The following is a 56675-nucleotide window of genomic DNA, read 5'->3' on the forward strand; positions in this document are numbered from 1 at the left end:
CGACAGCGAAGACGCCCGGCTCGCGGCGCTGGCACCATGGATCCACCAGTACAACCACCACCGGCCCCACTCAGCCATCGGCAGAGTCGCGCCCATCACCCGGTTGGACAACCTGGCTGGTCATCACACCTAGTCGTCGTCACCAGCATCAAACCGCTGCGCCCCGGTAGCGCGACTCGGTCCCCGCGCTCGCGCGCGCTGCGCTACGAGAGCTGGCATCTGCTGCACCTGTACGCCTACCTCGGCGTGGGTCTGGCCCTACCGCACCAGCTGTGGACGGGCCGCGACTTCCTCGCCTCGCCCGTCGCGACGACGTTCTGGTGGGCCCTGTACGCGGCGGTGGCGCTCACCGTCATCGTGTTCCGCGTGCTGCTACCGCTCGCGCGCACCCAGCGCGCCGGCCTGCGCGTGACGAACGTCGAGGAGATCGCGCCCGGCGTTGTCAACGTGAGCGCCGTGGGGCGTGCCACGGCCGCACTCGACGCGCGCGCCGGCCAGTTCCTGCAGTGGCGCTTCGGCGGGCCGGGCGTGACGCGCGCGAACCCGTACTCGCTGTCCGCCGCGCCTCGCGTGAGGGACGACGGGCAGGTCGAGCTACGCTTCACCGCCGCGATGATCGGCGACGGCTCACGCCGCCTGTCGACGCTGACGCCGGGGACGCGCGTCCTCCTCGAAGGACCGTACGGTCGCATGCACGCAGGTGCGGCTCGCACCCGGGCGTCGCTGCTCATCGGCGCCGGAATCGGCATCACGCCGCTACGCGCCCTGCTCGACGAACTGCCGAGCGACCCCGCGACGGGGCGGCTCGACGCGACCGTCATCCACCGTCACAGCACCGACGACGACCTCGTGCTCGACGACGAGATCGAGGCCATCACCGCCGCGCGCGGTGGCCAGTACATCGTGCTGCGCGGCCACCGCATCCCCGGCCGTGAGAGCTGGCTGCCCGAGGATCACCGTCACCTCAGCGACGCCGACGCCCTCTTGCTCGCCTGCCCGGACGTGCGCGAACGCGACGTCTACGTCTGCGGCGGGGCCGGGTGGATGCGCGCGGTCGAGCGGGCGCTGCGCGAGATCGGCGTGCCGCGCGAGCAGATCCACGTCGAGCACTTCACCTACTGAACCTACTGACTTACTGAGCGAGGACGATCATGAAACGCATCACCTGGTGGGCCATGAGCACGCTGACGCTGCTGGTGCTGCTGTTCAGCTACCGCACGTCGACCGAGGCAGTCGCAGCCGGCGGGGCTGGGGCGTCGAACACCGTTGCGATGCAGCAGAACACCACGACGGGCCAGAGCGAGGCGGGATCGACGCAGACGACGACATCGGGGTCCGGCACCGGTTCGGGTTCGACGCCCGCGGCCTCGGCTTCCACGTCCGGCTCGGCGAAGTCCGCGACCTACACGGGCACGAGCGTCGATACGCGTTGGGGGCCGGTGCAGGTGCGCATCACCGTCGCGAACGGAAAGGTCACCTCGTCGGAGGCCATCGTCTACCCGAGCGAGAACTCGCGCGATCAGGAGATCAACTCCGTGGCCATCCCGACGCTCAACTCCGAGGCGACGGGCACGACGACGAGCTCGATCGACATGGTCTCCGGCGCGACGTACACCTCGACGGGCTACATCCAGAGCCTGCAGTCGGCGCTCGACCAGGCCCACATCTGAGCCCGCGATGATGACGACCGCTTCGACGCGAGAAGAGATCATGATGCCCACCACCCCGGAACCGCCGTGGCGCACCCGAGCGTTCGTCGAACACACGATGGGCATGGCCGTCTCGCTCCATATTCGCGTCGCACACGACGAGTTCGACTCACGCACAGACGAACTGGCCGACGCAGCCCACCGCGCCTTCGCCGCCCTGCACCGCGCCGACGACGTGTTCTCGACCTACCGCGCCGACAGCGACCTCATGCGTATTCGCCGCGGTGAGCTCGACGAGACCGAGGCGGACCCCTGGTACGCAGACGTTCGCGCGTTGTGCGAGGAAGCCGCGACCGTCACGAATGGCCTGTTCACGACCGACCTCGTCGGTCCCGACGGCAGCCGCGGGTACGACCCGACGGGCCTCGTCAAGGGTTTCGCCGTCGAGCGTGCCGCCGACGTCCTGCGCGCCGTCCCCGGAATCGTGTTCTGCCTCAACGCCGGCGGTGACCTGACGTGCGACGCGGGGGCGGGCGCGAGTGCAAGCATCGAACGCGTGTGGCGCGTCGGCATCAGCGATCCGCGCGACGCGGCGAGCGTCGTCGCGACGATCGAGCTGACGCAGGGCGCGCTGGCGACATCAGGCACCGCGCAGCGCGGCGCCCACATCGTCGATCCGAGGACGAATGTGGACGAAAATCGCAGAAGAGGACAGGAATCGCCGATGGGGCACGGGTGCGGGTGTGCGAGCGTCACCGTCGTCGGGCCGGATCTGGTCTGGGCCGACGTGTGGGCCACCGCCTGCTTCCTCGAACCCGACGCCCTCGCCTTCAGTCGCATGGCCGCCAGCTACCGCGTCGCGCACCTGCAGGCCTGACACCTCCGCGATTCTCGTCCACCTTTACTGCAGGTAAACAGTTGGGCCACTGGCAGTAAAGGTGGCCGCAAATCGCTGACGTGGACAAGAATCGCCGTCGGGCACGGGCCAGGTGGCCGCGAGTTCTCGGGCGCTGCGACGTCGGGCGGCGACGTCAAACGGCGGGGCTGCGGTGGCGCAGCGACGGGGCGAGGAGCCTTTCGCGGACGCTCGGTGCCTCCGGCGGCTCTAGGATCGCCGGGTGAGCTCGCCCATCCCGTCCGACCCGTCGCAGCAGACGACGCATGCGCGCGACGTCGCGCCGAGCGTCTCGCAAGGGGCCGCGCCGAGGAGCGCGCAAGGTGCCGCGTCCCCCGCTGACGACCGCATGACGCCCGCGCAGACGCGTCAGTTGCTCGTCTATCTCGCGGCTGCTCACATGGCCGCCGGAGCGGGGGCGCACGAGGCGGAGGAGGACGTCGTGCGCGCCGCCCGCGCCATCGGGCTGCCCGGCGTGCAGATGCAGGCCAACCCGAACGGCGTGACGCTGGGGCTCGGCCATGGTGAGCCGGCGACGTTCGAGTTCGTCGAGGGTTCGTTGCGACTCGATCAGACGGCGCGTGTCGCCGCGATCCAGCACGGTCTGGAGATGGGGTCGCTGACGCCTGCGGACGCCCTCGCCACGCTGCGCGGCCTGAGGAGGCAACGCGCCCGCTTTCCCGTCGTCGGCATGTACCTCGGCGGCTTCGTCGTCGCAGCGGGCATCGCCGGGATCCTCCAACCGACCTGGCCGAGCGTGCTGTTCGCGGCCCTGGCGAGCCCCGTCACCGTCGCCCTGATCCGCCTGACGGGCCGTCGTCTCGTCCCGGCGGCACTGCTGCCGCTGTTCGCCGGGTTCATCGTCGCGGCCGCCGCGTTCGCCGCCTTCGACGCCGGTCTCGTCGCCAGTCCGCTGCGCACGATGCTGCCACCCGTCGCGGTGCTGCTGCCGGGCGCCCTCATCGTCACGGGCCTCAGCGAACTCGTCGCCGGCGCCATGGTCAGCGGCGCCGCTCGCCTCGCGCACGGCACGGCGCAACTCGTCATGTTCGCCGCAGGCGTCGCCGGCGCGAGCCTGCTGACGCACGCGCCGAGCAGCGCCTTCGTCAACACCCGCGTCGACGAGCTGGGCCCGCTCGCCGGGTTCATCGGCCTCGGGGCGGTGACGATCGGCATCTGCCTCATGGAGTCGGTGCCGCGGCGCCTCGCACCCTGGGTGCTCGCCGTGACGACGCTGACGTACGCGACGCAGTGGTCGATCCAGAACTGGCTCGCCTACCCCGCCTGGGCCGGCGCGTGCGCGGGCGCCTTCATCGCCGCCTTCAGCGCATGGGTGATGGCGCTCGCCCGCCCGACGCTGCCGCGCATGGTGTTGTTCCTGCCGAGTTTCTGGCTGCTCGTGCCCGGCTCGCTGGGGCTCGTCAGCGTCACGCAGCTCGCCATCGACCCTCACGAGTCGTGGAAGACGGCGACGAATGCCTCCGGCGCCATCATCGGGATCGCTCTCGGGCTCGTGTTCGGCACGAGCGCCGCGCGCGGGCTGCGCGTCACGATCCGACGCACCCGCCGCCGCCGTCCCAACCGGCCCGCCTGATCTACGCTGGAGCGATGACGTCGTCCCCGCGCCTGCGCGCCTTTCTCCTCGCCCTGTGCGGTGTCGCACTGGGCATCGCACTCGCGCGCCTGTCGGGCGGTTCCCTCGCCGTCGTGCTCGCGATCGTCGTCGGCGTCGCGTGCTTCATCGTCATGCAGATGCGGCGCCGGGGCTGACAGCCCTGCCCAGCGCAAGCTATCCGGCACCAATCTGACCGAATCGGTGGCGCCGGACGCGCCGTTGCAGGGAAAATGAAGGAACGCGTGTCTGCCGACGCGCTGACGTTCGACGTCGACGCCCGTCGACCTCGCCGAGAGTCCACGCTGAAAGGTCTGGCATGAGCACCTCACCCACGGAGCGTCGCGACGACGACTTCACGTTCCCGACCGCCGCCTGGGTCGCCATCGACGTCACGGCCCTCGGCGTGCTCATCCTGCTGCTGTGGATCTTCCAGCCCGAGAAGGGTCTGCTGCCCGAGCCGAGCTGGCTGATCGACCCCCTCGCCGGCTGGCTGCTCGGCAACGTCCTCGGGTTCGCGGCATACAAGACATTCCTCAAGCTGCCGCCGGCCGGCATGGCGGCGATCTGCCTCGTGCTGGTCGCCCTCTCGCCCGTCATCTTCCTCAAGTACCCGGCCATGGGTGCGTTCTTCTCCGCGCTGGCCATCGGCATCGGCGCGGGTTCGATCATCCACCGAACGCTGATCGAGCGCGGCACGCACTGACGCGTCTCGACCTCAACGTCGAGCGCAACACCGCAGCCCCCGTCGACGAGACGGGGGCTGCGGTGTTTCACGTGAAACACGCCGCAGTGTCAGCCCTGCGCGCTCCATGCGGCCCCCGACACGACGGAAAGTGCGGGCCCCGCCAAGCACGCTGCTCACATTGCCCGGCGGCCGGGTGCGGGCCGGACGGGCCGGTACGCACGAACCGCCCGGAATCACGAGGATTCTCGGGCGGTTCGTCGATCACGCGTCAGATCGCACGGCGTCCCGGTGTCACGGCATCCCGGCGATGGAACCACAGTTCGACGTCGCGGGCTTGCCCGCGAGACGGTCGACGACCCAGTCGCGCGCGGCCGATTGGTCGGTGATGTACGGGGCGAGGTGGTTGAGAATCGACTTGGTGCCCGTGCTCGGGTTGCTCAGCGGCGCGTACGTGACGTTGGAGCCCTTGCCGCACCAGTCGACTGCGAGCTGGCGGGCTTGACTGTGCGTGACGAGGTCGTCGGCGTTCGCCGTCGCCACGCGCACGGCAGCCGTCGGCTTGAGGCGGCCGATGCGCTGGGCGTCGATGAATTCGGAGAGCGCCGGTTCGCGCGCGACGATCTGCGCGAGCGATTCGCCCGTCTTCGTGTACTGCGACGTCTTCTTGCCACCGAACGCGAGGACGGTGTCGGCGGTGCACTGCCCGCTCGTCTTCGCGAGCATCGCCTTGCCGTTGCCGTTGAAGTTGTCGTCGACGATCTGTTGCAGCGCCGGGTACTCGCTGAAGGCGCCGTTGATGATGTATCCGATGACGCCGGCGATCGGACTGCCGTCGACGCCGGAGAGCACCGAGTTGAGGTCGGCGGGTGGCGCGCCGACGTAGGCGGCTGCGACGTTCAGCTCCGGCGCGTACGCGGGAGCGGCTTCGACGGCCGCGCCGGAAGCGCCGCCACCCTGGGAGTAGCCGTACGTCGCGACCTTCGAGTCGGCCGTGACGCTCGCGCCGGGCACCTTGCTCGCGACGCGCGCCGCGTCGAGCACCGCGTGGGCCTGGTCGGCACGGTTCATGTAGCTGTGGACGCGGTCGTTCATGCCAAGGCCGACGTAGTCGGTGACGACGACGGCGACGCCCTTCGACAGCAGTTTGTTCATCGCGGTCGTCTCGTAGTTGACACCGATCGAGCCGGGAACCTCGAGGTTGAGCGCGGAGGTGAGCATCTTCGACGGCGCGCACTGGTCGCCCTGGCCGATCGTGCCGACGGAGAAGCTGACGACGGGACGCGGGCCCGGGCCTGCCCACTTCGCCCACGGCTCGATGTAGGCGCCGGTGACGGCGGTCGGCTTGTCGTTCGTGTCGCGCGTCGAGTACATGATGCGCGTCGTCTTGCCATACACGCCGAGGCCGGTGAAGAACGGCTCACTCTTGATGAGGGTGCCGGGGGTGGCCGGGACGCTGGCGGGCGCGGTGTAGAAGGTGGCGGTGCTGGCCTGGGCGGCGGGCGCTGCAGCCATCGTCGTGACGCAGGCGGTGGAGGTGGCGGCATACGTGAGAGCGACGGCGGCGAGACGGTTTCGGCGCATGGGGGTTCCTTCGGGGGGAGAGTTTCCGGGGACCGGCATGAAGCAGCCACGCGATGTGACCCAACGCACAGTAACCCTCCCGCGGGGGCGGTTGGGGAACGGCGATCCGAAAAGTTACGCGAGCGTAATCGGGTGAGAGATCGCGATCTTCCCGTCACGACGGGTGGCCCGACGGGTCGAAAACCCCTCCCAGGGCGGCTGGTCTGGGGTTTCCAAAACCGACGCCGCTGCATGCCCCATCAAGACTCCGAGCAGCCCGAGCAAGCCCCGCCGCCCCGTCAGGCGCCGAACGCTGATTGCGGTTGACGTTCCTGCGGTGGCACCTCGGCTTCGTTGCCGGCGCCTCGTTCGAGAACGCGCGCGATGTCGCGGGCGAGCTGAACCGTGGCGTCGATCTCGACGCGGCGCGTCGACACGCTCTCGACGTTGAAGCCGAACGGCACGTCGAGGTAGCGACAGAAACGGGCGAGTTCGTGCGCGGCGGCGAGGCAGTGCTCGTAGGACGCCTCGAGGGTGTCGTGGCTGCGGCGCAGTTCGTTGCCGACCCAGCGGGGCACGTCGACGCCGAGCCATTCGAGGAAGTCGAGGGTCTTCTCCGAGCCACACAGCGACAGCGTGAAGATGAGGCGCGCCGGTCGGATGCCCCGCTCGGCGCAGGCGTAGGCGTAGTCGCTGATCGTGTTCTTCGCCTCGCCGGTGTCATAGACGACCTGGCTGACGAAGAACGCCGCACCCGACTCCTGTTTGCGCAGCAGCCGTTCGTGCTCGGCGGTCGTGCGTGCGTGGCGTTCGGGGATGACGACCCCGCCGAGCGTCACGTGCTCGTGCTCGGCGGCGAGGTCGACGGCGCGCGACAGGCTCGTCCGCACCGGCTTGTCGGACGAACTAGCGCCGACGAAGACGGTCGCGTCACCCTGGCGGCGTGAGGTGAGGAAGTCGCGCAGCTGCGCCTCGTCGTACTTGCCGACGCAGCGGTAGACGATCGCGTTCCCGTCCCACCCGGCGAGCGGGCCGGCGAGGAAGTCGGCCGGGTCCATCGTCTCGAGGTAGGGGAACGGCCGGTCGTCATCGGTGCGATCCGACTCGTCGTCGAGGTCGTAGAGGATGAGCGCGTCGACATCGAGGCCGTCGAGACGCGTGAGGGTCGCGTCGGCGATCTCCTGCGCACGTTCGGCGCTCGTCGTCGCGCGCGGCGGCGTCATGGCGAACAGCAGCAGTTCACGTTCGTCGGTGACGAGGTCGGCGAAGGTGCGTTCGGCATGGGCGCTCATGACGATCGAGGCTAGGCCCGCACCTCATGAACCCCCGATTCGCGCGCCGACCCGTGAGACGAGCAGCCGTCTGCCGCGGACCGAAAGCAGCGGATCATGACCCGGAAACGCGTCACGGATGACGCGCTTCCGGGCGATGACGGCGGCTCTGAGGGGTGCCGCGGGGCTCCGCACGGCCGGGGCAACGTCAGGCTTGGGCGAGGACGTCGATCGTCGCGGTCGCGGGATCCCACCACCGCAGACGGTCGGCAACGAGGACGTCAGGCGCCGGCTCACCACCGCGGGCGTCGACGGCGGCCATGGCCTCCCCGAGTCGATCGCGCGGGATGCGCCGACCGAGCGTCACGTGCGGCGTCCACACCGGGTGGCGGACGAGCGGTGACGCCTGACGCAGCGCCGCCACCTCATCGGCGACGACACGGGGCGGCTCGGCGAGGTGCGCGAGCGTCACCCGTGAGCCCGCGCCGAACGCGATGAGGCCGCGCACGTCGAGACGGATCGGCAACGCGGCGGCGAAGAAGTCGCGGGCGCGTGCGATCACGTCGTCGGGAATCGCCGATGCGACGACGAGCGACAGGTGCGGCGCGTTCGTCATGCCACGGTGGTCGAGTTGTGACGGCAGGCCGAAGAATCGCAGCGCCCGCCACTGTTCCTCGACGGCGGTGGCGCTGCGCTCGTCGAAACTCAACTCGAGCGCACAGTCGGCCATGACTTGACGCTACCGAGGTCAGAGGATGAAGAACCACCCCTAGGTGCTCGGTTGAGCCCCAGGGGTGGTTTCCATGCGGATGCTCCGGCCGTCGTCAGGCCGCCGCGCGGCGTCCGTCAGGCCAGCGCGTCGCCGTCGCCGGAATGGTCGGCGGTGTCGTGACGCTCGCGGCGGTCGCGCCGCAGGGGAAGCTCGGCGGTGCGGTCGCCGCCGTCGCCGCGGCCGTCGACGTCATCGTTCGAGGCGGTCTCAGACGCCCGCTCCCGCGACTCGCGCTCGTAGCCGGGCCCCCGCCCGCCCTCCTGCCTGTGCGGCGGGTGGTGGCCGAGTTGATGCTCGACGAACTCGCCGACGGCGCCGACGCCGTCGTCGTCACTCGCGTCGACGCCGCCCGGGGCGAAGCGGTAGGTGTTGTTGCCGATCATGAACAGGATCCACAGGCCGATGACGCCCCAGACCGCCACGACCCACAGGGGGCGGGTGAGGTCGACGCCGCCGAAGTAGGCGATCGAGCGCACGGCGTCGACCCCCGCGCCGTTCGGCAGGTACGGGCCGACCGAGCGCCACGGCTCGGGCAGCACGTCGTAGGCGAACGCACCGCCGGCGGAGGGGTTGCCGAGGATGACGAACAGCAGGATCGCGAGGCCCACGCCGAGCGAACCGAATGCCGACGTCAGGCCGAACGTGAACGTGCTGACGGCGAAGACGAGCGCCATGCCCATGGCGGAGATCTTCCAGAACGGGCCGGGCAGCGCGTCGAGCATGTGCTGCGCCACCAGGGTGCCGACGATGCCCGAGAGCACCGCGTACCCGGCGAACAGCAGCAGACGCATGCGCGCCCCGACGGCGGTGTGCGAGCGGTTGCCGACGACGGTCGTCATCGACGCGGGAAGCAGGTAGGCGCCGACCATCCAGGCGAGGACGAGATAGAACGCGGCGGTTCCGCGGGCGTCGTCGGGCGCAGCCTTGACGACGTCATGCGTGACGAGGCCGCGCTTCGCGTTCTGTGACGTCTTCGTCGCGACGGTCTGCGCCACCTGAGCGCGCGAGGCGCCTTGAGCCGAGGCGTAGTAGAGCGTGTCCTTCGGGTTCTTCTCCGTCTTGCTCGGGTTGAAGACGTAGACGCCGACGGCCTCGTCCTTCTTCACCTGCTCGATGGCGGCCTTCTCGTCGGTGCTGATCGTCGCGAGCACGGGCTGACCGTCGATGGCGTTGAGCTTGTTCGCGATGTAGCCGGCGTTGCCCTCGGTGTGGCTGACGACGATGAACGGCGCCTTCTTCGCCTCCGGCTTGCCGAAGGCACCCATGTACGAAAGCCCCATGAGGCCCTGCACGATCACGCACATGAGCGCGAGCACGATGAGGCGGGGGGCGAACTGACGGATCTGCTCGCGAGCGGTGGTCTGTGCAGGAGCAGACTCGTCGAGACGCTGCGCCATGGGCTTCCTCCGAAGGACGGGATGCGGGCGGTTTCGTGGGGGCCGGCCGCTCGCGTCGCGGCAAGCTGCCGGGCCGTGGTTCAACCGTACTTCCCCAGGCCCCATCCGGTCACACTACACCTGTAGTAACGCCTGGAGGAAATCGCAGGACCCAGACAGATTTCGCCTGGCACTCACACCGTGCGGCTCGCCACACCAGGACGAGACCGCTTTCATTCCTCGGCCTCGCCGCCCGCCTCAGCGGGCGGCGAGGAGCGCCGTCACCAGCTGCGCGGGATGTTGCGCAGGTTGGAGCGGCCCATCGCGACGGCTTCGCCGGCACCGCCGTTGAGCACGATGCGCGACATGGCCGTCGCGAACCCGAACACCTGGTCGCTCGTGATCTTCGGCGGGATCGACAGCGCCATCGGGTCGGTGACGATGTCGACGAGGCTCGGGCCCTTGTGCGAGAGCGCCTCGGCGTACGCCTTCTCGAGGTCCTTCGGGTTCTCGACGCGGATGGCGTGCCACCCCATCGCCTGAGCGATGGCGGCGTAGTTGACCTCGGGTACGTCAACGCCGAAGTCGGGCAGCTTGTCGACGAGCATCTCGAGCTTGACCATGCCGAGCGTCGAGTTGTTGAACACGGTGAGCGTCAGCGGCAGGTCGTAGGCGCGTGCCGTCAGCATGTCGCCCATGAGCATCGACAGGCCGCCGTCACCGCACATCGCGACGACCTGGCGGTCGGGGTGCGCGAACTGGGCGCCGATGGCCTGCGGCAGCGCGTTGGCCATCGAGCCGTGCAGCATCGAGCCGATGAGGCGGCTGCGGCCCGTCGGCTGGATGTAGCGCGCGGACCACACGTTGCACATGCCCGTGTCGGCGGTGACGATCGCGTCGTCCGCGAGGGCCTCGTTGAGCAGCGACGCGGCGTACTCGGGGTGGATGGGGGTGTGCTTCTCCACCTTGCGGGTGTAGGCGCCCACTGCCTTGTCCATGAGCTTCTCGTGCTTCTTGAGCGTCTTGTCGAGGAACTTCGAGTTCTTCTTCTCCTCGATGAGCGGCAGCACGGCGTCGAGAGTCGCCTTGACGTCGCCCTGGATCGGCAGGTCGACGGCCGTGCGGCGGCCGAGCACCTCGGCGCGCGCATCGATCTGTACGGTGCGCGTGTCGGGCAGGAACTGGTCGTACGGGAAGTCGGTGCCGACCATGATCATGAGGTCGGCGTCCTCGATGCCCTCGGCGGCGGCGCCGTAGCCGAGCAGGCCCGTCATGCCGACGTCGAACGGGTTGTCGTACTGCACGAAGTCCTTGCCGCGCAGCGAGTGCCCGACGGGCGCCTTGGCCTTGCTCGCGAGCCGCATGAGCTCGTCGTGTGCCCCGGCGGCACCGGCGCCGGCGAAGATGGCGACCTTCTCCGCCGCGTTGATCTCAGCGGCAAGCTTCTCGACGACTCCGGTCGGCGGCACGAGCACGCCCGGCTCGGGCACGGCGACGGGCGTCACGTCCGAGGTGGCGGGCTCGTCGGCGATGTCACCGGGCAGCGTGATGACGGAGACACCCTTGAGCGTGACGGCGTGCTGGATCGCCGCCTGCACGACGCGGGGGCTCTGCACGGGCGTCGAGATGAGCTCGGAGTAGACGCTGCACTCGGTGAAGAGACGGTCGGGGTGCGTCTCCTGGAAGTAGTCCTGCCCGATCTGCGCGCTCGGGATGTGGCTCGCGATGGCGAGCACGGGCGCGCCGGAGCGGTTCGCGTCGTAGAGGCCGTTGATGAGGTGCAGGTTGCCCGGGCCGCAGGAGCCCGCGCAGACGGCGAGTTCGCCCGTCACCTGCGCGTCGGCGGACGCGGCGAAGGCGGCGACCTCCTCGTGGCGCACGTGGATCCAGTCGATGCCGCCCTTCGCGCTGCCGCCGGTGCGGCGCACGGCGTCGACGATGGGGTTGAGGCTGTCTCCGACGATGCCGTAGATGCGGCGCACACCGGCGGCCTGGAGCTGGGAGACGATCTGTTCGGCGAGCTTCATCGAGCTGACTCCTCCGGCGGCACCCGCCGCCTCGTTCGTGAACACGTTTTGATTTCAGTCAAGTACGCGCGGCAGATCCCGTCAACGAGTTTGCGATGTGAACTCTGGCATCCGCCACCGACAACCCCGTCATTCCGCGGTTTTCGACACCTCGCGGCACCCGTCAACGTGACGAAAGAGGCATTCGCAGGCACCCTGCCGACAAGGTGCACGCAACGCGTCACGCCTCGACGATGTTCTGGCCCAGGTATTTTCCGGGCCGCGGGGCGCTCGGCAGCAGGTACACACCGGAGCCGATGGGCGTCGTCCAGGTATTGAGGAGGTCGGCCTCGGCGAGGCGGCGCTGGATCGGCACGAACTGCGCGGCCACGTCGGCGCAGAACGCGACGAAGATCAACCCGCGGTCGCTCGTGCCGTCGGCGCGCGCGTCCTCGTAGTTGTAGGGGCGGCGCAGGATGCGCTCCCCCGTCTTCGCCGGCCGCGCCCGCGGCACGTGGGCCGCCGGGTTGATGACGCTGAGGCCCAGCTCGTCCGTCTTGTCCAGGTCGATCGGGTCGTGCGCTGACGTGCCCGTCAGCGGGGCGCCGTTCGTCAGCCGCCTGCCGATCGCGTTCTCCTGAGAGGTGCGATCGAGCGTCTGCCACACGTCGACGTCCATGCGGATACGGCGGATCACCATACCGGTGACGCCCTCCATCCACGGCGCGTCGGTGGTGGCGGCGTTCCACACGCGGTCGGCCTCGTTGCCGTCGACGTTCGGCTGCTCCTGCCCGTCGAGCTGGCCGAACAGGTTGCGCGTGACACCTGCATCGCTCGGGCGCGCGCCGGCGTGGAAACCGCGCTGCTGCCAGCGCGGCGTCGCGATGCCCTTGAGCGCACTGACGAGTTGCGTCGCCGCGTGGCTCACCCCGACCGGGTTGGCCGCGTCGATCTGGATGACGAGATCCGTCTGATCCCAAGGCTCCTCGAACCGATCGATCGGCATCGTGGGGATCGGCGCGAGCCACGACGGAGCCTTCGCCCGCACGCCGCGCAGCGTGAACACGCGCGGCCCGAGGCCGACGGCGATCGCGACGCCGCCGGCATCGAACGCGAGTTCATGCGCGATGTCGGGCAGCGGCGTCGACCCCGCGACGAAGCGCGACGCGGCGTCGTCGACGACGACGAGCGCACGACGCAGGTCGTCCTTGGTCGCATCGCGCGCGAGGTCGAGGCCGAGCCAGTGCGCGTGCGTGCCAGGCTGCGTCGTCACACCCGACTGACGCGGCGCACCGCTCGGCACGTGCCAGCGCGCCGGATGGGCCGACGCGCTGGCACGCGCGCCCTGAGTGGTCGAGGCATTCGAGGATCCCGAACCTACCGCCCCGGAACCTGGCCCAGCCCCTGGCGCCGACGCTCCCGACCCCGCGCGATCACACGCCGCGAGCGCAACGGCACCGAGGCTCGCGAACGACCCGGCGATCAGTCCCCGCCGCGAGGCCCCGCCCCCATCGGCTATTCCTGTACCCTTCTGCGATTTTCGTCCACCTTCGCGCGCCACCCCGGCCGTCGCCGCCGATGGGCCGGCTGGGCACTGCGGATCCACGCGAGACGGACCATCACCTGAACCCTCCTCGTCCTGACCGCGGCCCGCGCGGGGCACCTCCGTCGAGGCACCCCGCGCATCGTCACGACGCTGACGGCGAAGGCTCACTGGCCGCGACGGCGCCGCGCCATGAGCGCGACTCCGATGCCGACCACCACGACGACACCCGCCACCGCGGCGACGACGCTCCACGCGGCGCTGCCGTCAGCGTCCTCGTGCGCTTCCGCCGCAGGTGACGGAGCGGGCGAGTCGAACGTCGTCGTGGCCGTCGCGCGCGGCGACGACGACGCGGCGCCGACCGAGGACGACGCTGCCGTCGACGGCGCCGCAGTGCTTGCAGTGCCACCCTTCAGCGTGAACGTGTACGACCCGCTGATGGGGTGACCGTCGCTGGAGACGACGCGCCACGTCACGGTGTACGCGCCGTCACCGTGGCCCGCGAACGGGGCGCTGACGGTGCTGCCGTCGACCTTCGGCGTGGCCTTCGACGTCGATCCGTCCGGTGCCTTGACGGAGATCTGGTTGCCGACGGCGAGCGGCTTCTCGGCGAACGTCAGCTCGAGCGATGACGGCGCGCTCTTCACCGTCGCGCCATTCTTCGGCGTCGTGCCGGTCAGTTCGTCGTGGGCGGATGCGGCGGGCGCGAACGCGATCGTCGTGGCGAGCGCGAGGGCGGCATAAATCTTCTTCATCGTGGGAGCCTTTCGGGCCGTCAGGTCAGTGGGAGGGGGTGGTCGACATGCCTGGCATGGTCGAGCCGGCCGAGTGCGAACCCATGCCGCTCGAGTGGGCGTCGCCGGAGTGGGTCGCCTCCGACGAGTGCTGCGCGTGGCCGGAGCCCGCGTACTTCTCCTTCGCACCGTCATAGGCGCGTACGGGGAAGCTGACGTCGGTGTGCGAGCCGTCCTCGAACGTCACGGTCAGCTTCTGCGTCTCGCCTGCCTTGAGCGCGTGCGAGAGATTCATGAACATGAGGTGGCTGCTGCCCGGCTTGAGTTCGAGCGAGCCGCCGGCGGGCACCGTGAAGGACTTCGTCTCCTTCATCTCCATGCCCGTCGCGGTCTTCTGCGTGACGTGCAACTGCACCGGCCCGGCGTCACCGCGAGCGCCGGTGACGACGATGGGCTTCGTCCCGGTGTTCTTCAGCGTGCCGAACGCGGCGCTCATGCCCGAATCGGCGGCCTTCGCCCAGGTGTCTGACGGCCTGATGCGCGACGCCATCGTGGCGTCGGCGCTCGACGTGGCTGACGTCGACGTGGCCGGCGCCGACGATGCGGCGCTCTTGGAGTCGCCCGAGGTGCCTGAATCTTCCGACGAGCAGGCGGTGAGCGCTGCCGGCGCGGCGAGCGTCAGGAGGGCGACGGCCGTCAGACGGCGGGTGCGGCGGGTGGCGGACGTGATGGTGATGCTCATGGTGAGGTCTTTCGTTCTGGGTGCGACGTGGCGTCGCGGCGGCTCTCACGGCCAGGGGCATCGGTGGCGTCGCCGATGGATGCGACGAACGCTGCGGCGATTTCACGGCTGCCGGGCAACGCAGGACGCGCGGGGCGCCCGGGCCGCTCGATGCGCGACGGGGGTGACGCCGACATGGCGCGCGGCCACGGGCGGTTCATGCCGTCGTGCGCTCGTCAGGCCCCCCTGACACCAGGGGGCACCGCACCGGCACGATGCGGACGCTCGGTCGACAGCCGTGAGGCGCATGTCGACAGCCCTGATGGCCAGGCCCGTGAGAGAGGGAAAAGATCCGAGGATCAGTGCGAGAGAACGAAACTCACCGGTGGGGCGCGGCTGGCCCGCGGGGCGTGCAGCGTCACCAGGCGGGGCGCACGAATGTCGTCGAACACCGTGCAGGCCGTCGGAAATTCACCGAACGGCGCGAGCTGAATCTGCGGTACGAGGACGCGGATCGTCCAGGCGAGCGCCCTCTCGCCGTACGCGAGGAGCGCGGCGAACAGCCATGTCATGCCGATATGGCTCGCGGCCATCGTCGCGCTCGTGCCGTCGGCGCTGACGTCGGCGGCGCTCGCGTGGTGCGGCATCGTCATCGAGGCGGGCATGAGCGTCGACATCGCCGCGTGCAGCGCGAGCTGCGCGACTGCCATGACGCCGACGAGCTGCGCGAAACTCCAGCGTCGCCTGCTCACCGCGTGCATGATCGGCGTGCCGATCACCGCCAGGCAGATGAGGAGCAGCACCGGTGCGCGATGCCCGCCACCGGCGACGTGCGCGGCGCCCGCCGAGCACGCCGTCAGGGCAGCGACGAGCAGGCTGCGCACCCAGCGCACTTGCTGTTTCTGCCCGAGCTCCACCCAGTTAGTCTACGAGCAGCACCCAGCGCGCCCGCCCAGCCACGCTGTGAGGCCGGGTACACCGCGTCCTCGGCGAGCGTGCATGCGAGCCGCGAAACCGGTGCTCCTACAAGCCAGGACGAACCGCTGCTCGATGCGCGCAACACGCTCGTCGCCGCGGAGCTGGACATGCGCGTTGTCGCGGTGGCCGATCACGTGATCGATCTTGGACCCGGCGCGGGCGACGCCGGCGGGACCGTGGTTGCAGGTGGTACGCCCGCCTACGTCGCGGACAAGGGCGTCGGTGCTTCCGCGGGCTACCTTGCCGCCGCACTGCAGGCAGCCACCAACGTGACCCCATTGTGACGAGTGTGTCGCTGTGCGATCTGAACATCGCACAGCGACACACTCGACGAGGTCGTAGTCTCAGGCGGGGAGCTTAGAGGCCCAGGACGTCCACCTTCTCGATCGTGGGTTCGCTGAACAGTTTGCCGGCCAGAATCGCGGGTCCCCCGCGATTGGGGGGACACGCCCTAGCTCTGGGCCTCGCCGAGGCGCGCTTCGGGCGTGAGCTCGGCGCGGACACCGCCGCCGGTCGCAGCCTGGGCAAGAGCGCGACCCAGCGCAGGTGCCTGCTTGAACAGATTGTGACCAGCCACAAACAGGACAGAGTCTGCCTCCCACACGGCCACGCCGTCCTCACTCCACGGGAGGTCGGTCACCCAGCAGTGAAGGAAGTCGCGCGGCTCTGGGTGGAGACCGGGCAGCGCCCGTGTGACGTATTCGCGTGCGCGTTCGTCCAGCGATCGAATCGCCGCCGGGTCGATGAAAGTTCCGTCGTCGCGGACGCCGACGGTGTCGCTGAGTCCGACCGAATAGTTTCTGTTACCCGGTAGCGGCGTCGCGTAGACGCCGACTTCGCCGAAGACGCCGCTGCCGTCCTGCAGGCACGCGACTCGTGCCGGGGCGGCGGCTTTCACGTCGAAGGTCAGCCTGACGTGTGCGGCAAGGCGAACCGGCAGCGACAGGCCGACGCTGCGTGCCAGGCGGGCGGTTTCGCGGCCGGCGCACACGACCACCTTGGAGTAGACAGCCCGGTCGGTGACGCTGCGCACCTCGACCGTCCCGTCGGCGCGGGGATCGATGGAGATGACCTCACCGGTGGTGACCGCATCGGCGAGGGCACCCGTGAGTGCCTTGATCGCGGCTCGGGTGCGGATCGCGCCGCCCGACTCGTCGAGCACCGCTGGCCCCGAGTACCCAGCGAGCAGCGGCATCCGCTGGGCGACCTCGGCCGCGTCGATCTCGCGCGCTTCCACGCCGCCGACCTGGTCGAGCACCCGCAGCCGCGCCAGGGCGCTGTCTCCGATCGCCAGGACACCGTCTGATGAGACCAGCTCGACGTCGAAGTGTTCGGCCCACTCATCCCATATGCCGCGGCTTTCGCGCGCGAAGGCGACGAGTCGCGGGTCGTCGTGGGCATGCCGGAAGATCCGCGACTCGCCTGCGGATTGACCCGTCCCGGGCACACCAGCCTCGTACAAGCGCACCGACACGCCCTGCTCCCGCAGCGCGTACGCCGTCGACAGACCGACGATCCCGCCCCCGATCACCGCTACCTCGGGTGAACGCGTCGTGGCAACGCCGTCGTCAGTTCCTGTCATCGCGGTTCCCCGATCTGTTGGTGATTAGCGATAGGCCGCAAGAGAAGGGGTCGCTGTCACAACGTCAGCGGGCTGCGTAAGCCCGAAGTCACCGTGCGCAGCGACCCCTCCTCTCTGGGCCAGTACTCCCGGTTCTCGTCGGGAAGCACGTGATCTCGCGGTCTCTGCGTCTCCGCAGACCGGCCGTGCCACCTGCGTGCCACTCGTACCAAAAGGCTTGTTGCACTCGCCGAAACGGGTCGTGACACAGTACAAATTGTACTCGTCCCAGCTGGCGTCTGCACGTGCCCGTCGCGGATCTATCGCCGTTTCGGGAGGAAGGGCAGGTGCTGCACGTCGGGATCACCGGCGGCGAGGCCATCGACGGTGACCTCGTATCCGACGAGGTCCTGACTCGGCCACGATTCCCCGCTGAACAGCGAACGCACGGCGGCCAGGCGCTGCTCGAACTCGGCTCGGTTGTCGGCGCGGATCTCGAGCGAGTCGGTCTCGTCGGTGGCGCCGATGGGCCTGATCGTGAAGAGCGACTTCGTAATGCTCGATGCGTCCGTCCCGCTACCGATCAGGTCGTATTGGAGGCCGTGTTCTGTCAACGCCGTAGCGACACGGTGACGCACCCGCTGTTCGGCGGCGCCTTCGTCCGTTGCGTCGTCGATGGTCATCGTCTCGACCAGCACGAGAGTGCTGCGGCGCCTGCCGCCGATCGGACGCGCCTCGTATCCGAGGCCGCTCGCAACGCGGAGCGCCTCATCCACGTCATCGAGCGCGACCCGCACGGTGAGGAAGATCGTCGCCATGCTTTCAGGGTAGTTGCGGTCGCCGTCGGCGTGTCAGTCTCTTCCGCTCCAGTACAGCGGCATGCGCCGTTCGTGGGCAATGGCGACGATCTTCAGGGCCTCGTCGGTGAGGTAGTAGACGAGGCGGTAGTGCGAGTGAGGAACCTTGGCATGGCGAAAGACACGGCCAGCCGGCGTGTCGAGGATGGTCTCGGCTGACTCCGGCCATTCGAGGAGACGATCGATGACCCGGTCGACGTCGGTGCGGAACCTCGCGCCGCGGTGCTGTCCACCCTGGTCGTACCACTGGATCGCGTCGTCCAGCTCACGCACGGCATCGGGGTGAAACCCGACGCGGAGCGTCAAACGCTTCTCTCGGCAGCGCGGGCGTCGAGGTAGGCGTTCGCTTCCTCGCGAGAGAGCATCGTGACCGTGCCGTTCTCGAGTTCGTCAGCCCTGCGTGAAGCGACGGATGCCCAGGCTGCGTCGATGACCGCCTGGTCGGGGGCGTCGGCGTCGTAGAGGACGTCGGCGACCCGCGATCGCTCCTCGGGCGTGAGCGCCATCGCGGCTTGGATCACCTCAGCCACCGTCATGCCCCAATTCTACCGTGGCACCGTCCGGTTCAGCGAGGTTGACCCGGCCACGAGCGTGAGAGGAGTCGTCAGCCCTGCGTGGGGTGGTCGTCTCGTACCTCTTTACGCAAGTGAGCGGATAGATAGATGCGAGGACTGGTCATGGCTTCGGAGTTGGATCGTAAGGCATCGACGGTGGTCGGCGGCATGTCGCTGCGGGTCGAGAAGACAGGCCGCGCGCCCGAGGAGGCCGGCGGGAGTCGGATGCAGTTCTTGTACGAGGTGCGTGCCGGCGAGCATGTCTATCGAGGTACGGATCTGTATGCGGGTGTCGGGATGGATGTGTCGGCGTCGCGAATGGTCGGGGTGCTGGCGGGGTTCCTCTCTAAGGCAGGCGAGAGATACCGCTCGGGCATGTGCCCGCCGGATGACGCCTACCCGGAGTGGGTCTATGAGCAGGCGTATCTGAATGAGGACGAGCTGGCGATGGCGTCGTTCGAGCTCGAAGAGCCGGAGGTGTTCACCGGGCGGTTCGGTGAGCAGGAAGGGCCGTGGGCGTCGGTGGTGTTTTTGCAGGGCGAGGACGCGGACGCCGCGCTCTCGGTTCTTGAAGAGCGCGGTCCGGAGGCAGCGATCGCGCATTTGGCGCAGTGGGACTTTGGAGATGAGACGGAGCAGGCTGCAGCCGCGAACGGTCACGTCTACAAGGCGCCACCGGTCGGGACGTGGGATAGGGAGTTCCGCAGCGGCGCATATCACCTGTCGTGGAATCACTCGCTGGGACACGTGGGCTTGACCCGCAGTATCGCTGGCGCGGCCGAGGCGGCGACACCATCGGAGCGTGCCCGGCAGCTGGGCCCAGCGTCGCCGACGGTCACCGCCGGGGTGACTGGTCACAGCATCGACGCCCGCCCGGAGCCACTGGGCAGATGACCGCATATGGATAGGAACCCACTGGGGTGAGGTGCCGGGGCGTCGCAGAGATGCGACGCCCTTGTGGTGTGTCACGATCAACGCATGGCACGCAAAATGGTGTTCAGCTCGTTGATGACCTTGATGGCGCCGAGCTCGACGGGACCGGTGAGAGCATCACCTTCGGGCTGGATGGCCGCACGTATGAGATCGACCTGTCGACGGCACACGCGGATGAACTTCGGCAGGTGCTCACCCCGTACCTGACGGCCGCACGCCTGACGGGGCGTCGCCCAGCCGGGCGCCCGGCATCTTCTGTCGCGCAGGCTCGGAACTTGGGGGCGATCCGGGAATGGGCACGGGATCACGGATACACGGTGAGCGATCGGGGACGTGTCTCGGCGGCCATCGTCGCCGCCTACGACGCCACGTCCTGACGGAACGCTCACCGTCCGATTCCCTCTCGCGTGACCTCGGGCGTGGCCGGAGGCGTGCCACGGCGGCGGAGGCTGGTAAGGAAGCCGTCGATGCGTTCGTGATCGAGGCGCTGCTGCGTGGCATCCGGTTTCGCCCCGAGCGGGGTGTGGTCGGTGATCCCGTAGCGTTCCCGATAGGCGACGACCATGCGCAATACCGTCCCCCACGGCTCTCTCGCAGCTGAATCGGGACGAGGTTCGGGGCCGAGCGCCTTCAGCCAGGGAGGCTTCTCCGTGAGGGCGTCGTCCGCGAGGGCTTGGGCGCGCTGTTCGATGAGCGATCGTAGTTCGGTCAGCGCGCGGGTCATGTCCTCGGGCATGCTGCCGGATGCTTCGGGGATGAACCCGGCGATGAACCGTCGCCGGGTGCCGCGCCCGCGTCCGGGGCTGGTGCGCGTGGCGAGTTGCTGCACGCGGTGGCGCAGCAGGCTCGCCGGGTCATCGGCGTCAGTGAGCGGCCCGGCCTTCAGTGCGCGGTCGATCAGCCGTTCCGGTCGGTGCCCGGCGGCCTCTGCCCGGCGCAGCGTGGCGACGATGGACCCGAACGTTTCCGACTCTGTCAGCTCGTCGACGAGGCCGTGGTCAAGGCCCGCTCGCGCAAACAGTTCCGTGATGTGCTCCGCCTGGGCTTCCTGCGCGACGGTCTCGTACTGATCGGCGAGGTGCGCGATCGAGGACCAGGCTTGCTGCTCGGCCTCGATCGTCTCGTGCGCGGACCTCTCCGCCCCTTCATGCTGCAAGACCCCGTAGAGGATCGAGTGGGCGGTGGGCTCGGTGTCGGGGAGCTGGTGTTCTTCAAGGTGGGCCTGGTCGATGGCGACGTAGGCGGTGTTGGACGCCCGGCCGCGGGTCATCGCGACGTAGAAGTTCTCCCGCGTCATTGAAGACGAGTGCACGATCGCGTGCGCAGTGTCCACGGTTGCGCCCTGTGCGCGGTGGGCAGTGACCGCATATCCGAGGTCGACGTTGTCTGCCACGTAGCCAGCGGGGAGCACGACGGTGGTGGCGTGGCGGGCGTCGGCACGTGCGATGGTGAGGGAACCGTCGTCGTGGTGTTCGGCGACGCGCCACCGGTCGCCGTTCTTCACCCACGCCCCTCCGCCGGTGGTCAGGCGCCGGTCGTTCTTCCTGGTGATGATGATGTCTCCTGTCCCGGCGCGGGTGCCGTCTCGCAGACGGATGCCGTCGGGTGAGACGTGGCCGTCGAGGATGCGGTCGTCGCGGGCGCGGCTGTTCAGCTCGGTGACGGTCTCGTTGGTCTCCGCGATCAGGAGGCTGCTCTTGCCGTCGGCGATGTCCATGTACCAGGACCGGTAGGCGGCGTCGAGGATGTCTTCAAAGTCACCGCCGACGATCCGACCCTGATCGTCGTAGGTGTCGATCACGTCGGTCCGGCCCAGGCGGAGGTGCAGGGACGCCGTCTTCTCCCACTCGGCGTGGAATCGGCGCACGTCGGCCAGCTCGGGGGCATCACCGCGGTCCCGGACGAGCAACCCGAATGCCCCACCGGCATCGACCGCGGTCAGCTGCGCCCAGTCCCCGACGAGGACGACCTTCGCGCCGGCCTCGGCGGCGTGGGTGGCGATGCGTTCCAGGGCGAGGGTGCCAGCGAGGGAGGACTCGTCAATGATGACCAGCTGGCCGGGCTGCAGGTCCCATCGGCCGTGGTCATGTTCATGAAGCCACTTCGCAGTGTTGTCGGTTTCGATGCCCAGGTCCTCTGCAAGCACTTCCGCCGCAGCGGCCGAGGGGGCAAGTCCGATGACGGTGCCGGCGCCGTGCTTCTTCTCCCATGCGCGGCGCAGCGCTCCGAGGGTCGTGGTCTTCCCGGTTCCGGCAGGGCCGACGAGCACGTCGATGCTCCGCCCGGAGACGGCGATCTTCTCCACCGCGGCCTGCTGCTCCACCGACAGCCGGATGCCTCGGGCGTCTCGCCGGGAGACGACTGCGCTTACGGTGCGCAGCGGCACGGCGGGGGCGTTCGTGGCCTGTGAGAGTGCGAGGAGGGTGTCTTCGGCTTCCAGGATGCGGGTCGAGGAGAAGACCGTGTGATGCTTCGGACGGAACATGCTCGACCCGTCCGGACGAGTGAACTCCGCTGGCGGGACGACGAGCTCAGGCGGGGTCAGCCGCAGCGACGCAGTCTCGGCGGCGTCGACGATCATGCCGATGATCGTTTCCCGGTCGGTGGTGGACGCGAAGCGCAGTCCCATCGTCTGCCGGGATGCCTCGGCATGCAGATTCCAGCGCCGCCACGTCGACCGCTTCACCCCGACTTGCGCGACGACGACTTCACCGATCGCGGTGGCCTGGTCCAGCGGAAGATCATCTGCGCGCAGGGTTCCCCGGGCGGTGCCGGATTCGAGAAGATGCGTCGCCCACGTGGTGCATTCCTCGTCCAGCACGTGGGTCGCCCGTCCACGCCATTCCTCGGTCAGGTCAGCGAGGGAGCGGACTTCTTTCGCGGGACGGGTGGCGAGGGTCGCCTGCTGGCGCAACCGGATGATCGTCGTCTCTGACGGGTACTTCCCGTGACGCGTGACGTACTCGTCGATGAGCCGGTTCTTCTCCGTGTCGATCGCGGCCGACCGGGACGAGAACTCATCGATCAACGCGTCGCCCACCCCGGTGATCTCCCACGAGGGGTTGCGGTCCCGGCCGCGATCGCGAGCTTCCCACCCCAGCCCGAGGACACGGGTGAGGTGGTCGGCGAGCACCGCGTTGTAGTGCTCAGACAACGCGACCACGGCCGCGTGCATGGGCCGGCCATCCAGCGTCCGCCACTTCCCGTCCGCTGCCTGCACCCGGTTCGCGATCACGACATGCGTGTGCAGCTGAGGGTCGCCCGCGCGGGAATCGAAGTGATCGAACGCGGTCGCCACCGCGCCCCGCACGTCGACCTGCGCGACACCGTTCGTGCCTGTCCTGCTCGCCGCGACGTCACGCTCGATCAGATCGATGACTTCCCGGATTGCCGCGTGATGGGCCTGTCCGATCAGTGCCTGTGTGCCGCCGTCTGCAACGGCCCAGAGTACGGAGACCGATTTCGGGACGGAGAAGGTGTAGTCATACCCGGCGACGGTGCGCGGGCGCTTGCGTTCCTTCTCCTCACGGACGATGTTCTCCACCGCGGCTTCCCGCTTCTCAGCGTTCAGATCCTCGGACAACCTGCCAGTGCGGATCTTCACCCGCTCCCGCAACGGCTTGAACGCGAAGTACGCCCGCCCGAGCTGCTCACCCGTCGTCGGATGCTCACCCCGTCCCAGCAGATGACGAAGCTGGGCCTCCGTCACCACCTCACCGTCCGCGACGGCCGCATCCTCGAGACCGGTCAAACCAGTACCAAGCCAGAATCCCGGCGGGGTTCCCGCCTCCGCGTAATAGCGGGTCAGTGACGTCGCAAGGTCCCGCCCGGTGTCACCGGCCGCGATGCTCTTGAGGAGATACCGATACCCCTCCCCCGCACTGAGCACACGCATCGACACCGTCACACAAGACAGGTACGTGACCCGATCCCTTCGAGGGCCCCTTGAGGCGGCGGCCGGGGAGAGGGCCCGACGAGGTCTTCATGCGGAAGGTGAATCGGGGAACTGATCGGAGGTGCTCCTCGGAGTGTCCGACTGGTCGAGTAGGGAAGCGCGCAGGAATCGAAATTCACCACAGCTTTCCTGCCGCTAGCGCCCTGGCTTCCACCGGACAGTCCGAACAGCCCCGTTCCGTCTGTTCGCGTTAAGCTGCCCCATCCGGACCATTCCGGCGCGCTCTGGTAGGGGGCGAGGAAGCAATAGCCGACACAAGCAGAAGGAGCCTCACGACACGCCGACAGCGGTCTGATCTGAGTCGGCGATGCCGGTACGCTAGGCCGGAAAGGCCCAGTCGGGTGCCTGCGTAGCCGAAGGAGCGCCCGATGGTCTTGCCCCGCATCGTGAGCCTCTTCTCGGGTGCAGGAGGACTTGATCTTGGCTTCCATCTGGAGGGCTACGAAATCGCCTTTGCTGTCGATCGGATGGTGGCCGCGGTGCAGACGCATAAGCGCAACTTCCCAGCGACCATGTCAGTTGCGGCGGACATCACGATCCGGAACGAGGCGTCCGGCAGCCTCGCCGTCTTGGATGAGATCGCGAAGGCGCTGACGGATGGCGAGGCCATCGGAATCATCGGCGGGCCCCCGTGTCAGGGATTCTCACGCGCGAACTCGAACTCTCGCGCTGATGACCCCCGAAATCAAATGCCAACCTTCTACCTTGAGATCGTTCAGGCGCTGCAAACACGCTACGACGTGCAGTTCGTGCTCTTCGAGAACGTCATGGGCATCCGCGATGCGAAGCACTCGGTGACATTCCGTGGGATCCTGGCTCGCCTCAAAGAGTTGGAACTCACGGCGGGTGTCGCCGACCACTCGGCCCTCGACTACGGCGTGCCCCAGACACGGAACCGTGTGATCATTTCAGGATTCAAGAACGAGGCAGCCGCTAGCGCCTTCAAGCCGAAGACAATCTCCCGCGAGGGAGTCGACTTGACCGTGCGCGGCGCAATTGGTCACCTGCCTCAGCCAGTTTTCTTCTCGCGAAGCCTCTCAGCGGACGACATCCCGACACATCCGAACCATTGGACGATGACTCCGCGGTCCAAGAGATTCAAGGGCGAGACCGCTGCGCCCGCGCCCACTAGGAGCTTCCGACGCCTGTCGTGGGACAAGCCAAGTCCCACGGTCGCCTACGGACATCGCGAGATTCATGTTCATCCGGACGGAGCGCGTCGGCTCAGCATCTATGAGGCGATGCTCCTGCAGGGCTTCCCGAGGTCATTCGTCCTCGAAGGCACTCTCTCACAGCAGGTGGAGCAGGTCTCGAACGCTGTGCCACCGCCCGTGGCTCGTTCGCTCGCGGCGGCCACCTCGACTGCGCTAACCACGTCGGCGAGCGCTACCCAGACGGTCACAGCGTAGTCAGCTCAGCCGCTGCCTGCGTCCAATGTCGGCCGTCATCCCTACAGTGGAGGGGGGAGGAAACGATGAGTAAGGCGGAGAGTCGGCCTGGGCCGAACGTGCTCCTCAGTCTTGCTGAAAACCCTGACTCCGCCTCGGTTTGCTCGTCTTGGATTGGTCCCATCCTCGCGTTGGGAACGCGGCTTGCGCGGAAGGTTGATGATTTCAGAGGTCGACAGCTGATCATTGCAATCTCGGTTCCGAGTCGCGAGTATGCAGCGGCGCTCATTGGTTCCGGTTGGACTCTCGGAAGGCCGCCCACTCAGGTGGCGACTGATCCGTTGACGGTTCTGCGCGCGGCACTGCCGCAGGGCAACTATCGTGCCGTCAACGCGAACCACGTGATTTCAGGTAGGTTCCAGGGGTTGTCCGAGAAGGTCGTGCGAGACAAGCTGCGCGTTGATGTCACACTCGCAGGGCAGTGGGTCGTCGACATGCTGGAAGCAGTCGCGGCCACTGCCGAGGGCGACCCGGCCGAGCGGATGCCGCGACCGCGCATCGGGAGCATCGGTCGGATGACAGGTGTTGACCGAAACTGGGCGCGGCGTCTTGTCGCTCCTGCGGCGGACCTCGCAATCGTGGGCACGAAAAGCTGGATCAGCGACGACCTCGAAGCTGTTCTTGCCCGGGGTGATGATCCCGATGGCGACTCGCTGGCTACCCTGCTTCTGCCGAGGACCGAGAAATCGGCAACTTGGTTCTCGCGCATCTACTCGTCTTCGGGCCTTGCTGACCAGCTTCCGCTTTCGGATGACGTATCCCTCACGATTCTGGACGGCCAAGGTGCGATCAGATATCTCAATGACGTCCTAAGCCCGATCGTCGTGTGCGTCTTCGATCGATCCGTTGCTGACGAGAGTGCAGCGGAACAGGTCGTGCAGCTCAGAAACTCGCGCGGAGAGCCGATTGCGCTGTCGACACAGCTCGGTTGGGCTCCTCCTGCCGGTGTCGAGGCACTCGGATTCACGGTGGCACTATGACGTCGCGGATCATCGGACTCGATCAGCGATATACAGCCTCGGCTTCGCTGGTGCGGCATGGCGTCGAGATCATTGCTGTTCGGGACGAACTCGGTGCAAGGTTCGATTCGGCCACCCGCGGCCTTTTCCGACTGATCCAGCGGGATGGGCCCGGCGTCTGGGATCATCTTGCCGGTGCCGCGAAAGCACTGCGCTGGCGCCTCATCACCGACCCGATGCCGATAGAGCGCAATGCTCAGCTCACGGCTGCTGCGGGCGAGGTGGGTCGTCAGGCTCGGCAGCTGATCGGAGCCGTCGACGAAGATGCGCTCCTGCGAGAGATCGCTGACGCCGCGGCGGCACTCTGCACCCGCGACCCACTCGTAGGCGCCGTACTGCTTGAGTCGCTGACTGAGGTCGGAGTGGACTCGGCAATTGTCGTGACTGCGAGCAGTCGATCGCGAGAAGCCCTGGGCGAATGGCTCGGCTCGCTTGGGGCACGAGTTCTCACGCTCGGCGATCTTGAGCGCGCCGATGTTTCCGAGGACATCGCCTACTTCGTGGGTCCCCCGCGATTCTTCAAACCGACGGCGGTCACTGCGCCCCGCACGCTGGAAGTGACGTTTATCCTTCCGGCGTGGTTCGGCGATCGAAACGTCCCAAGGTCGGCGATCGCACAGTACGCCGAAGGCGGTATCCAGGTCGCCGCGCGCATCGTCGAGGTCGGCGATGCGCTGCCTGCGCCGCCGGAGCCTGCGATGTCGGAGACCGAGCCGATCCAGGAGGAGGACCTCCTTCCGCAGCCGGTCTGGGGGAGCCGGGTGAGTGAGGACCGTGCGCCGCACGCGGACGAGGTGGAAGCGCGCAAGATTCTTCTTTCGGGGAATCGCGCAATCTGGCTTGATGACGATGGTGAGCGCATCCGTGCGCTTGATCCGACACAGCCGCCTGGCGAGCGCGTCGGCTATTCGGAGGTGTCCGCGGTCGCTCCGGGCACGTACCTGCTTCTGCGTGAAGGTGAGGCTGAGCGGGAGTCCCTCCATGCGCGAGCATATACGCGAATCGGCCCTCGCGCGTCAGCAACCCAGGAGTCGCAGGCGTCCTGGAAGTCTGCACTGATTGAGCAACTTAGGGCGAGAGGCATCCGCGACTCCGAACGCGCCTTGCGTGCACTCGGTGTTCGCGCGGCCGGCCAGGTTCGCGCCTGGGCATCGCCGCACGTTATCCGTCCGCAGAGTGATGGCGATTTCGAGCGGCTCCTCGGATGGCTGGGGCTACCGATCCAGCCGCACTTCGGGCACGCCTCATTGCTAAGACATGAGGTGCATCGAGCCACCCGGGAGCTGCGTGACCGGCTGGAAGCAGCGGCGGATGCCGCGGACCTTCACGAGCTCGAGCGCGTCGGTCATATGACTCTCGACATTGCTGAGCCAGGCTTTCGGGGCATGTTCGTCACCCGCGTCCTTGCGATCGCGCCATTTACGGAACTGGTCGCCCGCTACGACGCTCGCGTGCCCTTTGCCGACGAGGGTGCTCAATGGCTCGAATGATCCCGGCCTACTGCACCGAGTCCGCGCCTCCAGGCGAGAAGGCCGTCTTTGTGGCACTGCGGGACGCAGCTGGGACTGAACACTGGACTGTGCTGCACTCACTTGGGATCGCGCAGCATGAGCGACAGGTCGAAGGAGAGGCGGACTTCGTCGTCGTCGCGCCCGACGCTGGCCTGCTGGTGGTAGAGGTGAAGTCGCACCTGTCGGTCGCGCGTAGCTCCGATGGCACCTGGCGCCTCGGTCAGGACCCTCCGACCGTGCGAGGACCTTTTCAGCAGGCGCAGGAGGCGATGCACAGCATCCGGGGCTACCTCCGGAGCAAACGGGTCGAGCTGCGGGACGTCCCGGTCCTGCACGCGGTGTGGTTCACGGGAGTGCGTGCGCGAGCGACGCTGCCCGACTCACCTGAGTGGCACTCGTGGCAGGTGCTTGATTCGAGCGACCTCCCGACCACAGCTCAAGCGGTTGAACGAGTCATGAGAGAGGGAGCGCAGCACCTCGCCTCGATGATCAAGTACTTCGGGTTTGGTGGATATGGCCCGGACCGGGCCACCACTGAACGGATCGTGGCTACGCTTCGTCCGCGGTTCGAGGTTGTGATGACTGCTGGGGACCGCCGACAAGCGCGAGAGGGTCAGCTCGCACAGTTCGTCGAGGAGCAGTACCGCGCACTGGACTCAGCCGCCGACAACAGAGGCGTCTTGTTCACAGGCCCCGCCGGCACAGGCAAGACCTTCCTCGCCGCTGAGTCGGCTCAGCGGGAGGTCGCTCAGGGGCGAGCAGGTCGACTTCTGTGTTTCAACCGCCTACTTGGGCGTAGTCTCCGCGAGAAGCTCATGGATGTCGTGGGGCTCCGCGTGGGCACATTGCACCAGGAGATGTTGCGACTCGCCGGCATGAGCGGCCCGCCGGCAGACGCCGATAGCGACTTCTGGGAGCGAGTGCTGCCCGAGAAGGCCCTTGAGGGCCTTGCTGAGCGGAGTGCGGAGGAGGTCGGGGACTTCCTCATCGTCGATGAGATTCAGGACATCGCGACTGGCACCTACCTCGACTTGCTCGATCTGCTCGTCAAGGGCGGGCTGCGCGACGGTCGCGTTCTCATGTTCGGTGACTTTGAACGCCAGGCGATCTATGGCAGCGAGGGGGCACGCGAGGTACTTCGCGCCCGATCGCCGCATCTGGCGTCGTTCCGGCTGTCCGAGAACTGTCGGAACCTGCCCCGCATCGGATATCAGGTGAATCTCCTCGGTCACTTGACGCCGGGGTTCAGAGAGTTCCGCCGAACCGACGACGGTATCGATCCGACGATCATCAAGTACGTCCGCGGCGAGGACCAGGCCGCCATATTGCGGAAGGTCGTAGGCGATCTGCGTGACGAAGGCTTCGATCTGACAGAGATCGTCGTGCTCAGCCCGCTTGGCGATAGTTCTGTCGCTGCGAGCACATCTGAGCCCTGGCTTCGTCAAGTGCTGAGTCCCGCAGACGGTTCGAAGCCGATCAAGGGGCGGCTCCGCTACGGCACCATCCACTCGTTCAAGGGACTGGACGCGCCGGCCGTCATCGTCACTGACCTTGATGACTCCGGTGGGCCGCACTTCGATGCCCTCGTCTACGTCGGGCTGACACGCGCGACGGATCGCCTGACCGCCCTGGTAGAAACGAAGACGCTACGGCGACTGGTTGGAGGAGAGGCATGAGCGGAATCGAAGCCCGTGAGACCGTTGAGGCGGCCCTACGGCGCGAGCTCTTCGGGCCTCTCGACGGTGATCCCGTGCGGGGGCAGCCGCTGACGATTAACGCTGGAGTCGTGCATTTCGAGACGACGGAGGCATCCCGGGGCCAGTTCCACGATGCGGACAGCGGCCAGGAGATTCTCACGAGCGGCACCCCGCTCAAGCGCTACGGCGTCGGAGTCTTATTCGCGGGCGCCACCGTCGGCGGCTCGCCGGTGGAAAGCGCCGTCGAGGAGGTTTCCGACGCCCTCGACGGAATCACCGGTATCGCGCTCTCCGAAGACGACCAGATTGGGCCGCCTGTCGAGATTCAGGGCCACGTCCGTCACGATGTCGCTGACTCGGATGACTTCGATCTCACGGATGCCAACACGTTCAAGCCGTCGGCGATGGCCGTCTCGTTTGAGACTCGCATGGCTGACTCGGGAACCCTCACAGTTGAGGTAGTCGGCGCGAGATACGAGAAGCTGACCGTGCACATCCCAGGTGTCGCCAAACCAGTCGATTGGTGGGTCAGACGCCCCTTCGAGGCGGTCGGCACGATCTCGGGTCGTACGGTTCTGCGGGAGACGAATCGGCTCAAAGTTATCGACGTCGTGCTCCTGAGCGGCGAAGGCGTTGTCCCTCTTGCGGTGCGAGTGTTCAGTCGTCCGGTCCCCGGGGCTGACGACCCGGCTCTCAGGATCGTGACCCTCGCAGTCGTCAACGATGCCCCTGGTTCCGGCCCGTCTGCGGCGGTCTTTCAGGTTGGCTTCAAGGTGTCGACTGTCGGCGACGCTGACATCGTCCCCTATCCGGAGGTCGAGCTGCCCGACCGGGACGAGGAGGAGCGATCACTTGACCTCCTCTACCGGAACCAGCGCACCTATGCGATCGGGCATGGCTGTGCAGCCGAATGGGGGGCAGTCAACGCCGATGGAGTTGTGCCGTTCGTGCAGGCCGCGGCTCTGCCTGCATATGAGGTCGTCAGCCTCTCACCGAACGTGTACCTGTCTGACGACAACGGGAATCCTGCCTTCGATGCCGATGGCAAGCGGCAGCCGGTGGCTGTCAGTATGGCGGCCCTGGCAAGCGGTAGCGAGGACGGCGCCGCCCAAGTGGAGCTTGTCCTCAGTCAGTACGAGAAGTGGATCGACCGGCGGGAGGCCGAGATCCCCGAGTTGCTTCCGCGCTATCAGGACGCCGCGAGTGAGCACATGCGTCGAGCACGAGCGGCGCTGACGCGGATGCGAACAGGCTGGAGCCTCGTGGCAGCGAACGATCGAGCTGCGCGAGCGTTTCGCTGGGCAAACGAGGCGATGCTGCTCCAGCAGGTCCGATCCGGATTCGAGCTGCGCGAGGCCAAGCAGAGCGGCGATGGTCGCTGGAGAGTCGAGGGAGCGCACCCCGCACTCACCGTGCCGACTGGCCGGGGATACTGGCGTCCATTCCAGATCGCGTTCCTACTTGCAGTGCTGCCCGAACTCGTAGAGCCAGAACGCCAGACTCGCAGCGACGTCGATCTGATCTTCTTCCCCACTGGTGGTGGCAAGACAGAGGCGTACCTTGGCGCGGCCGCCGTCAGTTTGCTCTCCCGGCGGCTCCGTAACCCCGAGGACGCCGGAACAGACACGCTCATGCGATACACCCTGCGTCTCCTCACGGCGCAGCAGTTCCTCCGTGCTGCATCGCTGGTCTGCGTGCTCGAAGACATTCGGGAGCAGAACTCTGACACCCTCGGTGCTGCTCCCTTTGGAATTGGGATTTGGCTGGGTGGCAGCTCAACGCCGAATACGTGGAAGCAAGCACTTGACAACTTGCGGGCTCTGCGTAGACGACCTCACGAGCAGAACCTTTTCCTTCTGCTGAGGTGTCCCTGGTGCGGTGCACAGATGGGCCCGCAGCCTAAGAAGGGCGGTGGACAGGAACCGATCGGGTACGAGGAAGCAGCGGGCAGGGTCGTGCTCCGCTGCATTGACGGCGAGTGCAAGTATTCACGCCGCGCTGGTCTGCCGGTCCATGTTGTCGATGACGATATCTATGAAGCTCGGCCCTCGATTGTCATCGGGACTGTCGACAAGTTCGCGATGATGGCGTGGCGCCCCAGGGCGAGGAATCTCTTCGGGCTTGACGGGAGTGGCGCGCGAAAGGTGTCTCCGCCCAGCTTGATCATTCAGGACGAGCTGCACTTGATCTCCGGCCCGCTCGGCTCAATGGTCGGAATCTACGAGCCCGTGATCGACGAACTCTGTACCGATCGCCGCGGCGCGAGTCCTGTGCTCCCCAAGATCATTGCCTCCACGGCGACGGTCAGACGATATGAGGACCAGATCAAGGGGCTTTTCGGCAGGGAGACCGTCGCGCTCTTTCCGCCGCACGGTCTTGAGGAGGGGCGATCCTTCTTCGCTGAACCCGCGACTTCGGCCGACGGAACCCCGGAACCAGGGCGGCGCTACATCGGTGTGATGAGCGCATCGCTCGGCTCGACACAGACGGTCCAGGTCCGCGTCGCCGCCGCAACCCTCCAGGCCGCGGTGGACATCCCGGAAGAGGACCGGGACGGCTACTGGACCAACCTCAACTTCCTCAACTCGCTCCGGGAACTCGGGAATACCGTCTCGCTCCTCCAGGCTGACATTCCCGACTATCTCACCGGGCTCCGCCGACGGGACGGGATCGTGCCACGGTGGCCTCACCGACAGATGGAACTCACATCGAGGCGGCGGTCAGACGAGATTCCAAAAGCGATCGAACAGCTCCAGGTGAGGTACGCCCCTGGGAAGGAGCGACAAGAGGCTATCGATATCTGTCTCGCCTCGAACATCATCGAGGTAGGTGTGGACATCGATCGGCTCGCGCTGATGACGATCGTCGGGCAACCGAAGACCACGGCGCAGTACATCCAGGTGAGCGGTCGGGTCGGCCGGAAGCAGGAAGTCAGCCCTGGACTGGTCATCACCATCTACGGGGCCGCGAAGCCGCGTGACCGCAGCCACTACGAGCGTTTCCGCACCTACCATCAACAGCTTTACGCGCAGGTGGAGCCTACTTCCGTCACTCCATTTGCCATGCCGGTCCTTCGCAGAGCGCTTCACGCTGCCGCGGTCGCCTATGTTCGGCAGACCGCTCCCGAGACACTCGGACCCGACCCGTTCCCTTCGACTGCCTACGACGAGGCCATTCGCCTGCTGCGTGAGCGAGCAGAAATCGCGGAACCCGACGAGCTCCCGGTCCTCGATCGTTTTGCGCGTGATCGCGCCCGTCAGTGGGGTGGTTGGGAGCGTACCGAGTGGGACGCCAACCCCCGTACTGGTGATCCGCTGCAGGGGCTCATGCGGTTCGCGGGAACCCTCCCTGATCTCGATAGGCGCGCGACGATCTGGGATGTGCCGACAAGCATGCGGAACGTCGATGCCGAATGCCGCCTGGAGATCAGTCAGGCGTACCTGTTCGAGGACACGGCCGCGGAGGAGCCAGCATGAGCACTGGAGCAATGCGCCGAGCGCAGCTAGTGACTCCATTCGGCGTGGGGGCCATGAGCGTGCTTGTGAATGGGACCTCAGTGATCACTGCTGGTCTTGATCACTGGTACGAGGTCGTCGACCAAAGCGCTCTCGCGATGGAGGAGTACCAGGAACACGACTGGCGGCTTGAGTCCCGCCTCAAAGTCTCCGAGTTCCGACTGCCACCGGACTACAGGCCGTCAGGCCAGGGCAGCGACTTGCGAAACGTCCGACTTACCGTGCCCGTGTTGCGCTTCCCCCGATGGTCGTTCTGCATCTATTGCAAGCGTCTGGAACTCAGCAAGCTCACGATGAAGACGCTCGTTGAGTGCCAGGACAAGGAGCATGCCGACAAGAAGTACAAGCCGAAGATGTCGCAGGTTCCGTTCGTGGCGATCTGCGCCCGAGGACACCTGGATGACTTTCCCTTTGACAAGTGGGTGCATCGATCGGCCAACCCATCATGTACGGGCACCTTGCGCCTCGTATCACGCGGAGGCGGCGGGCTCGAAGGGCAGGTCGTAACCTGCGATACCTGCAAGCAGGAGCGCTCGCTTCGAGGGGTCACCGAGGCCCGATTCGACAAGAACGGCGAGGAGCACACCAATCTCAGCGATCAGCTCGTTTCGCCCGAACAGCCCTATCTCTGCGGTGGGGCTCGGCCCTGGTTAGCGCAGCTTGACGGTGTTTGCGATCAACCGATTCGAGGCGCCCTGCGCGCTGCTGGAAACGTCTACTTCCCCAAGGTGGAGTCCTCGATCTATCTCCCTCGACGTGAGGGAGCCGTCAGCGAGGAGGTCCATCAGCTGCTCCGACACCCTGCTGTCAGCACGACCTTCAACAACGTGTTTCAGTTGAGTCTTGATGAGGTGTCGGGCGGGCAGCTACGGAAGCTGCTGGAGCGAAACGTCCCGCCCGAACTCTTCGCTCCCATTTCGGACGACGAGTTACTGGCGGCATACCAAGATCAGTTCGGCATCGGCGAGAGCAGCGGGGAGGAGCCAGTCGAGACTCCGGTCGACGCGGAGAGCCTGACGAGCGACGACATCTGGCGGCATCCGGAATACGTGAAGATTCGCGAGACACCGAAAGATGACTTCCTCGCGGCATCCGACCCCGGTCTTCACGCTGATCTAGCAAGCCACCTCTCTCGCGTGAGGTCGATCGATGTGCTTCGGGAGACGCGCGCGTTGCGGGGGTTTACGCGAGTTCGCGACGGCGAGCTGAAGCTGACGGAGGGGAAGGCGATGCTCAGGCGTGCCAGCTTGACCCCTGCACAGGATTGGCTGCCGGCCTATGTGGTCAAGGGTGAAGGAATCTACTTCGAACTCGATGGGACACGCCTTGCAGCCTGGGAGGGGCGTGCGGAGGTTCAGGCACGCGCCCAGCGGATCACCGATCACTACGGATCAGTGGCAAGCCAGCGCGGGTTGCAGGGGCGGACGATTAGCCCAAGGTTCGTGCTGCTGCATACGCTGTCGCATCTCTTGATCAACGAGTTCATCTTCGCCTGCGGCTACAGCTCGGCTTCGCTCCGGGAGCGTCTCTACGTCTCTGACTCGGCCGATCGGAACATGGCCGGCGTACTGATCTACACAGCGGCGGGCGACTCAGAAGGGACGATGGGCGGACTTGTTCGCATGGCACGCCCGGACAACCTGCGGCAAGTTTTTGCCTCTGCACTGGCGGACGCTCACTGGTGCTCGACTGATCCGGTGTGTATGGATGCAGGCGAGAAGGGGCAGGGACCGGACTCCTGCAACCTTGCGGCGTGTCACGCCTGTGGGCTCCTCCCCGAGACCAGCTGTGAGGAGTTCAATCGATTCCTCGATCGAGGTCTCGTAATCGGCACTCTGGACGACCCGAAGCTGGGCTACTTCTCCGACGCGTTCTCAGACTGAAGCGTTTCCGAAGGAAGATACCATCTGACGACCAGTCCCATCGCCACTCGGGGGCGGTGCTCATGCGCAAACTATGGGGCATCGAGTACGAGTCTGGTCGTATCGGCCCGCCCAGAAGTTGCATACTCGGAGTTATGGCTCTGGGCGGCCGTCAGAGTTAAGGAGGGCTGTCGGCCGGTGTCTCTCACTGCGCGAGCAAGGTGTGCCTTACGTCACCGGTAATGCGGCGGCGTTCGGCGACGGTGTGGGTCGGCGCCGTTCGACCTTCTGCGACGGCGATGCGGCGTTCGTTGCGGATGGCGGCGCGGACGGCGAGGTTCTCGTGGCCGCGGGCGATGAGGAGACGGATGGTCGCCGTCACGCCGTGGACGGCGAGTTTGAGGGCGGTCCACCAGAAGACGAGCATGCCGAGGTAGAGCCATTCGGTATGTCCGAGGCGGACAGCACCGTAGCAGCCGATCCCGACGACGAAGTACAGGGCGCCGAGGAGCACGGCGGGCACGCCCCAACGGTAGCCTCGCCGCGTGCGTAGGAGCGTGACGAGTCGATTGCTGGGGAGCCACCGCTGGCACCAGTTGTAGACGGCGGCGGCGGGGCGCATGGCGAGTGAGATGAGGAACATCAGGGGCCTCCTTCAACGGTCGAGCACATTCGTGCTCGGTTGTGTTGTTGGTGGCTGGGCCCCTTCGCACCGATGGTGCGTCCTGAATCCTGAAGCATGTAATTGCCCGCCGGGTGCTGTCGATGGTACCGGGTGTTGCATGGTGCCGCTAGGGCTTCCTTCTTGCGGTGCATCGGGTCCGTGCAGGGATGTTACAGGTCGCGGATGTGCGGGCGCGAGGCGTGCAGCACGCTTGGAGCTGCCGGGGCCTTTGCTGTGTGCAACATGCTGCGGGGGCTTCGTGTTGCGGGTGTGATGTGCGGGCTGTTGTGCGCGTGCGTGTTGCGGAGCACGTTCGCCTCGCCATCGCGTATGGCGGGCGCGGTGCCGGGGTGTTTCGGCTCCGGTCGCCGTTGTCGGCGGTGTGAGCGCCGGTGGTGGTGAGGCTCGATCCCTGTTCGGCCGTAGCGCGAGCTGTGGAGTTGCGCGCGTGGTGATTTCTCGGGCCCGGGTCGATGTCTCGGCAAGTTTCAGGCGCGGGCGCGCGTGCGGTGTCGGCTGTTTTATCGAGCGAGAGCGGGATCGCTGCGTAGCGGCGGCGAGGTCGCATCGACGCGGGCGCGGAAGAGGCTTCTGCCGCAATAATGCTCGATCGGCGTGTAAATGCAAGACGTGTATCCGACTGTGAGAAGAGCGGGTGCGGAGCGTGGTGGAGGAGGTCCGCGGGGCCGGTTTCGGGTCGAGCGGAGGCGGAGCTGGCGCCGGGTGCTGGGTGCGTGGGCTGGTCATGGTGCTGGCGGCGAGGGTCGGGCGCAGGGTGCGGTGTGAGAGGGGTTCGGGCGGTGCCGACCGTGGCTTGGTAACGCGGTCGGCGCCGTCCGGGGGTGCTGGCGGTTACTCGTCCACGGTGGGGGCGAGGTCGTCGGCGCTGGTGATGAGGCGGGCGATGCCCGCTTGGATGAGGAGGTGGCATCCCGTGCTGGTGGTGCTCGTGATCGGGCCGGGCACTGCTCCCACGGTGCGCGCGAGGCGGTGCGCGGTGTGCGCGACCTGGGGTGCGCCCGAGCGCGCTCCGGCTTCCACGATCACGGTTGCAGCGGCGAGCGCTGCAAGGATGCGGGTGCGTGCAACGAACCGGGAGCGGGTCGGTGCAACACTCGGCGGGGTCTCGGTGAGCACGAGGCCCTGCTCGGTGACCTGATGTAGCAGGCCGGTGTTGCCTGCCGGGTAGGGGCGGTCGATGCCGGATGCGAGGACGACGATGGGGTGTCCGGATGCGGCGAGGGTTGCGCCTGTGGCGACGGCGTCGATCCCGTACGCGCCTCCGGTGATGATGCTGCGCCCGGTACTGGTGAGGTCGTGGGCGAGTTCGGCGGCGGCGTGGTCGCCGTAGCTCGTGGCGGCTCTGGCTCCGGTGATCGTCACGGCTCGGGCGGGGGTGCCGGTGAGGAGGTCGAGGTCTCCGGATGCCCAGAGAGCGACGGGGCGTTCCGTGCCGAGGTCGTCGAGCCCGGTGGGCCATTCCGGGTCCGTGGGGATGAGTACCCGGTGGGTGCCGTCTGCGGCGCTGTCGAGGGCGTCGATCACGGTCTGTTCTGCGATGGCGGGCGGGAGCGTATCGAGGGTGTGCTGGACGACGGCGGGGCCGTTGGTGCCGGTGAGACGGACGGCGGGCGGGTTCGGTTCGCCGGGGATGGTCAGACAGGCCAGCGCGATGCGTGCGTAGCGTTCCTGCTGGTCGGGGTCGGCGGTGATGCGGTCGAGAATCTGGGTGCTCATGATGTCTGCTCCTGTGAGGTCGCGAAACGGAAAGAGGGAGCGGGGCCGGTCACCGACGGCGATGCGATGGCCGGCCCCTGTGGTTATTGACGGCGGGTCAGGCGGCGTCTGCGACCTCGGCCCCAGCGTCGGTCGCGTTGTCCTCGTCTGTGCCGCGTGCCTCGGTGGCGTCGGCGGCGTCCGTCTCGGTGGACGGCTCCTCGTCGTCGGCGGGGTTCTCGAGCGCGGTCACGTCCTCCGGCCCGTTCTCCTCGTCGTCGGCGTCACTGGTTGCCTCGTCCTCGTCCGTGCCGCTCTCCTCGTCGGCGGCATCCGTTTCCTCGGTGGGGGTCGGAGCGTCCTCGCCGGGGGTGGCGCTGTCGGGGTCGGTGATGAGGGTTTCGACGTCGGAGAGGGTGTATCCCCATGCGGCGAGCTGGTCGAGGTACTGGCGGATGGACTCGTTGGGGTTGCGCCAACTGTTCTTGTCGGTTGCCGCTTCCATAGCGCCGAGTGCGACGGCGAGCAGTGCGTGTCCGGCCTTGGTCGGGGTGGCCTGGGTCATCGCGGCGATGGGGTGCGGCTGCCCGTAGTGGCGCTGACCGTCGAGGCCCAGGAGGGTCGCGGCCATGTCGTGCCCGTCGTTTGCGGCGCGGGCGACCTCGTAACGGCTGTCCGCGATCACGGTTGCCGCGAACGCGAGCGCCTGAGAGGGCAGACGCTTCCGGCCGAGCAACTTGGTCACCCATGCGCGGCGCACCTTCTCCGCGCTGACCCATGCCTTGTTGTTCGCGACGACGCGGCGACGTTCGGCCTTCTCCTCCTCGGTCATCGCCCCGGATCGGGTGGTGGGCTGGCTGTGCCGGATGGAGGTCAGGCCGTGCTCACGCCAGTTCACAACGACGTGCGCGACGTCGATGCTCCCCCACCGCTCCCCGATAGCGACGGCGTGCCCGTCCTTCCCGGCGTAGTTCTCCTCGGTGACGCGCTCGCCGTCGGCGGTGAGGAGGTCATGGAAGAACGCCACGTCCTCGTCGCCCCATGCCGGGTAGTCCACGACGATGTATCCGTCTGCTTCGTACTGGGCGCGCAGGGCCGCGATTTCCTCCTTGGTGGCCTTGTCGTCCAGGTGCCGCTGGGCGTAGTGGTCGAACGATTCCGGGTCGCGTGCGGCGATGCTGGTGAGTTCGGCCAGCGCGTCCGGGTCGTCCTCGAACTCGGTGAGTATGAGTGCCTGGTCGAGGGTGAGGGCGTGCTGGGTGACGGCGGTCTTGGCGATGTCGCTTTCGGCGACGGCAAGACCGGTCTTGACGGTGGTGCGCTTGGTGCCGGTCTGCTTGGCGATCGCGGTGACGCTCATCCCGTCCAGCGCCAACTGCCGCCATGCCTCGGCCCGGTCGGTGTCGGTGAGGCCTGCGCGGTGTTCATTGGTGATGTACTGCTGGATGATGCGGATGCGCTTCTCGTCGGAGGCGTCCACGACGTAGACGGGCACGTCCTCGGCGTCTGCCTCGCGGGCGGCGAGGGTGCGGCGCTGGCCGTCGCGGACGATGATGTTTCCGTCCTGGTCGGGGTGAGCGAGGATGGGCACGATCACGCCGTGGAGCTTGATCGAGTTGACGAATGCCCGGTCGAGGTCGACCTGTGAGCGGATGTTGTCCTCCACGACGAGGGCGTGGGGGCTGATCCGGCGAACCTCCGGTCCTTGCACGGCCTCCTGGGCGGGGGTGAGGTCTGCGGCCTGGGTCGGGGTGGTGTCGATGATGGTCATGGCTTTCGGTTCCTTTCCTGAATCCCGGAGGGCCGTCACACCCGGTGGTGTGGCTGTTCCCTCCCTGCCATTGCCTTTCGGCACATGCCGAGAAAAGGGGCCAGGAATGAATGCGCAAGGCCGAAGAGTCAAAAAATCTCCTCCCCCACGCCAGGGGAAGGAGATCTACTATCGGGGAGATTTTTTGCGTGCCTTGCGCAGAAGGGAATGGTCCCGCACAATCAAGCAGCCGAAAGGCAATCCGCAGGATTGCCCAACCAGTGCTGCCACCGCGTCAGCGGTGACCGCCTGACTTTCCGTGCAGAAGCGGCGACAGCGCCAGCCCGCAACTCGGGAGGAATCTGGACACGCGACGGCGAACAGGATGAGCGGCGGAGAGTAGCGAGAGGGCGATGGCGGCTCGGGAGTGCCGGGCACCCGGGATGGTTACTCGCGGGACAGCAGCAGGTTCCCGAGGTCACCTCCAGCACGGACTTGTGGGGTGTGACGCGCGCACCTGTCCTCACGAATAGCCGATCCGAGCGTGGTCGGTGCGGACGTGAAGGCGGTGGTCTGAGTGGCCCGAATGAGACGTTCACCGGCCGAGGTGCAGGCGGCGCGTGAAGCCAAGCTCGACGAGATGGCGGAGAAGCTCGAGACTGCCGTCGCGGGGCTGACGACGGGTGAGGATTGGAAGAGGGCAATCGAGTTCGCGGCCCGGTTCAGATCTCGGAGTTTTCGGAACACACTGCTGATCTACGCCCAGCACACCGACGCATACGAACAGGGACGAGTATCGACGCCGGTGCCGACGTACGTAGCGGGGTTCAACCAGTGGAAACAACTCGACCGGTCGGTCGACAAGGGCCAATCCGGGTACATGATCTACGCCCCGGTGATGGGGCGATTCGCGTCGAAAGATCCCTCCGATCCGATGTCGTGGCGCAGACTGCAAGCCCGGGAGAAACCTGCAGCAGGCGAGGTGGTGCGTTCGAGGATCGTCAACGTGAAGCCCGCCTACGTGTGGGATGTGACGCAGACCAGCGGGTCGGAGATCCCGGAGCGGCCAATGCCGCGGCTGCTCGAAGGAGAGGCGCCGGCCGGGCTGTGGGCGGGGCTCGCCGCCCAGGTCGCGACGGAGGGATTCGAGTTGCAGGACGCGGTGGATGCGACTTCCATCTGGGGAGCGAATGGCGTGACGATCTACGACACGAAGGTTGTCGCAGTTCGCGCGGACATGGACGATGCAGCGCGGGTGAAGACGCTGGCGCACGAACTCGGGCACGTCCGCATGCACGACCCGGCTGAGGCCGTCACCCATCATCGAGGCATCCGAGAGGTAGAAGCGGAGTCGGTGGCGATGATGATCGGCGCGGCGCACGGCATGGACACCAGCGACTACACGATTCCCTACGTCGCGACGTGGGCGCAGTCGGTGGCGGACAAGGAACCGGTGGACGTGGTGCGCGAGACCGGCGAGCGGGTGCGTCGCGTGGCACTGGAAATCCTCGACAAGCTGCCGGATGCGGGCATCGGCGATGGGTACCCGCCCGGGCTTGACCGCACCGGCCCCGACGCTGAACGGGAGACGTCGCGGGCCCGGACGGTGGAGTTGGGTACGGCGACTCCGGTGCGCACGACGGCGACGGTCGACGTCTCCGTGCCGGCGCTGTGACGGGTATGCCGCAGCGTCGGATGGGTGCCTGGGTCGTCGGTGCCTCGATCATCGGCACGGTGCTGCTGGGAGTCGGCGCGTTCTGGCTATCGTTCACCGCGCTCGCGGACCTCGCGTCCCGCGCGGGCACCGCGGTGGGGCTCGCGTGGGTATGGCCGTTGATCGTGGACGGGGTAATCGTCATCGCGACGATGTCGGTGGTCGCCTTGTCACCGTATGGGCGGGCGGCGACCCGGTATCCATGGCTGCTGTTGGCCGGGGCGGCGCTGGTGTCGATCACGGCGAACATCACGCACGCACTGGTCGCCGCTGACGACACCGTGCCCGGCATAGTGGCGGCACTCGTGGCATCGGTGCCACCGATCGTACTGCTTGCGGCCACGCACTTGACCGTGGAGCTGGGCCGCTACCGCCGCGCCGTGCCGACCGTCGGTGAGGATGCCGATGTCGTCCCGGCCACGACCCTGATGCAGGAAGGGAGGTTGGAGCGTACGCCGGTTCGAGCGTTGGCGTCCGGAACAGTGAGCACAGCAGTCACAGCGGAAGACACGCACGCGGCATCATCTACGCCGAGCCGGGCGCCCGCGGATATGGGCGGGCCTGAAGAGGCGATCCGATTGAGCAAGCGGGGTCTGTCGAACCGACAGATCGCGTTCGAGCTCGGTGTCCATCCGACGACCGTCGGACGGTGGCTGAAATCAGTCGAGAAGCGGTCCGAGACCGCAGTGGAGAAAGAGGAGGAATCATGAACACGGCTGACGACGAGCGGTACATCCCGCTGAAGCAGGATGGCAGGGATTCAGTAGTGACTGTGGCGTCTGAACGAACGGCCGGGCCGGAGCATGTGGAGACGGCGCAAAGGGATTCGGACGCGCTGGCTCGCTTGTCGGACCCGGCGTTGGCGGCGCGTCGGGAGCGCATCGCCGCTCAGGTGAAGGATCGTTCGCGGCTGACGTGGATGCCCGCATCGGAACTGATGCGACACAGCAGCCAACGTGCCGCGGACGCGATCAGTCACGGGCAGGAGAGACTGCACCGGGCTGTGCGGGACGCCACGGTAGCCGGTACAAGGAAGGTGGCGCAGGCCGTCGGCGAGCGGGTACGAGAGTTGGGCACGCCCCGCCCCGTCATCGGGCGACCGCAGCAGAGCGAACCTGTGGTGACTCGTCAGAGCATCTGAGCGGCACCGCGTCGGAGACCGACGCCTTGTGCACTGCGCAGCGGAGGGCCAGTCGATCCGGCGGGCGCGTCGAGTTCGCTGATGTGCGGGAGGTCAGACGCGACATACGCAACTTTTGGTCTTTGGGGTCCAGTCTGCGTCTAGGGTGGTCTACAGGGCGGCCCTACGCTGTCCGGCGAGGCCGTGAGGACGGTGGACACATTGAACGTGACTAGCCCGGGCCACGTAACCGGGAATCTGAATTCGCAAAGCAGGCGAAGCCCCAGCGAGCGAAGCAACACGGATGCTCTCACTCGACCACAGCGCGGCGAGCGTTGCAGTGAGCCCCTTTCCACGCTGCTCGACCGGGTGCCAATAGGCTGGACCCGTGTTGTCTACAACGGACGTCCCTACGGACTAGCTCGAACGGAGCACGCAGGCGGACGAAGCGTCAGCATCTACGCCGAGGAACTAGGGGGAAATGATCTAGTCAGCGCCAATGTGTACCGGACTCAGGACGCTGACTGCCTCCGGGCCTGTGAGATGCCTGACGCAAAGGTTCTCGCATTCCTACGCGGGTGGTCCCCGGGGTGACAAAGGGTCTCGCCGCCGCTCTCCTCGCCGTCGTCGCGCCGATCGCCGCGCGGCGATGCCCGGAGAAAGCGCTCGTTCTCAGCGCCACCGACATTGTGCTGGAACGTCCACGGAACCGCGATCATGGTGACTGGGCCAGCAGCATCGCCATGAAGATCGCCAAGCGTCTCGGTGCGGACCCGTACGAGCTGGCGCGGGAGATCGCCGAGGAGCTCGCCTCGGCCGACGGCATCGCGTCGGTCCAGGTGGCGGGACCTGGCTTCATCAACATCCGCGTCGAGGCGGGAGCCGCGGGCGCTCTCGCGAAGACGATCGTCGAGGCGGGCGTCGACTACGGCCGCAACGACACGCAGATCGGCAACACGATCAACCTCGAGTTCGTGAGCGCGAACCCCACGGGCCCGCTGCACATCGGCCACACCCGCTGGGCCGCGCTGGGCGACAGCATCGGCCGGGTGCTGCAGTTCTCGGGCGCGACGCTGGCGCGCGAGTTCTACATCAACGATGCCGGCGTGCAGATGGACCGCTTCGGCGCCTCCGTGCTGGCCGCGATAAAGGGCGAGTCCACGCCCGAGGGCGGTTACCCGGGCGAGTACGTGACGGAGCTCGGTCGTCGCGTGCTCGAGGCGCGTCCGGACATCCTGAGCCTGCCGGCCGACGAGCAGCTCGTCGCCGCGCGCGATGACGCGTACGCGCTGCAGCTGACGGAGATCGAAGGCTCGCTCGCGAAATTCAACGTGCACTTCGACGTGTGGTTCTCGGAGCGCGTGCTGCATGCCGCGGGCGAGGCGGGAGGGCCGGGCCTCGTCGACCGCGCCGTGGACCGGCTGCGCGCGCAGGGCTACGTCTTCGACCGGGACGGCGCGGTGTGGGTGCGCACGACGGACTTCGGCGACGACAAGGATCGCGTCATCCGCCGCTCCAGCGGCGAGTACACCTACTTCGCCGCCGACGCCGCGTACTACCTGAACAAGGGCGACCGGGGGTTCGCGCACAAGATCTACCTGCTCGGCGCCGATCACCACGGCTATGTGCACCGCCTCAAGGCGCTCGCGGGTGCGGTGGGCGAGGACCCCGAGAAGGACGTCGAGATCCTGATCGGCCAGCTCGTCTCGATCGGCGGTGCCAAGCTCTCGAAGCGCGCGGGCAACATCATCGAGCTCGATGACCTGCGCGAGTGGCTCGGCACCGACGCGCTGCGCTACTCGCTCGCGCGCTACCCGGCCGACTCGCCGCTGTCGCTCGACCCCGACCTGCTGCGCAAGCGCACGAACGACAACCCCGTGTTCTACGTGCAGTACGCGCACGCCCGCACGCACAACGTGGCCCGCAACGCCGCCGACGCGGGCGTCGACCGCTCCAAGTTCGCCCCCGAGCTGCTCACGCACGAGACCGAGTCGGCGCTGCTCGGCGCTCTGCAGGAGTTCCCGCGCGTCGTGGCGTTCGCCGCCGAGGTGCGCGAGCCGCACCGCGTTGCCCGCTACCTGGAGGAGCTCGCCGGCCTGTACCACCGCTGGTACGACAACTGCCGCATCACTCCGCTCGGCGATGACCCGATCGAGAGCGTGCACCGCACGCGTCTGTGGCTGAACGACGCCACCGGACAGGTGCTGCGCAACGGCCTCGGCCTGCTGGGTGTTTCGGCGCCCGAGCGGATGTGGCCGACTACCTGAGTGCTTGCGCGGAAGATGCCCGCCCAGAGGGGCCGCCGGGTGATCGATCAGCTCCCTCTGACGTGAGGCCGCGCTCTCCTGCACCCCTCCTCTATCGGGAGTGAAGGAGGCGCTCGCTCGCCGCCCAGAGGTCGCGCGCGAGTGTCTCGTCGTAGGCCTGGCGGTTGGCTCGGCGGACGCGACGCCGTACGAAGTACTCGCCGGATGGGTAGTCGGTTCCGGCTTCAGCGTCTGCGAGCCAGACGAGCGTGTCGGCGCCTTTGTCCGGGGTCTGGAGGATGCGCCGTCCGATCCAGGTCTGGTAGACGAGACGGAGGCCGGCGCCGGCCTCGGTGGAGAAACTGGTCGCGATGTTGCCTGGGTGGAACGCGGCACTGGCCAGGCCGCGGTCTGCGTAGCGGTGGTGCAGTTCCCTGGTGAACAGGATCTGCGCGAGCTTTGCGTTGCCGTACGCGGTAACGGGGCTGTACCGCTTCTGACCGTTCAGGTTCGCGAGGTCGATGCGCCCATAAGCGCGGTTCGCGACGCTCGAGGTGTTGATGACCGAAGCGCGGGATTCGATCAGCCTCTCCATGAGCAGGCTCGTCAAAAGGAATGGTGCGAGATAGTTCACCTGGAAGGTAACTTCATGCCCGTCGATGGTCAGTTGCCGGTTCCTGCCGAACACGCCACCGGCGTTGTTGGCCAGGACATCGATGCGCGGGTGACGTTCGAGGAGCAGGTGCGCAAGCGCGCGCACCTGCTCGAGTTCTGCGAAGTCTGCCACGTGGAACTCCTGCTCGAGCTCTTGCGCAATCCGCTGCGTCTTCTCGCGGCTGCGTCCCACGAGAACGATCCGATGGCCCCGTGCGGAGAGGGCGCGGGCCGCTGCCGCGCCGATGCCGTCACTGGCTCCCGTGATGACGATGACTTTTCGTGTGGGCATCCTGCAGCCCGCCTTCCCGGGACTGTAGTCCCCTACATGACACTGTAGTTTCAGTTTCGGGATGACAGTAGCATGAGTGGCATGCTTGAGGATCCTCGCCCACCTGTTCGACCGACCGCTCGGGCTCTTGCGCGAAGCGCGGTGGCGAACCATGTCGCGGAGACAGCCTTCGAGCTCTTCGCGGACCGCGGATACGAGAGCACGACAGTTGACGACATCTGCATTGCTGCAGGAGTCTCCCGCAGCTCGTTCTTCCGCTACTTCCCGACGAAGGAACAGGCACTGCTCAGGCGAGTAATCGGCTTCGGCGAGGAGATGCGCGAGGCACTGGAGAAGCGCCCCGAGGTTGAGACGCCGTGGACCGCACTGCGCCGTTCGCTCGATCCACTGCTCGCGATCTACAGCACGGACCCCGACCGCGCGATGCGCGTCGCACAGATGCTCACCGGCACGCAGGCTCTCGCCGTGCACCACGCGACAAAGGTCGCGAGTTGGCGCGACACGCTCGGCCCCGAGGTCTCACGCCGACTGGGCAACCAGTCGGACGACCCCCGCGACCCCCGCCCGGGGGCTTTGATCGCCGCGACGTTCGGATATCTCGACGCCGCGATCGCCGCGTGGGCTCAAGGAGACGGAGCCCTGCCACTCGCAGCCGTCCTCGATCACGCCATGGCGGCCATCGGCAGCGATCCCACCTGACGCGCCCCGCCAGCCAGTGGCCGATCCCTGCCCCGATTAGCCGATCTCTGCATGCTCTGCGCTCACTCGTAGATATTTAGAGACGGTCGGTCTAAATTCGCTGTCATGACCGACATCGCAGCTCGACCCCGCCGGGGACGCCCCCCGAAGATCCCTCGCGAGCACGGGGACACGCGCGAGGCGCTGCTGCGTTGCGGCATGGCGGTGCTGACGATGCAGGGCATCAGCGCGACCGGCATCGACACGGTCCTGAAGCGCGTCGGCGTGCCGAAGGGCTCCTTCTACCACTACTTCGACAGCAAGGACGCGTTCGGGTTCGAGGTGCTGCACCGGTATGCGGGCTACTTCGCCCGCAAGCTCGACCGATGGCTGCTCGAAGAGGGCCCATCTCCGCTGGAACGCCTGGCGCGGTTTGTGAACGACGCCAAGGCCGGCATGGTGCGACATGACTTCGAACGAGGTTGCCTGGTCGGCAATCTCGGCCAAGAGGTCTCCACCCTTCCCGAGGGCTACCGTGAAGCGCTCGAAGACGTGCTGCGCGACTGGGAGCGTCGCGTCGCGGCGTGCCTGCGACTGGCCGCAGACGCAGACGAGATCCCGCCCGGCTCCGACTGCGACGAGCTGGCGTCCTTCTTCTGGGTGGGCTGGGAAGGCGCGATCCTTCGCGCCCGCCTGACCCGCGACGTCCGACCGATGGGCGTCTTCTTCGCCGGCTTCCTCGCATCCATCCGTTTCCGTCCCGAGGGAGCATGATGTTCAGCGCAATCTCCATCGCCAAGGCCGACGCCGGATACCAGGCAACGCTGCGCGAACTCGACGACAGCGAGCTACCCGACGGGGACGTCACGGTTCGCGTGTCGTACAGCGGTCTGAACTACAAGGATGCCCTCGCGATCACGGGGAAGGCGCCGGTCGTGCGTCGCTTCCCGATGGTGCCCGGGATCGACCTCGCCGGGGTCGTGGAACACAGCGACAGTCCCTCCTATGCGCCTGGTGACCGGGTGCTGGTGAATGGGTGGGGCATCGGCGAGACGCACTGGGGCGGCCTCGCCCAGCGAGCTCGCGTGAGTGCGGACTGGCTCGTGCCGGTTCCTGATGCGATCTCGGAGCGGCAGGCGATGTCGATCGGCACGGCCGGATACACGGCGATGCTCTCCCTCATGACCCTCGAATCGCATGGCCTCACCACTGATTCGGGTGACGTCCTCGTCACGGGCGCGAACGGTGGGGTCGGCGGGTTCGCGATCGCGCTGCTGGCATGCGGCGGCTACTCGGTCGTCGCGTCGACCGGCCGTCCCGCTGAAGCCGACTACCTGCGCCGCCTCGGCGCTACGACGATCATCGACCGGACAGAGCTATCCGAGCCCGGCCGGCCGCTCGGCAAAGAGCGCTGGGCGGCTGCGATCGACTCCGTCGGCAGCCATACCCTCGCCAATGCCTGTGCCGGGACGAAGGCGGGCGGCGCCGTCGCCGCATGCGGGAACGCACAGGGCATGGATCTACCCGCCACCGTCGCGCCGTTCATTCTACGCGGGGTGCGTCTGCTCGGCATCAACAGCGTCACCCAACCTCACGACAAGCGCGTCGCAGCGTGGAACCGCCTGGCCGCAGAGCTTGACCTGGACCTGCTGCCCGCTATGAGCCGCGAGGTTGGCCTGAGCGAGGCCCTCTCCGTTGCCGATGACCTTCTGGACGGGCGCGTCCGCGGCCGGATCGTCGTCGACGTGAACCGCTGACCATCCCCAAGACCACACAAACGAAAGAAGAAGATCATGACGAAGATCACCGTGCTCGGAGCCGGCGGACGTATCGCAAGACACGCCATCGCCGCACTGCTGGAAGAGCCTGCCAACGAGCTGACCCTGTACCTGCGTCGCCCGGGGAGCCTGGCTGACGTGCCCGCCGACCGCGTCCAGGTGATCGAGGGCGACGTCCTCGATGAAGACCTCCTCACGCGTACCGTCACGGGGCAAGACATCGTGTACGCGAACCTCGGCGGGGGCGACATCGAAGCTCAGGCCCGCGCCGTCGTCGCAGCGCTGACCGCCGCGGGAACGCGACGGTTGATCTGGATATCCACCCTCGGCATCTACGACGAGGTGCCCGGCGAGTACGGCAAGTGGAACCACCGGATGCTCGACGGCGGATACCTGCAGACCTACAGCGCCGCCGCGAAAGTGATCGAGGAGTCCGACCTCGACTACACGATCATCCGTCCCGCCTGGCTGTCAGATGACGACGAGGTCGACTACGAGCTGACCCAGAAGGATGAGCCCTTCCAGGGCACCGAGGTGTCCCGCAAGAGCGTCGGCGCGCTCGTCGCCGAACTCGCCAAGAACCCGGCCGACAGCGTCGGCGCCTCGCTCGGCGTGAACAAGCCCGGCACCGACGGCGACAAGCCCTCCTGGTACTGAACGGACCATGCCATGACCGCTCTAGACTCACTCACCAAGGACGGCTTGTCCCTCGGGATCGAGCTGCCCCTGGACAACGACCTCGCTCGACGAGATGTCTCGGGTCAGGGTCTCTTCCCTGATCTGACCCGGCATCAGGAGAGGGCACAGCTCGCCGACCGGCTCGGATTCCAGGCCCTTTGGCTCCGGGACGTGCCGATGTGGCGACCGCGTGACTTCGGCGATGCCGGACAGATCTTCGACCCCATCCCCTACCTCGGCTACCTCGCCGCATCGACCGAGCGCATATTGCTCGGCACGGCAGGGATTGTGCTCCCGCTGCGGCACCCTGTGACGCTGGCAAAGGAGGCCGCCACCGTCGACGCTCTCTCCGGTGGGCGGCTGCTGCTCGGCCTCGCCTCGGGCGACAGGCCGGGCGAGTACCCGTTCTTCGGAGCCGATTTCGATCGCCGTGGAGAGACCTACCGCGAAGGCGTGCGTGTCATGCGTGAGATCTGGGAGCAGGCGGCGCAGGGCCGGATCGATCAGGACTCGTTCCTGCCCGCCCCTGTGGACGGGACGATTCCACTGATCGGGATCGGTGGCGCGCAGCAGTCCCCGGCGTGGGCGGCCGAGAATCTCGACGCGCACATGACCTACCACCGTGCAGGCCCGCAGATGCGCGCCGTCGCCGCGCAGTGGCGGGCGATATCGCTCAAGCCGTTCATGACGAACCTCTACCTCGACCTCGCTGAGAACCCGGATGCACCCTTCGAGCCCATCCGCCTCGGCGCACGGGTCGGCACCACCGGTCTCACCGATTACCTCACGGGACTGGCCTCGGCAGGGATCGCGCACATCAACCTGGTGCTGCGGCCGGGACGCAGAGATGTCGAGGACGTCATGGAAGAGATCGGACAAGACGTCATCCCCGCCCTCCGAGCCCGAACCGCATCAGAGCCAGCCGGCGCAGACATCCGATCGTGACCGAGTCCACCGAATCAAGAAACCAACGAGCAGGGAGAACGATTGATATGAGCAGCACAGACACCATCGCCACGACCGCGAGCGACCCGACGGCGGTTGTCGCGACCGCGCAGTTCCTCACGCCCGTCGTGCTCGGCCTTCAGGCACTGACGATCAACGCCAAGCAGGCGCACTGGCACGTGCGCGGCGCGAACTTCGTCGGCGTCCACGAGTTGCTGGACACCATCGCGAGCAACGCGGGCGATTTCGCCGACGCGGCGGCGGAACGCATCGTCGCGCTCGGGCTCCCGCTCGACGCCCGTGTGAGCGCTGTCGCCGAGAAGGGCGCCGTCACAAGCGTCCCGGCGGGATTCGCGAGCTCAGACGACCTCGTGCATGCCGTGATCGCGGACATCGACAGTCTCCTCGCCGATGTCCGCGCAGCGGTCGATGGCCTCGACGGCATCGACCTGACCAGCCAGGACGTCGCGATCGAGATCCAGCGCGGACTCGACAAGGACCGCTGGTTCCTCGTGTCACACGTCGCCGCCTGACCGATGTCCCGAGGGGCGCCTCTCACCGATCCGGTGAGAGGCGCCCCGAGTGTTACGCCGTGCCAGCGAACGAGACGAGCTAGTCGAGAATCGCGGTGACTTCGAGCTCGACGAGAACGTCGGGCTCGAAGAGGTAGTCGACCCCGATGAGGGACGCAGGCGGCAGGGGCTGCGGCAGTTCCAGCTCCTCAGCGACGCGCGCGATCCCGTCCATGAAGGGCGCGATCCTCTCAGGTGCCCAGTCGGTGACGTAGAACGTCATCCGAAGCACATCCTCGAAGGACGCGCCCGCGCCGGTGAGCGCGCGAGCGGTGTTGCGCAGCACCTCCGCGACCTGGCCTGCGAGGTCCCCGGCCGCGAGGGGCTCTCCCTCTGCGCTGCGGGCGACCTGCCCGCTGATGTGCAGATGGCGCGTACCGGTGCCGACGGCGACATGATCGTAGGGCGTGCCGGGCTGAAGGCCGGCAGGGCTGAAGCGTGCAACTGACATGGAAGGTCCTGTTCGTCCGTAGTGGTTTACCATTGATACCTGGTAGGCGAAAGACACTTCAAGGAGACCTGGTTACATGGGCGATACCGCCGTGCGCGAGGACGAGCTGCGTATCGCAGCGCCGCACCGCGAGTTGCTCGACCAGGTGCTCGATAAGTGGTCGCTCAGCGTCCTCAACGAATTGTGCGAACGGCCGTCTCGATTCAACGCTTTACGACGTGCCATACCCGGCGTGACGCAGAAATCCCTCACGGCGACGTTGCGAAGGCTGGAGCGGAACGGTGTCGTGCAACGTCGGGTCATCAGCACACGTCCGGTGTCCGTCGAGTACCGGATCACGACGCTGGGCAAGACGTTACGGGCGCCAGTTGACGCGCTCATCGCCTGGGCGGATGAGCAACTGCCGGCCATCGAACGAGCACGCATAGCCTTCGACGAAGACGAGCAGTAGACGTCAGAACACCTCTCCCATCGAGGCTCGGCAGTAATCCGACTCAGCGATCTGCCGGATCGTCCGGTTCTGCGCCGTCCCTGTCTCTCATCCCGGCGTCAACCATGCCCATCGTCGCATCGAACTGCGTCATGACCAGCGCCGCGGTGCTCGCGAAACCGCATGCGAGAAGGATGAGCAGTGAGGGCACGAAGTCATCCGGTGCGGGCACCCAGCCGCCCAGTGTCCACGGCAGGACCATGGCGATGACGATGCCGAAGCTCGAGGCCCATTCGTTCACTACGAGAGAGCGAGAGGAGCCGGCCCCGCCTCTCGCGAGGATGCGCCGCCCCGTTTCGACGGTCATCGCGACCAAGAGGATGCCGAGGGCGATGAAGCTCAGCGCGCCCCAGAGAGCATCAAGTGACGCGAGCGCGAGCGGGACGAGCAGAGGGATGGAGTACGCCGTGAACACCCAGCGAATCGATGAGCGAAAGTACCGGTCCGCGGCCTCCGATGCCGCCAGCCGACGATGCATCTCCGAGTCGATGTAGAAGAACACGCCCACGATGAACGTGCCGAGCATCGTGCCCGATACTCCGGCCAGCCCCAAGAGGAAGTCGTTATCCGCGTTCGGCATCATCTGCGTCCCTCTTTCCCACGAATCGAGCAGCCCATGCTGTGGCAGGTTTTCGAGTCACGTCGGCGAGAGCTCCTTGCTGCACGATGCGCCCTGCATCGAGGACGACGATCTCGTCGGCAAGCGCATCGACGTCTTCGCGGTCATGAGTGACGAGGATCGTCGGTCCGCCGAACTCACGCAGATGCACGCCGAGGTCGGCACGCACCTCGTCGCGGAACTCCACGTCCAGAGCCGCGAGCGGTTCGTCGAGGAGCAGTGCTTTCGGTTCGGATGCGAGGGCACGAGCCAGCGCTACGCGCTGTGCCTGCCCGCCGGAGAGTGCGCCCGGGTATCTCTCCGCCAGGTCGATCAAGCCGAAGCGGGACAGCCAACGATCTGCGCTGCGCCGGGCCGCGGGCCACCTGCTGCCGCGGGCTCTGGCGGAGAAGGCGACGTTCTCGCGCACCGTCAGGTGCGGGAAGAGGAGCAGGTCTTGGAACATGACGCCGATTCCACGCTGCGCGGCGGGAAGGGATGCCAGGTCCCTGTCTCCGAGCCGCACTGCCCCGTCCACCTCCGTGAAACCCGCGATCGCTGCGAGGATGCTGGTTTTTCCGGCCCCGTTCGGACCGACAACCGCGAGTACACGGCCGGGCTCTGCTCTGAGTTCGATGATCACGTCGAAAGCGGGGCGTCGAATACGTGCGGAGATCGTCAGCTGTGCAGTCATACGGTTCCTGGCAGCCATCGGTCGCGGAGCGCGAGGAGAACGCTCAGCGATACGGCAAGCAGCACGAGGGCGAGTGCGATCGCGGTGTCGGGGTCGGAGTTCATCGCGAGATAGGAAGCAATCGGGAGTGTGCGCGTCACACCCGGGAAGGAGCCCGCGAACGTGATGGTCGCGCCGAACTCGCCAAGCGCGCGGGCGAAGCAGAGCACGGCACCGGCCGCGATCCCGGGTGCCGTCAGCGGTACGGTCACGAGACGAAAGATCTGCCACGGGCTGGCACCCAGCGAAGCAGCCGCAGTCTCGCTGCGACGGTCTGCCGATCGCAGCGCGCCTTCGACGGCGAAAACGAGGAAGGGCATAGCCACGAACGTCTGCGCGAGCACGACGGCGCCGGTGGTGAAAGGGATGGTGACGCCAACCTGCGTGAGCCATTGCCCGAGGAGTCCGCGCCGACCCAGCAGGAGAAGCAAAGCGATGCCGCCGACGACGGGAGGCAGCACCAGCGGGACGGTGATCGCCGCACGCAAGAGGCGCCGCGGCAACACCCGCCAGCGAACGGAACGGCTCAGCAGCACCGCCAGCGGGATACCGAGGACGAGGCTGAGGCCGGTCGACAACGTCGCCGTGAGCAACGACAGCCCCAGAGCCTGCAGAACCTCCTGTCGGACGAACAGCCCGGCGAGATCACCCCAGGGTGCGCGCAGGATCAGTCCGAGCAGCGGCAGAACGAGCAGCGCGAGACCGACTACGCCGAGAGCGAGGACGACCGGCTGCAGCCGTTCACGGGGCCGCGAAGCCGGCATCCTCGAAGACCTGACGTGCCTCATCCGAGCGGAGGAAGTCGATGAATGCCTGCGCGGCGTCCGGGTTCGTCGCCTCGGCGAGAAGGGTGAGCGGGTACTTGTTGATCACCTGCTGCGCCTCGGGCACGTCGATGCCCTCTACGGCACTTCCTGCTGCGACGACGTCGGTCACGTAGACCAGCGCGGCGTCGACCTCACCGAGAGAGACTTTCGTCAGAGCGGCGCGGACATCCTCCTCGAGAGTGTCCGGTTGGGCCTGGACTCCGGATAGGTCGAGCAGCGACTGCGCTGCAGACCCGCACGGCACTGCGGTATCGCACAATGCGATCGTCAGTTCGGGCCGGGCGAAGTCGGCGAGACCGGTGATCCCGGCGGGATTTCCCACGGGAACCGCGATCTGCAGTGTGTTGGTGACCAGCACTCCCGGGTCGACCGCCAAGCCAGCATCAACGACGGACTGCATCGTCGCCTCATTCGCCGAGAAGAACACGTCAGTCGGAGCACCAGAGATGATCTGCTCGGCAAGCGCCGACGACCCGCCGTAGCTAGCGGCGATGTCGACATCCGCGTTCGCATCCTCGAATCTCTCCGCGAGGACGTCCATCACGTCGGTCAAGGACGCGGCGGCCAACACCGTCACCGTTCCGGAGATCATGTCATCATCGCCCGCTCCGGCATCGGACTCATCGTCTATTGCGCCGGGCGATGAGCAGCCGGCGAGCAGAAGGATGGCGGCGAACGCGGCAAGAAGAGAAGGGGCGCGCAAGACAGGAACTCCTCTGGGAATCGGCTGGTCAGGCGAACGAAGTCCGCGACCTGTCTCAACCCTCCCGCAGCCGAGCTCGTGGGAATGGTCTGCGACTGCGGGAGTTTGTCTGCTCCCTGCTGTCTCGACGCTCCCGGCCTCGTCTGCTGGGGCCGGCTCCCTAGCCTGAGGACATGCCAGTCGATCCGCTCTCGCCGATCTTTCAGAGGCAGCGCGTCCTCGCGGAGTTCGGTGTGCCCGCTCAGGAGCGCCTGGCGAGAGCGCATGTGCTCGTGATAGGCGCGGGCGGCTTGGCGAGCACCCTATTGCCGGTCCTTGCTGCTGCCGGCGTCGGCACGCTCACGATCGTCGATGACGACACTGTTGCCGAATCCAATCTGCACCGGCAGACGATGCACACGCCGGGTGACGTCGGCCGCGGCAAAGCTGCCTCGGCCGCCACGAGGCTCGCGGCGCTTGCTCCTGATGCTGAGGTGCGCGCCGTTGATAGGCGTTTCGACGCTGTGACAGCTGAGGATCTGCTGCACGGTGTGGATGTCCTCGTCGATGCCAGCGACAATCCCGCGACGGTGCTGCTGGCAGACCGTGTTGCCGCTGAATGCGGCATCCCGCTGGTGTGGGGATCGGCGCTGGGATACGCCGGTCAGGCCGGAGTGGCGTGGGATGCCAGGGGCACCGATTACCGCGACTTGTTCCCGCACGGCTCCGATTCCGATGCGGACACCTGCGACGTGATCGGCGTGCTGCCGAGCGTCTGCGCCGTCATCGGGGCCTTCATGGCGACCGAGGCGCTCAAGCTGCTCACCGGCATCGGAGACCCGTTGATCGGTCGGGTCGCTGCGTACGACGCCCGCACCGGTCGCACCCGCGAGATCGTCTACCGGCGTGACGAATCCACGCGCGCCGCAGTGCAGACCGCGACGCCCGCTCCGCAGCCCTCGGATCAGAATGATGTCTCCCCCGAAGAACTGCGCGACCTGCTCATGACGTCCGAACCGCCGCTGCTCGTCGATGTGCGAGAACCGTGGGAAGCCGAGATCACGTCGATCCCGGGGAGCGTGCTGATCCCCCTGGGCGAGCTTGCCAGTCGGACTCGAGAACTCGGCACCGGTAATCCGGTGGTGCTGTACTGTCACCGCGGCGGACGCTCGCGTCAGGCGCTCGATCTGCTTCTCCAACTCGGATTCTCTGATGTGCGGCATCTCACCGGAGGAGTCGACGCCTGGGCAGTCCGCGTCGATCCCACGGCGAGCAGGTATTGACATGCTCCGCACACCGGTCGCCGCACACACAGCCCGAGTCCGCGCGCTCCTGAGCGCCGTGAGTCAGCGCACCGTCGAGCAGGTCGCCCTGACTCGTGCACTGGATCGGGTGCTCGCCCACCCCGTACGGACTCCGATAGCTCTGCCCCCGTTCCGGAACTCACAGATGGACGGCTTCGCCGTCCGTGTGACCGACCTTGCGCGGACACCACGCAGTCTGCCGCTGCGGGGTGAGATCCCCGCCGCCCCCGGAACACCTGCGCCGCTTGACCCCGGCCATGCCGTCCGGGTCATGACCGGTGCGCCGATCCCGGACGATGCCGACGCGGTCGTCCCTGTCGAACATGCCACCGTCCACGACGCGACAGTGACGTTCACGCGGAAACCGGACGCCGGAGAGTTCGTACGAGAAGCCGGCTCTGACCTCGCCGCCGGTGATCCTCTACTGCCTTCCGGCCTCCGGCTCGCTCCCCGCCACCTCGCGGCACTCGCAGCCGCCGGACTGGACTCCATCCCCGTTCGCTCGCAAGTTCGTGTCGCGGTGATCTCGACAGGAAGCGAACTGGCCACCCCCGGTGAACCTCTGGCTCCCGGCCAGATCTACGACGCCAACGGCCCCGCGCTCGCCGCAGCGGTGCGGTCCGCCGGTGCCTTCCTGGCCGATGAGCATCGTGTCGTCGACGACACGGCCGCCTTCGCGCGCGCCCTGGACGCCTCGTACGCGGCGGGAGCCGAGATCGTGCTCACCAGCGGAGGCATCTCGGCAGGCAGCTACGAAGTTGTGAGGGAGTTCCTGGAGCCCCTCGGGGCACACATCGATACCCTCGCAATGCAGCCCGGAGGCCCGCAGGCCACCGCCCTCTACAAAGACGTTCCCGTGGTGTGCTTCCCCGGCAACCCCGTGTCCGCGCAGCTGTCATTCATGCTCTTCATCGAGCCGATCCTCCGCGAGACAGCAGGCTTGCCTGCACGCCGACCCGAGCCACGGACCCTGGCCGAACCTCTCACCTCTGTCACCGGCAAACGGCAGTTCCGCCGCGGCGTGGCGTTGCCTGAAGGCCGGGTCGCACCGCTGGGCGGAGCCTCCTCGCACCTTGTCGCCGCCATGGCGGCATCCGACGTGCTCATCGATGTCCCGATCGATGCCGTCACCCTCGACATCGGGACACGCGTGGAGACCTGGAATCTATGAACGAACTGCCGCACCTCGACGATCAAGGCCGGTCGCGGATGATCGACATCGGCGGGAAGGCGATCACTCGTCGCACGGCGATCGCGACCGGCCGTCTCGACACGACACCGGCAGTGCTGGAGCTGCTCGCCACCAACCAACTAAGCAAAGCAGACGCGCTCCCGACAGCGCGGATCGCGGGCATCCAGGGCGCCAAACGCACCAGCGAGCTCGTGCCCCTCGCGCACACGCTGCCCCTGGAGTCCGTCACCGTCGATTTCGAGCTCAGCACCTCATCGGTGCAGATTCGGGCCGCGGTCGCAGCTACGGCGAAGACCGGCGCCGAGATGGAAGCCCTCACCGCTGTCGCCGTCGCCGGTCTCGCCCTGCACGACATGATCAAATCCGTCGATCCGGCCGCAGTACTCGGAGACATCCGCCTCATCGAGAAGACCGGGGGCAAGCGCGGGCATTGGGTTGCAGACGCACCTGAGCCCACAGAGCGCGGACACGCGGTCGTGATCGTCTCGTCCACGAGCACCGCGGCCGGATCGCGCGATGACCTCACCGGGCCGGCGATCTCAGGTTGGCTTCGCGACCGCGGGTATGAGGCAGACGAACCCGTGGTCGTCGCTGACGCGGATATCCATCGGGCGCTCGCGGATGCTCTCACCCGCGAGCCGGCATTGATCATCACGACCGGCGGCACCGGTGTGCATCCCGAGGACCGCACGCCCGAGGCAACGAGCGCGGTGATCCAGAGAGCACTTCCCGGCGTCGCCGAGGCCATTCGGGCAGCGGGCCGTACGACGACTCCGACAGCCTCGCTCAGCAGAGCGCTTGCGGGGATCGCCGGACGCACAATCGTCATCAATCTGCCCGGATCGCCACGCGGCGTACAAGACGGCCTCCTCGC

The 56675-nt window shown here is 67.2% G+C and carries 52 protein-coding genes and 1 pseudogene (1 of these 53 running past the window's edge); 30 read left to right on the forward strand and 23 right to left on the reverse strand.

All coding sequences use genetic code 11. The features are described 5' to 3' along the window. The 7 genes from J4Z35_RS09900 to J4Z35_RS09930 form a co-directional block, all read left to right on the forward strand. Positions 1-133: integrase core domain-containing protein (locus J4Z35_RS09900; RefSeq protein WP_208065564.1), on the forward strand; the 133-nt coding region annotated here is incomplete at its 5' end. Positions 134-246: 113 nt separating this feature from the next. Then, the gene (locus J4Z35_RS09905; RefSeq protein WP_347813545.1) at positions 247-1122 is read left to right on the forward strand and encodes an FAD-binding oxidoreductase; all 876 of its coding nucleotides are present in this window, start codon (positions 247-249) and stop codon (positions 1120-1122) included. Between the two features lie 29 nt (positions 1123-1151). Beyond that, complete coding sequence (locus tag J4Z35_RS09910; RefSeq protein ID WP_074040838.1) at positions 1152-1670, forward strand: FMN-binding protein; 519 nt, start codon at positions 1152-1154, stop codon at positions 1668-1670. Positions 1671-1710: 40 nt separating this feature from the next. Next, positions 1711-2526 (forward strand): FAD:protein FMN transferase, encoded by an 816-nt coding sequence (locus J4Z35_RS09915; RefSeq protein WP_083603971.1) that lies wholly within the window; start codon positions 1711-1713, stop codon positions 2524-2526. Positions 2527-2767: 241 nt separating this feature from the next. Next, positions 2768-4138: a threonine/serine exporter family protein gene (locus tag J4Z35_RS09920; RefSeq protein WP_208065561.1), complete on the forward strand. Its 1371-nt coding sequence runs from the start codon at positions 2768-2770 to the stop codon at positions 4136-4138. Positions 4139-4152: 14 nt separating this feature from the next. Next, on the forward strand, positions 4153-4314 hold the full coding sequence (locus tag J4Z35_RS09925) for a hypothetical protein (RefSeq protein ID WP_156444999.1): 162 nt from the start codon (positions 4153-4155) through the stop codon (positions 4312-4314). A gap of 161 nt (positions 4315-4475) precedes the next feature. Continuing rightward, positions 4476-4862 (forward strand): hypothetical protein, encoded by a 387-nt coding sequence (locus J4Z35_RS09930; RefSeq protein ID WP_006945166.1) that lies wholly within the window; start codon positions 4476-4478, stop codon positions 4860-4862. 273 nt (positions 4863-5135) lie between these two features. Here J4Z35_RS09930 and J4Z35_RS09935 read toward each other — a convergent pair whose 3' ends face one another. The 9 genes from J4Z35_RS09935 to J4Z35_RS09975 form a co-directional block, all read right to left on the reverse strand. Beyond that, positions 5136-6425, reverse strand: coding sequence for a lipase family protein (locus J4Z35_RS09935; RefSeq protein ID WP_143181274.1), 1290 nt, complete (start codon positions 6423-6425; stop codon positions 5136-5138). A 278-nt stretch (positions 6426-6703) separates the two neighbouring features. Beyond that, entirely contained in the window at positions 6704-7696 is a 993-nt protein-coding gene (locus tag J4Z35_RS09940; RefSeq protein ID WP_074040840.1) for a 5,10-methylenetetrahydrofolate reductase, read from the reverse strand. Positions 7697-7883: 187 nt separating this feature from the next. Continuing rightward, complete coding sequence (locus J4Z35_RS09945) at positions 7884-8405, reverse strand: 2'-5' RNA ligase family protein (RefSeq protein WP_074040841.1); 522 nt, start codon at positions 8403-8405, stop codon at positions 7884-7886. Positions 8406-8521: 116 nt separating this feature from the next. Next, a complete protein-coding gene (locus J4Z35_RS09950) occupies positions 8522-9844 on the reverse strand; it encodes a hypothetical protein (RefSeq protein ID WP_074040842.1) in 1323 nt (440 codons plus the stop codon). A gap of 260 nt (positions 9845-10104) precedes the next feature. Then, positions 10105-11850, reverse strand: coding sequence for a pyruvate dehydrogenase (locus tag J4Z35_RS09955; protein WP_074040885.1), 1746 nt, complete (start codon positions 11848-11850; stop codon positions 10105-10107). Positions 11851-12070: 220 nt separating this feature from the next. Beyond that, positions 12071-13102 carry a Dyp-type peroxidase gene (locus J4Z35_RS09960; RefSeq protein WP_160126269.1) on the reverse strand — a complete coding sequence of 344 codons (1032 nt, stop codon included), beginning with the start codon at positions 13100-13102 and terminating at the stop codon, positions 12071-12073. 437 nt (positions 13103-13539) lie between these two features. Further along, entirely contained in the window at positions 13540-14127 is a 588-nt protein-coding gene (locus tag J4Z35_RS09965) for a copper resistance CopC family protein (RefSeq protein ID WP_074040843.1), read from the reverse strand. 25 nt (positions 14128-14152) lie between these two features. Further along, complete coding sequence (locus J4Z35_RS09970; protein ID WP_074040844.1) at positions 14153-14848, reverse strand: copper chaperone PCu(A)C; 696 nt, start codon at positions 14846-14848, stop codon at positions 14153-14155. 338 nt (positions 14849-15186) lie between these two features. Further along, positions 15187-15744, reverse strand: coding sequence for a hypothetical protein (locus J4Z35_RS09975; RefSeq protein WP_131941892.1), 558 nt, complete (start codon positions 15742-15744; stop codon positions 15187-15189). Positions 15745-15870: 126 nt separating this feature from the next. Between J4Z35_RS09975 and J4Z35_RS09980 the strand changes: the two are divergent. Beyond that, positions 15871-16089, forward strand: a pseudogene (locus J4Z35_RS09980) (ethanolamine utilization protein); the annotation flags it as partial. A 167-nt stretch (positions 16090-16256) separates the two neighbouring features. Here J4Z35_RS09980 and J4Z35_RS09985 read toward each other — a convergent pair. The 4 genes from J4Z35_RS09985 to J4Z35_RS10000 all read right to left on the reverse strand — a co-directional run bounded on the left by J4Z35_RS09985 (position 16257) and on the right by J4Z35_RS10000 (position 18759). Further along, the gene (locus J4Z35_RS09985) at positions 16257-17336 is read right to left on the reverse strand and encodes an FAD-dependent oxidoreductase (RefSeq protein ID WP_074040846.1); all 1080 of its coding nucleotides are present in this window, start codon (positions 17334-17336) and stop codon (positions 16257-16259) included. A 350-nt stretch (positions 17337-17686) separates the two neighbouring features. Continuing rightward, entirely contained in the window at positions 17687-18163 is a 477-nt protein-coding gene (locus J4Z35_RS09990; protein WP_144767686.1) for a hypothetical protein, read from the reverse strand. Between the two features lie 54 nt (positions 18164-18217). Further along, positions 18218-18529, reverse strand: coding sequence for a type II toxin-antitoxin system RelE/ParE family toxin (locus J4Z35_RS09995; RefSeq protein WP_074040848.1), 312 nt, complete (start codon positions 18527-18529; stop codon positions 18218-18220). Further along, entirely contained in the window at positions 18526-18759 is a 234-nt protein-coding gene (locus tag J4Z35_RS10000) for an addiction module protein (protein WP_083603968.1), read from the reverse strand. Before J4Z35_RS10000 ends, J4Z35_RS09995 begins: the two co-directional genes overlap by 4 nt. A gap of 141 nt (positions 18760-18900) precedes the next feature. Between J4Z35_RS10000 and J4Z35_RS10005 the strand changes: the two genes are divergently transcribed. Together J4Z35_RS10005 and J4Z35_RS10010 are read left to right on the forward strand one after the other, a co-directional pair. Then, positions 18901-19671: a hypothetical protein gene (locus J4Z35_RS10005; RefSeq protein ID WP_074040850.1), complete on the forward strand. Its 771-nt coding sequence runs from the start codon at positions 18901-18903 to the stop codon at positions 19669-19671. Between the two features lie 50 nt (positions 19672-19721). Further along, positions 19722-20087, forward strand: a complete 366-nt coding sequence (locus tag J4Z35_RS10010; RefSeq protein ID WP_074040887.1) for an Lsr2 family protein — start codon at positions 19722-19724, stop codon at positions 20085-20087. Positions 20088-20095: 8 nt separating this feature from the next. On the opposite strand, the gene mobF is transcribed toward J4Z35_RS10010, so the two are convergent. Continuing rightward, a complete protein-coding gene (gene mobF / locus J4Z35_RS10015) occupies positions 20096-23617 on the reverse strand; it encodes a MobF family relaxase (protein ID WP_074040851.1) in 3522 nt (1173 codons plus the stop codon). Positions 23618-24033: 416 nt separating this feature from the next. On the opposite strand from mobF, the gene J4Z35_RS10020 reads away from it, so the two are divergent. From J4Z35_RS10020 to J4Z35_RS10045, 6 genes are all read left to right on the forward strand, one after another. Next, entirely contained in the window at positions 24034-25074 is a 1041-nt protein-coding gene (locus J4Z35_RS10020; protein WP_074040852.1) for a DNA cytosine methyltransferase, read from the forward strand. 320 nt (positions 25075-25394) lie between these two features. Next, the gene (locus J4Z35_RS10025; protein ID WP_235006245.1) at positions 25395-26093 is read left to right on the forward strand and encodes a hypothetical protein; all 699 of its coding nucleotides are present in this window, start codon (positions 25395-25397) and stop codon (positions 26091-26093) included. Beyond that, positions 26090-27622, forward strand: coding sequence for a hypothetical protein (locus J4Z35_RS10030; protein WP_074040853.1), 1533 nt, complete (start codon positions 26090-26092; stop codon positions 27620-27622). Before J4Z35_RS10025 ends, J4Z35_RS10030 begins: the two co-directional genes overlap by 4 nt. Then, positions 27610-29319: an NERD domain-containing protein gene (locus J4Z35_RS10035; protein WP_239279600.1), complete on the forward strand. Its 1710-nt coding sequence runs from the start codon at positions 27610-27612 to the stop codon at positions 29317-29319. The genes J4Z35_RS10030 and J4Z35_RS10035 overlap by 13 nt, the downstream gene beginning before the upstream one ends. After that, a complete protein-coding gene (locus J4Z35_RS10040) occupies positions 29316-32816 on the forward strand; it encodes a helicase-related protein (RefSeq protein ID WP_074040855.1) in 3501 nt (1166 codons plus the stop codon). The genes J4Z35_RS10035 and J4Z35_RS10040 overlap by 4 nt, the downstream gene beginning before the upstream one ends. Next, positions 32813-34738 carry a DUF1998 domain-containing protein gene (locus J4Z35_RS10045; RefSeq protein WP_074040856.1) on the forward strand — a complete coding sequence of 642 codons (1926 nt, stop codon included), beginning with the start codon at positions 32813-32815 and terminating at the stop codon, positions 34736-34738. Before J4Z35_RS10040 ends, J4Z35_RS10045 begins: the two co-directional genes overlap by 4 nt. 184 nt (positions 34739-34922) lie before the next feature. Here the strand turns inward: J4Z35_RS10045 and J4Z35_RS10050 are convergent, their stop codons facing one another. The 3 genes from J4Z35_RS10050 to J4Z35_RS10060 form a co-directional block, all read right to left on the reverse strand. Further along, a complete protein-coding gene (locus J4Z35_RS10050) occupies positions 34923-35360 on the reverse strand; it encodes a hypothetical protein (RefSeq protein ID WP_074040857.1) in 438 nt (145 codons plus the stop codon). A gap of 873 nt (positions 35361-36233) precedes the next feature. After that, the gene (locus J4Z35_RS10055; protein ID WP_208065562.1) at positions 36234-37118 is read right to left on the reverse strand and encodes a DNA-processing protein DprA; all 885 of its coding nucleotides are present in this window, start codon (positions 37116-37118) and stop codon (positions 36234-36236) included. Between the two features lie 97 nt (positions 37119-37215). After that, positions 37216-38868 (reverse strand): ParB N-terminal domain-containing protein, encoded by a 1653-nt coding sequence (locus J4Z35_RS10060; RefSeq protein ID WP_074040859.1) that lies wholly within the window; start codon positions 38866-38868, stop codon positions 37216-37218. Between the two features lie 565 nt (positions 38869-39433). On the opposite strand from J4Z35_RS10060, the gene J4Z35_RS10065 reads away from it, so the two are divergent. The 4 genes from J4Z35_RS10065 to argS all read left to right on the forward strand — a co-directional run bounded on the left by J4Z35_RS10065 (position 39434) and on the right by argS (position 43948). After that, complete coding sequence (locus J4Z35_RS10065; RefSeq protein WP_074040860.1) at positions 39434-40522, forward strand: ArdC-like ssDNA-binding domain-containing protein; 1089 nt, start codon at positions 39434-39436, stop codon at positions 40520-40522. 20 nt (positions 40523-40542) lie between these two features. Then, a complete protein-coding gene (locus J4Z35_RS10070; RefSeq protein ID WP_131941896.1) occupies positions 40543-41271 on the forward strand; it encodes a DUF2637 domain-containing protein in 729 nt (242 codons plus the stop codon). Then, complete coding sequence (locus tag J4Z35_RS10075; protein WP_074040861.1) at positions 41268-41702, forward strand: hypothetical protein; 435 nt, start codon at positions 41268-41270, stop codon at positions 41700-41702. Before J4Z35_RS10070 ends, J4Z35_RS10075 begins: the two co-directional genes overlap by 4 nt. Positions 41703-42316: 614 nt before the next feature. Further along, positions 42317-43948 (forward strand): arginine--tRNA ligase, encoded by a 1632-nt coding sequence (gene argS, locus J4Z35_RS10080; protein ID WP_235006311.1) that lies wholly within the window; start codon positions 42317-42319, stop codon positions 43946-43948. A 91-nt stretch (positions 43949-44039) separates the two neighbouring features. Here the strand turns inward: argS and J4Z35_RS10085 are convergent, their stop codons facing one another. Continuing rightward, complete coding sequence (locus J4Z35_RS10085; RefSeq protein ID WP_074040862.1) at positions 44040-44873, reverse strand: SDR family NAD(P)-dependent oxidoreductase; 834 nt, start codon at positions 44871-44873, stop codon at positions 44040-44042. 141 nt (positions 44874-45014) lie between these two features. Here J4Z35_RS10085 and J4Z35_RS10090 point away from each other — a divergent pair, with 141 nt between their 5' ends. The 6 genes from J4Z35_RS10090 to J4Z35_RS10115 all read left to right on the forward strand — a co-directional run bounded on the left by J4Z35_RS10090 (position 45015) and on the right by J4Z35_RS10115 (position 49485). Next, the gene (locus tag J4Z35_RS10090; RefSeq protein ID WP_074040863.1) at positions 45015-45572 is read left to right on the forward strand and encodes a TetR family transcriptional regulator; all 558 of its coding nucleotides are present in this window, start codon (positions 45015-45017) and stop codon (positions 45570-45572) included. Positions 45573-45770: 198 nt separating this feature from the next. After that, positions 45771-46325 (forward strand): TetR/AcrR family transcriptional regulator, encoded by a 555-nt coding sequence (locus tag J4Z35_RS10095; protein WP_200829338.1) that lies wholly within the window; start codon positions 45771-45773, stop codon positions 46323-46325. Continuing rightward, positions 46325-47308, forward strand: coding sequence for an MDR family oxidoreductase (locus J4Z35_RS10100; protein ID WP_074040892.1), 984 nt, complete (start codon positions 46325-46327; stop codon positions 47306-47308). The genes J4Z35_RS10095 and J4Z35_RS10100 overlap by 1 nt, the downstream gene beginning before the upstream one ends. 36 nt (positions 47309-47344) lie before the next feature. Further along, a complete protein-coding gene (locus J4Z35_RS10105) occupies positions 47345-47986 on the forward strand; it encodes an SDR family oxidoreductase (protein ID WP_074040865.1) in 642 nt (213 codons plus the stop codon). A 45-nt stretch (positions 47987-48031) separates the two neighbouring features. Continuing rightward, entirely contained in the window at positions 48032-48952 is a 921-nt protein-coding gene (locus J4Z35_RS10110; protein WP_144860682.1) for a TIGR03571 family LLM class oxidoreductase, read from the forward strand. A 47-nt stretch (positions 48953-48999) separates the two neighbouring features. Continuing rightward, entirely contained in the window at positions 49000-49485 is a 486-nt protein-coding gene (locus tag J4Z35_RS10115; RefSeq protein WP_074040867.1) for a DNA starvation/stationary phase protection protein, read from the forward strand. Between the two features lie 79 nt (positions 49486-49564). On the opposite strand, the gene J4Z35_RS10120 is transcribed toward J4Z35_RS10115, so the two are convergent. Continuing rightward, on the reverse strand, positions 49565-49975 hold the full coding sequence (locus J4Z35_RS10120) for a RidA family protein (protein ID WP_074040868.1): 411 nt from the start codon (positions 49973-49975) through the stop codon (positions 49565-49567). Between the two features lie 76 nt (positions 49976-50051). Here J4Z35_RS10120 and J4Z35_RS10125 point away from each other — a divergent pair, with 76 nt between their 5' ends. Then, positions 50052-50426, forward strand: coding sequence for a helix-turn-helix domain-containing protein (locus tag J4Z35_RS10125; protein ID WP_074040869.1), 375 nt, complete (start codon positions 50052-50054; stop codon positions 50424-50426). A gap of 43 nt (positions 50427-50469) precedes the next feature. Here J4Z35_RS10125 and J4Z35_RS10130 read toward each other — a convergent pair whose 3' ends face one another. The 4 genes from J4Z35_RS10130 to modA are packed head-to-tail and all read right to left on the reverse strand — an operon-like array spanning position 50470 to position 53326. Continuing rightward, positions 50470-51045: a hypothetical protein gene (locus tag J4Z35_RS10130; RefSeq protein WP_074040870.1), complete on the reverse strand. Its 576-nt coding sequence runs from the start codon at positions 51043-51045 to the stop codon at positions 50470-50472. Beyond that, positions 51029-51757, reverse strand: a complete 729-nt coding sequence (locus J4Z35_RS10135; protein WP_160126272.1) for an ABC transporter ATP-binding protein — start codon at positions 51755-51757, stop codon at positions 51029-51031. The genes J4Z35_RS10130 and J4Z35_RS10135 overlap by 17 nt, the downstream gene beginning before the upstream one ends. Further along, entirely contained in the window at positions 51754-52560 is an 807-nt protein-coding gene (locus J4Z35_RS10140; RefSeq protein ID WP_200829310.1) for an ABC transporter permease, read from the reverse strand. Before J4Z35_RS10140 ends, J4Z35_RS10135 begins: the two co-directional genes overlap by 4 nt. Beyond that, entirely contained in the window at positions 52538-53326 is a 789-nt protein-coding gene (gene modA / locus J4Z35_RS10145; protein ID WP_074040873.1) for a molybdate ABC transporter substrate-binding protein, read from the reverse strand. Before modA ends, J4Z35_RS10140 begins: the two co-directional genes overlap by 23 nt. 173 nt (positions 53327-53499) lie before the next feature. Between modA and J4Z35_RS10150 the strand changes: the two genes are divergently transcribed. The 3 genes in view from J4Z35_RS10150 to moaCB are tightly spaced (at most 1 nt apart) and all read left to right on the forward strand, a layout consistent with a single transcriptional unit that may run on beyond the window. Next, positions 53500-54588 carry a ThiF family adenylyltransferase gene (locus J4Z35_RS10150; RefSeq protein WP_074040874.1) on the forward strand — a complete coding sequence of 363 codons (1089 nt, stop codon included), beginning with the start codon at positions 53500-53502 and terminating at the stop codon, positions 54586-54588. A 1-nt stretch (position 54589) separates the two neighbouring features. Further along, the gene (gene glp, locus J4Z35_RS10155; RefSeq protein ID WP_074040875.1) at positions 54590-55780 is read left to right on the forward strand and encodes a gephyrin-like molybdotransferase Glp; all 1191 of its coding nucleotides are present in this window, start codon (positions 54590-54592) and stop codon (positions 55778-55780) included. After that, positions 55777-56675, forward strand: partial view of a bifunctional molybdenum cofactor biosynthesis protein MoaC/MoaB gene (gene moaCB, locus J4Z35_RS10160; RefSeq protein ID WP_074040876.1) — the 5' portion only. The gene runs 58 nt beyond the window's last position; 899 of the gene's 957 nt are visible here — the first part of the coding sequence; its start codon is at positions 55777-55779; the stop codon falls past the right edge of the window. The genes glp and moaCB overlap by 4 nt, the downstream gene beginning before the upstream one ends.

Origin of the sequence: Dermacoccus sp. NHGro5, assembly GCF_017565385.1 — a bacterium.
Lineage (GTDB): Bacteria > Actinomycetota > Actinomycetes > Actinomycetales > Dermatophilaceae > Dermacoccus > Dermacoccus nishinomiyaensis.

Excerpts from the sequence above, each read along its gene's own strand:
- J4Z35_RS09930 (WP_006945166.1), top strand. The coding sequence starts at position 4,476 with ATGAGCACCTCACCCACGGAGCGTCGCGACGACGACTTCACGTTCCCG.
- J4Z35_RS10005 (WP_074040850.1), top strand. The coding sequence starts at position 18,901 with ATGGCTTCGGAGTTGGATCGTAAGGCATCGACGGTGGTCGGCGGCATG.
- J4Z35_RS10085 (WP_074040862.1), bottom strand. The coding sequence starts at position 44,873 with ATGCCCACACGAAAAGTCATCGTCATCACGGGAGCCAGTGACGGCATC.
- J4Z35_RS09945 (WP_074040841.1), bottom strand. The coding sequence starts at position 8,405 with ATGGCCGACTGTGCGCTCGAGTTGAGTTTCGACGAGCGCAGCGCCACC.
- J4Z35_RS10075 (WP_074040861.1), top strand. The coding sequence starts at position 41,268 with ATGAACACGGCTGACGACGAGCGGTACATCCCGCTGAAGCAGGATGGC.
- J4Z35_RS09970 (WP_074040844.1), bottom strand. The coding sequence starts at position 14,848 with ATGAGCATCACCATCACGTCCGCCACCCGCCGCACCCGCCGTCTGACG.
- J4Z35_RS10095 (WP_200829338.1), top strand. The coding sequence starts at position 45,771 with ATGGCGGTGCTGACGATGCAGGGCATCAGCGCGACCGGCATCGACACG.
- J4Z35_RS10010 (WP_074040887.1), top strand. The coding sequence starts at position 19,722 with ATGCGACGCCCTTGTGGTGTGTCACGATCAACGCATGGCACGCAAAAT.
- J4Z35_RS10150 (WP_074040874.1), top strand. The coding sequence starts at position 53,500 with ATGCCAGTCGATCCGCTCTCGCCGATCTTTCAGAGGCAGCGCGTCCTC.
- J4Z35_RS09935 (WP_143181274.1), bottom strand. The coding sequence starts at position 6,425 with ATGCGCCGAAACCGTCTCGCCGCCGTCGCTCTCACGTATGCCGCCACC.
- J4Z35_RS10125 (WP_074040869.1), top strand. The coding sequence starts at position 50,052 with ATGGGCGATACCGCCGTGCGCGAGGACGAGCTGCGTATCGCAGCGCCG.
- J4Z35_RS10105 (WP_074040865.1), top strand. The coding sequence starts at position 47,345 with ATGACGAAGATCACCGTGCTCGGAGCCGGCGGACGTATCGCAAGACAC.
- J4Z35_RS10030 (WP_074040853.1), top strand. The coding sequence starts at position 26,090 with ATGACGTCGCGGATCATCGGACTCGATCAGCGATATACAGCCTCGGCT.
- J4Z35_RS10120 (WP_074040868.1), bottom strand. The coding sequence starts at position 49,975 with ATGTCAGTTGCACGCTTCAGCCCTGCCGGCCTTCAGCCCGGCACGCCC.
- J4Z35_RS10050 (WP_074040857.1), bottom strand. The coding sequence starts at position 35,360 with ATGTTCCTCATCTCACTCGCCATGCGCCCCGCCGCCGCCGTCTACAAC.
- J4Z35_RS10130 (WP_074040870.1), bottom strand. The coding sequence starts at position 51,045 with ATGCCGAACGCGGATAACGACTTCCTCTTGGGGCTGGCCGGAGTATCG.
- J4Z35_RS09910 (WP_074040838.1), top strand. The coding sequence starts at position 1,152 with ATGAAACGCATCACCTGGTGGGCCATGAGCACGCTGACGCTGCTGGTG.
- J4Z35_RS10115 (WP_074040867.1), top strand. The coding sequence starts at position 49,000 with ATGAGCAGCACAGACACCATCGCCACGACCGCGAGCGACCCGACGGCG.
- J4Z35_RS10070 (WP_131941896.1), top strand. The coding sequence starts at position 40,543 with ATGGGTGCCTGGGTCGTCGGTGCCTCGATCATCGGCACGGTGCTGCTG.
- glp (WP_074040875.1), top strand. The coding sequence starts at position 54,590 with ATGCTCCGCACACCGGTCGCCGCACACACAGCCCGAGTCCGCGCGCTC.
- J4Z35_RS10055 (WP_208065562.1), bottom strand. The coding sequence starts at position 37,118 with ATGAGCACCCAGATTCTCGACCGCATCACCGCCGACCCCGACCAGCAG.
- J4Z35_RS10000 (WP_083603968.1), bottom strand. The coding sequence starts at position 18,759 with ATGACGGTGGCTGAGGTGATCCAAGCCGCGATGGCGCTCACGCCCGAG.
- J4Z35_RS09950 (WP_074040842.1), bottom strand. The coding sequence starts at position 9,844 with ATGGCGCAGCGTCTCGACGAGTCTGCTCCTGCACAGACCACCGCTCGC.
- J4Z35_RS10140 (WP_200829310.1), bottom strand. The coding sequence starts at position 52,560 with ATGCCGGCTTCGCGGCCCCGTGAACGGCTGCAGCCGGTCGTCCTCGCT.
- J4Z35_RS10065 (WP_074040860.1), top strand. The coding sequence starts at position 39,434 with ATGAGACGTTCACCGGCCGAGGTGCAGGCGGCGCGTGAAGCCAAGCTC.
- J4Z35_RS10040 (WP_074040855.1), top strand. The coding sequence starts at position 29,316 with ATGAGCGGAATCGAAGCCCGTGAGACCGTTGAGGCGGCCCTACGGCGC.
- J4Z35_RS10060 (WP_074040859.1), bottom strand. The coding sequence starts at position 38,868 with ATGACCATCATCGACACCACCCCGACCCAGGCCGCAGACCTCACCCCC.
- J4Z35_RS09955 (WP_074040885.1), bottom strand. The coding sequence starts at position 11,850 with ATGAAGCTCGCCGAACAGATCGTCTCCCAGCTCCAGGCCGCCGGTGTG.
- J4Z35_RS09965 (WP_074040843.1), bottom strand. The coding sequence starts at position 14,127 with ATGAAGAAGATTTATGCCGCCCTCGCGCTCGCCACGACGATCGCGTTC.
- J4Z35_RS10135 (WP_160126272.1), bottom strand. The coding sequence starts at position 51,757 with ATGACTGCACAGCTGACGATCTCCGCACGTATTCGACGCCCCGCTTTC.
- J4Z35_RS10100 (WP_074040892.1), top strand. The coding sequence starts at position 46,325 with ATGTTCAGCGCAATCTCCATCGCCAAGGCCGACGCCGGATACCAGGCA.
- J4Z35_RS10020 (WP_074040852.1), top strand. The coding sequence starts at position 24,034 with ATGGTCTTGCCCCGCATCGTGAGCCTCTTCTCGGGTGCAGGAGGACTT.
- J4Z35_RS09915 (WP_083603971.1), top strand. The coding sequence starts at position 1,711 with ATGATGCCCACCACCCCGGAACCGCCGTGGCGCACCCGAGCGTTCGTC.
- J4Z35_RS09925 (WP_156444999.1), top strand. The coding sequence starts at position 4,153 with ATGACGTCGTCCCCGCGCCTGCGCGCCTTTCTCCTCGCCCTGTGCGGT.
- J4Z35_RS10045 (WP_074040856.1), top strand. The coding sequence starts at position 32,813 with ATGAGCACTGGAGCAATGCGCCGAGCGCAGCTAGTGACTCCATTCGGC.
- J4Z35_RS09940 (WP_074040840.1), bottom strand. The coding sequence starts at position 7,696 with ATGAGCGCCCATGCCGAACGCACCTTCGCCGACCTCGTCACCGACGAA.
- J4Z35_RS10035 (WP_239279600.1), top strand. The coding sequence starts at position 27,610 with ATGGCTCGAATGATCCCGGCCTACTGCACCGAGTCCGCGCCTCCAGGC.